At 35.9% G+C, this 57671-nt stretch carries 57 protein-coding genes, 4 tRNA genes, 1 pseudogene, 1 riboswitch and 2 other annotated features (2 of these 65 cut by a window edge); of the genes and pseudogenes, 51 read left to right on the forward strand and 11 right to left on the reverse strand.

The window, feature by feature from the left end; translation table 11 throughout:
- The 4 genes in view from recG to L323_RS26085 are tightly spaced (at most 21 nt apart) and all read left to right on the forward strand, a layout consistent with a single transcriptional unit that may run on beyond the window.
- On the forward strand, nucleotides 1–1314 hold the 3' portion of the coding sequence (recG, locus tag L323_RS26070; protein WP_020814582.1) for an ATP-dependent DNA helicase RecG. It extends 759 nt beyond the left edge of the window; only the last 1314 of its 2073 coding nucleotides appear in the window; its start codon lies beyond the left edge, outside the window; the stop codon is at nucleotides 1312–1314.
- A gap of 21 nt (nucleotides 1315–1335) precedes the next feature.
- The gene (rsmD, locus tag L323_RS26075; RefSeq protein ID WP_020814583.1) at nucleotides 1336–1890 is read left to right on the forward strand and encodes a 16S rRNA (guanine(966)-N(2))-methyltransferase RsmD; all 555 of its coding nucleotides are present in this window, start codon (nucleotides 1336–1338) and stop codon (nucleotides 1888–1890) included.
- Between the two features lie 19 nt (nucleotides 1891–1909).
- Nucleotides 1910–2392 carry a pantetheine-phosphate adenylyltransferase gene (gene coaD / locus L323_RS26080; RefSeq protein WP_020814584.1) on the forward strand — a complete coding sequence of 161 codons (483 nt, stop codon included), beginning with the start codon at nucleotides 1910–1912 and terminating at the stop codon, nucleotides 2390–2392.
- Nucleotides 2393–2410: 18 nt separating this feature from the next.
- Complete coding sequence (locus L323_RS26085) at nucleotides 2411–2848, forward strand: ATPase (RefSeq protein ID WP_004617762.1); 438 nt, start codon at nucleotides 2411–2413, stop codon at nucleotides 2846–2848.
- Here the strand turns inward: L323_RS26085 and ylbJ are convergent.
- The gene (ylbJ, locus tag L323_RS26090; protein WP_031341822.1) at nucleotides 2840–4114 is read right to left on the reverse strand and encodes a sporulation integral membrane protein YlbJ; all 1275 of its coding nucleotides are present in this window, start codon (nucleotides 4112–4114) and stop codon (nucleotides 2840–2842) included. The two genes, L323_RS26085 and ylbJ, sit on opposite strands and share 9 nt — an antisense overlap.
- A gap of 129 nt (nucleotides 4115–4243) precedes the next feature.
- Entirely contained in the window at nucleotides 4244–5308 is a 1065-nt protein-coding gene (locus L323_RS26095) for a branched-chain amino acid aminotransferase (RefSeq protein WP_020814586.1), read from the reverse strand.
- Between the two features lie 257 nt (nucleotides 5309–5565).
- On the opposite strand from L323_RS26095, the gene L323_RS26100 reads away from it, so the two are divergent.
- From L323_RS26100 to L323_RS26115, 5 genes are all read left to right on the forward strand, one after another.
- Nucleotides 5566–6087: an ECF transporter S component gene (locus tag L323_RS26100; RefSeq protein ID WP_020814587.1), complete on the forward strand. Its 522-nt coding sequence runs from the start codon at nucleotides 5566–5568 to the stop codon at nucleotides 6085–6087.
- Between the two features lie 74 nt (nucleotides 6088–6161).
- Nucleotides 6162–7313, forward strand: a complete 1152-nt coding sequence (locus L323_RS26105) for an aminotransferase class V-fold PLP-dependent enzyme (RefSeq protein ID WP_020814588.1) — start codon at nucleotides 6162–6164, stop codon at nucleotides 7311–7313.
- A 120-nt stretch (nucleotides 7314–7433) separates the two neighbouring features.
- Nucleotides 7434–7604 carry a hypothetical protein gene (locus L323_RS41270; protein WP_020814589.1) on the forward strand — a complete coding sequence of 57 codons (171 nt, stop codon included), beginning with the start codon at nucleotides 7434–7436 and terminating at the stop codon, nucleotides 7602–7604.
- Nucleotides 7605–7955: 351 nt separating this feature from the next.
- Nucleotides 7956–8186 carry a hypothetical protein gene (locus tag L323_RS26110; protein WP_020814591.1) on the forward strand — a complete coding sequence of 77 codons (231 nt, stop codon included), beginning with the start codon at nucleotides 7956–7958 and terminating at the stop codon, nucleotides 8184–8186.
- Nucleotides 8187–8294: 108 nt separating this feature from the next.
- Nucleotides 8295–8372, forward strand: a tRNA-Pro gene (locus L323_RS26115).
- A gap of 114 nt (nucleotides 8373–8486) precedes the next feature.
- Here the strand turns inward: L323_RS26115 and L323_RS26120 are convergent.
- Nucleotides 8487–9920: an alanine/glycine:cation symporter family protein gene (locus L323_RS26120; RefSeq protein WP_020814592.1), complete on the reverse strand. Its 1434-nt coding sequence runs from the start codon at nucleotides 9918–9920 to the stop codon at nucleotides 8487–8489.
- An 86-nt stretch (nucleotides 9921–10006) separates the two neighbouring features.
- Nucleotides 10007–10104: riboswitch (glycine riboswitch) on the reverse strand.
- A gap of 249 nt (nucleotides 10105–10353) precedes the next feature.
- On the opposite strand from L323_RS26120, the gene crcB reads away from it, so the two are divergent.
- Nucleotides 10354–10734: a fluoride efflux transporter CrcB gene (gene crcB, locus L323_RS26125; RefSeq protein WP_020814593.1), complete on the forward strand. Its 381-nt coding sequence runs from the start codon at nucleotides 10354–10356 to the stop codon at nucleotides 10732–10734.
- Nucleotides 10735–10741: 7 nt separating this feature from the next.
- Here the strand turns inward: crcB and L323_RS26130 are convergent, their stop codons facing one another.
- Entirely contained in the window at nucleotides 10742–11473 is a 732-nt protein-coding gene (locus tag L323_RS26130; protein ID WP_020814594.1) for an NAD-dependent protein deacylase, read from the reverse strand.
- Between the two features lie 164 nt (nucleotides 11474–11637).
- Between L323_RS26130 and L323_RS26135 the strand changes: the two are divergent.
- Nucleotides 11638–12386: pseudogene (locus L323_RS26135) on the forward strand (AAA family ATPase).
- A gap of 11 nt (nucleotides 12387–12397) precedes the next feature.
- On the opposite strand, the gene L323_RS26140 reads toward L323_RS26135, so the two are convergent.
- Nucleotides 12398–12877, reverse strand: coding sequence for an acyl-CoA thioesterase (locus tag L323_RS26140; RefSeq protein WP_020814595.1), 480 nt, complete (start codon nucleotides 12875–12877; stop codon nucleotides 12398–12400).
- A gap of 234 nt (nucleotides 12878–13111) precedes the next feature.
- Between L323_RS26140 and rbr the strand changes: the two genes are divergently transcribed.
- The 4 genes from rbr to L323_RS26160 all read left to right on the forward strand — a co-directional run bounded on the left by rbr (nucleotide 13112) and on the right by L323_RS26160 (nucleotide 15168).
- Nucleotides 13112–13651: a rubrerythrin gene (gene rbr, locus L323_RS26145; protein ID WP_020814596.1), complete on the forward strand. Its 540-nt coding sequence runs from the start codon at nucleotides 13112–13114 to the stop codon at nucleotides 13649–13651.
- A gap of 84 nt (nucleotides 13652–13735) precedes the next feature.
- On the forward strand, nucleotides 13736–14137 hold the full coding sequence (locus tag L323_RS26150; protein WP_020814597.1) for a hypothetical protein: 402 nt from the start codon (nucleotides 13736–13738) through the stop codon (nucleotides 14135–14137).
- Between the two features lie 124 nt (nucleotides 14138–14261).
- The gene (locus L323_RS26155) at nucleotides 14262–14882 is read left to right on the forward strand and encodes a cyclase family protein (RefSeq protein WP_020814598.1); all 621 of its coding nucleotides are present in this window, start codon (nucleotides 14262–14264) and stop codon (nucleotides 14880–14882) included.
- Between the two features lie 37 nt (nucleotides 14883–14919).
- The gene (locus L323_RS26160) at nucleotides 14920–15168 is read left to right on the forward strand and encodes a GIY-YIG nuclease family protein (RefSeq protein ID WP_020814599.1); all 249 of its coding nucleotides are present in this window, start codon (nucleotides 14920–14922) and stop codon (nucleotides 15166–15168) included.
- A 53-nt stretch (nucleotides 15169–15221) separates the two neighbouring features.
- On the opposite strand, the gene L323_RS26165 is transcribed toward L323_RS26160, so the two are convergent.
- A tRNA-Lys gene (locus L323_RS26165) sits at nucleotides 15222–15297 on the reverse strand.
- A 981-nt stretch (nucleotides 15298–16278) separates the two neighbouring features.
- On the opposite strand from L323_RS26165, the gene L323_RS26170 reads away from it, so the two are divergent.
- Nucleotides 16279–16917, forward strand: coding sequence for a glycoside hydrolase family 11 protein (locus L323_RS26170; RefSeq protein ID WP_020814600.1), 639 nt, complete (start codon nucleotides 16279–16281; stop codon nucleotides 16915–16917).
- A gap of 313 nt (nucleotides 16918–17230) precedes the next feature.
- The gene (locus L323_RS26175) at nucleotides 17231–18100 is read left to right on the forward strand and encodes a formylglycine-generating enzyme family protein (RefSeq protein ID WP_020814602.1); all 870 of its coding nucleotides are present in this window, start codon (nucleotides 17231–17233) and stop codon (nucleotides 18098–18100) included.
- Between the two features lie 97 nt (nucleotides 18101–18197).
- On the opposite strand, the gene L323_RS26180 is transcribed toward L323_RS26175, so the two are convergent.
- Nucleotides 18198–18273 (reverse strand) — tRNA-Lys (locus L323_RS26180).
- Between the two features lie 250 nt (nucleotides 18274–18523).
- Between L323_RS26180 and L323_RS26185 the strand changes: the two genes are divergently transcribed.
- The 5 genes from L323_RS26185 to L323_RS26205 all read left to right on the forward strand — a co-directional run bounded on the left by L323_RS26185 (nucleotide 18524) and on the right by L323_RS26205 (nucleotide 25311).
- Nucleotides 18524–19699, forward strand: coding sequence for a sensor histidine kinase (locus tag L323_RS26185; protein WP_031341824.1), 1176 nt, complete (start codon nucleotides 18524–18526; stop codon nucleotides 19697–19699).
- On the forward strand, nucleotides 19696–20346 hold the full coding sequence (locus tag L323_RS26190; RefSeq protein WP_020814604.1) for a response regulator: 651 nt from the start codon (nucleotides 19696–19698) through the stop codon (nucleotides 20344–20346). Before L323_RS26185 ends, L323_RS26190 begins: the two co-directional genes overlap by 4 nt.
- Nucleotides 20347–20401: 55 nt before the next feature.
- Nucleotides 20402–20620, forward strand: a binding site (T-box leader).
- A gap of 75 nt (nucleotides 20621–20695) precedes the next feature.
- A complete protein-coding gene (locus L323_RS26195) occupies nucleotides 20696–22360 on the forward strand; it encodes an AMP-binding protein (protein WP_020814605.1) in 1665 nt (554 codons plus the stop codon).
- Nucleotides 22361–22457: 97 nt separating this feature from the next.
- Nucleotides 22458–23762, forward strand: coding sequence for a homocysteine S-methyltransferase family protein (locus L323_RS26200; RefSeq protein WP_020814606.1), 1305 nt, complete (start codon nucleotides 22458–22460; stop codon nucleotides 23760–23762).
- The gene (locus L323_RS26205) at nucleotides 23752–25311 is read left to right on the forward strand and encodes a rhomboid family protein (protein ID WP_020814607.1); all 1560 of its coding nucleotides are present in this window, start codon (nucleotides 23752–23754) and stop codon (nucleotides 25309–25311) included. Before L323_RS26200 ends, L323_RS26205 begins: the two co-directional genes overlap by 11 nt.
- Before the next feature lie 66 nt (nucleotides 25312–25377).
- Here the strand turns inward: L323_RS26205 and pdxT are convergent, their stop codons facing one another.
- A complete protein-coding gene (gene pdxT / locus L323_RS26210) occupies nucleotides 25378–25986 on the reverse strand; it encodes a pyridoxal 5'-phosphate synthase glutaminase subunit PdxT (protein ID WP_020814608.1) in 609 nt (202 codons plus the stop codon).
- Nucleotides 25967–26845 carry a pyridoxal 5'-phosphate synthase lyase subunit PdxS gene (pdxS, locus tag L323_RS26215; protein ID WP_020814609.1) on the reverse strand — a complete coding sequence of 293 codons (879 nt, stop codon included), beginning with the start codon at nucleotides 26843–26845 and terminating at the stop codon, nucleotides 25967–25969. The genes pdxT and pdxS overlap by 20 nt, the downstream gene beginning before the upstream one ends.
- Nucleotides 26846–27078: 233 nt before the next feature.
- On the opposite strand from pdxS, the gene L323_RS26220 reads away from it, so the two are divergent.
- Nucleotides 27079–28500, forward strand: a complete 1422-nt coding sequence (locus L323_RS26220; protein WP_020814610.1) for a PLP-dependent aminotransferase family protein — start codon at nucleotides 27079–27081, stop codon at nucleotides 28498–28500.
- On the opposite strand, the gene L323_RS26225 is transcribed toward L323_RS26220, so the two are convergent.
- The gene (locus L323_RS26225; RefSeq protein WP_020814611.1) at nucleotides 28488–28991 is read right to left on the reverse strand and encodes a hypothetical protein; all 504 of its coding nucleotides are present in this window, start codon (nucleotides 28989–28991) and stop codon (nucleotides 28488–28490) included. The genes L323_RS26220 and L323_RS26225 overlap by 13 nt on opposite strands.
- 156 nt (nucleotides 28992–29147) lie before the next feature.
- Nucleotides 29148–29405: a binding site (T-box leader), on the forward strand.
- Between the two features lie 65 nt (nucleotides 29406–29470).
- On the opposite strand from L323_RS26225, the gene ileS reads away from it, so the two are divergent.
- From ileS to L323_RS26335, 23 genes are all read left to right on the forward strand, one after another.
- Nucleotides 29471–32260 carry an isoleucine--tRNA ligase gene (gene ileS, locus L323_RS26230; protein WP_020814612.1) on the forward strand — a complete coding sequence of 930 codons (2790 nt, stop codon included), beginning with the start codon at nucleotides 29471–29473 and terminating at the stop codon, nucleotides 32258–32260.
- Between the two features lie 29 nt (nucleotides 32261–32289).
- Complete coding sequence (gene aroB, locus L323_RS26235; protein WP_020814613.1) at nucleotides 32290–33369, forward strand: 3-dehydroquinate synthase; 1080 nt, start codon at nucleotides 32290–32292, stop codon at nucleotides 33367–33369.
- A gap of 175 nt (nucleotides 33370–33544) precedes the next feature.
- Nucleotides 33545–33847: a DUF5665 domain-containing protein gene (locus L323_RS26240; protein WP_020814614.1), complete on the forward strand. Its 303-nt coding sequence runs from the start codon at nucleotides 33545–33547 to the stop codon at nucleotides 33845–33847.
- Between the two features lie 23 nt (nucleotides 33848–33870).
- Nucleotides 33871–34503 carry a TraR/DksA C4-type zinc finger protein gene (locus L323_RS26245; protein WP_020814615.1) on the forward strand — a complete coding sequence of 211 codons (633 nt, stop codon included), beginning with the start codon at nucleotides 33871–33873 and terminating at the stop codon, nucleotides 34501–34503.
- Between the two features lie 146 nt (nucleotides 34504–34649).
- Entirely contained in the window at nucleotides 34650–35474 is an 825-nt protein-coding gene (locus L323_RS0120525; protein WP_031341829.1) for a Cof-type HAD-IIB family hydrolase, read from the forward strand.
- A 63-nt stretch (nucleotides 35475–35537) separates the two neighbouring features.
- Nucleotides 35538–35613: transfer RNA gene (locus L323_RS26250), tRNA-Thr, on the forward strand.
- A gap of 754 nt (nucleotides 35614–36367) precedes the next feature.
- On the forward strand, nucleotides 36368–36607 hold the full coding sequence (locus L323_RS26255) for a hypothetical protein (RefSeq protein ID WP_020814616.1): 240 nt from the start codon (nucleotides 36368–36370) through the stop codon (nucleotides 36605–36607).
- A complete protein-coding gene (locus tag L323_RS26260; protein WP_020814617.1) occupies nucleotides 36565–37167 on the forward strand; it encodes a helix-turn-helix transcriptional regulator in 603 nt (200 codons plus the stop codon). The genes L323_RS26255 and L323_RS26260 overlap by 43 nt, the downstream gene beginning before the upstream one ends.
- A gap of 147 nt (nucleotides 37168–37314) precedes the next feature.
- Nucleotides 37315–38238, forward strand: coding sequence for a UbiA prenyltransferase family protein (locus L323_RS26265; protein WP_020814618.1), 924 nt, complete (start codon nucleotides 37315–37317; stop codon nucleotides 38236–38238).
- 34 nt (nucleotides 38239–38272) lie between these two features.
- Entirely contained in the window at nucleotides 38273–39583 is a 1311-nt protein-coding gene (locus L323_RS26270) for a lipopolysaccharide biosynthesis protein (RefSeq protein WP_020814619.1), read from the forward strand.
- A 25-nt stretch (nucleotides 39584–39608) separates the two neighbouring features.
- On the forward strand, nucleotides 39609–40610 hold the full coding sequence (locus L323_RS26275; protein ID WP_020814620.1) for a glycosyltransferase: 1002 nt from the start codon (nucleotides 39609–39611) through the stop codon (nucleotides 40608–40610).
- A gap of 4 nt (nucleotides 40611–40614) precedes the next feature.
- Complete coding sequence (locus tag L323_RS26280; protein WP_020814621.1) at nucleotides 40615–41664, forward strand: NAD-dependent epimerase/dehydratase family protein; 1050 nt, start codon at nucleotides 40615–40617, stop codon at nucleotides 41662–41664.
- A gap of 46 nt (nucleotides 41665–41710) precedes the next feature.
- Nucleotides 41711–43117 (forward strand): aspartate aminotransferase family protein, encoded by a 1407-nt coding sequence (locus tag L323_RS26285; RefSeq protein ID WP_020814622.1) that lies wholly within the window; start codon nucleotides 41711–41713, stop codon nucleotides 43115–43117.
- Nucleotides 43118–43150: 33 nt separating this feature from the next.
- Entirely contained in the window at nucleotides 43151–43960 is an 810-nt protein-coding gene (locus L323_RS26290; protein WP_020814623.1) for a glycosyltransferase, read from the forward strand.
- A gap of 48 nt (nucleotides 43961–44008) precedes the next feature.
- Nucleotides 44009–45073, forward strand: coding sequence for an endonuclease/exonuclease/phosphatase family protein (locus tag L323_RS26295; protein WP_242835243.1), 1065 nt, complete (start codon nucleotides 44009–44011; stop codon nucleotides 45071–45073).
- Nucleotides 45074–45079: 6 nt separating this feature from the next.
- Nucleotides 45080–45922 carry a glycosyltransferase family 2 protein gene (locus L323_RS26300; RefSeq protein ID WP_020814625.1) on the forward strand — a complete coding sequence of 281 codons (843 nt, stop codon included), beginning with the start codon at nucleotides 45080–45082 and terminating at the stop codon, nucleotides 45920–45922.
- A 159-nt stretch (nucleotides 45923–46081) separates the two neighbouring features.
- Entirely contained in the window at nucleotides 46082–47023 is a 942-nt protein-coding gene (locus tag L323_RS26305) for a protease inhibitor I42 family protein (protein WP_020814626.1), read from the forward strand.
- 174 nt (nucleotides 47024–47197) lie between these two features.
- On the forward strand, nucleotides 47198–47779 hold the full coding sequence (locus L323_RS26310) for an HD domain-containing protein (RefSeq protein WP_020814627.1): 582 nt from the start codon (nucleotides 47198–47200) through the stop codon (nucleotides 47777–47779).
- A 131-nt stretch (nucleotides 47780–47910) separates the two neighbouring features.
- On the forward strand, nucleotides 47911–49968 hold the full coding sequence (locus L323_RS26315; RefSeq protein ID WP_020814628.1) for an LTA synthase family protein: 2058 nt from the start codon (nucleotides 47911–47913) through the stop codon (nucleotides 49966–49968).
- 252 nt (nucleotides 49969–50220) lie between these two features.
- Nucleotides 50221–50781 (forward strand): tryptophan transporter, encoded by a 561-nt coding sequence (locus L323_RS26320; protein ID WP_020814629.1) that lies wholly within the window; start codon nucleotides 50221–50223, stop codon nucleotides 50779–50781.
- A complete protein-coding gene (locus L323_RS26325; protein WP_020814630.1) occupies nucleotides 50774–51613 on the forward strand; it encodes an energy-coupling factor ABC transporter ATP-binding protein in 840 nt (279 codons plus the stop codon). Before L323_RS26320 ends, L323_RS26325 begins: the two co-directional genes overlap by 8 nt.
- Nucleotides 51610–52425: an energy-coupling factor ABC transporter ATP-binding protein gene (locus L323_RS26330; RefSeq protein ID WP_020814631.1), complete on the forward strand. Its 816-nt coding sequence runs from the start codon at nucleotides 51610–51612 to the stop codon at nucleotides 52423–52425. Before L323_RS26325 ends, L323_RS26330 begins: the two co-directional genes overlap by 4 nt.
- Nucleotides 52422–53186: an energy-coupling factor transporter transmembrane component T family protein gene (locus L323_RS26335; protein ID WP_020814632.1), complete on the forward strand. Its 765-nt coding sequence runs from the start codon at nucleotides 52422–52424 to the stop codon at nucleotides 53184–53186. Before L323_RS26330 ends, L323_RS26335 begins: the two co-directional genes overlap by 4 nt.
- A 4-nt stretch (nucleotides 53187–53190) precedes the next feature.
- On the opposite strand, the gene L323_RS26340 is transcribed toward L323_RS26335, so the two are convergent.
- The gene (locus L323_RS26340) at nucleotides 53191–54051 is read right to left on the reverse strand and encodes a hypothetical protein (RefSeq protein WP_020814633.1); all 861 of its coding nucleotides are present in this window, start codon (nucleotides 54049–54051) and stop codon (nucleotides 53191–53193) included.
- A 121-nt stretch (nucleotides 54052–54172) separates the two neighbouring features.
- On the opposite strand from L323_RS26340, the gene L323_RS26345 reads away from it, so the two are divergent.
- The 5 genes from L323_RS26345 to L323_RS26365 all read left to right on the forward strand — a co-directional run.
- Nucleotides 54173–54688 (forward strand): hypothetical protein, encoded by a 516-nt coding sequence (locus L323_RS26345; RefSeq protein WP_020814634.1) that lies wholly within the window; start codon nucleotides 54173–54175, stop codon nucleotides 54686–54688.
- Between the two features lie 77 nt (nucleotides 54689–54765).
- On the forward strand, nucleotides 54766–55911 hold the full coding sequence (locus L323_RS26350) for an HD domain-containing protein (protein WP_020814635.1): 1146 nt from the start codon (nucleotides 54766–54768) through the stop codon (nucleotides 55909–55911).
- Between the two features lie 8 nt (nucleotides 55912–55919).
- Entirely contained in the window at nucleotides 55920–56510 is a 591-nt protein-coding gene (gene yfbR / locus L323_RS26355) for a 5'-deoxynucleotidase (RefSeq protein WP_020814636.1), read from the forward strand.
- An 87-nt stretch (nucleotides 56511–56597) separates the two neighbouring features.
- The gene (locus tag L323_RS26360; RefSeq protein ID WP_020814637.1) at nucleotides 56598–57437 is read left to right on the forward strand and encodes an aminotransferase class IV; all 840 of its coding nucleotides are present in this window, start codon (nucleotides 56598–56600) and stop codon (nucleotides 57435–57437) included.
- Between the two features lie 28 nt (nucleotides 57438–57465).
- Nucleotides 57466–57671, forward strand: the beginning of a protein-coding gene (locus tag L323_RS26365; RefSeq protein WP_020814638.1) for a hypothetical protein. 664 nt of this gene lie beyond the right edge of the window; 206 of the gene's 870 nt are visible here — the first part of the coding sequence; the start codon lies at nucleotides 57466–57468; its stop codon lies beyond the right edge, outside the window.

Genomic DNA, 57671 nt, shown 5'->3' on the forward strand with positions numbered 1-57671 from the left:
ATAGACGAAATGGAAGGCTTTATTGAATCTCTTCCCTTTGAGCTTACAAACGCACAGAAAAAGGTTTTTATGGAAGTCGAAAAGGACATGGAAAGTTCTCATGTAATGAACAGGCTTGTGCAGGGGGATGTGGGTTCAGGAAAGACAATGATTGCAGTTCTGGCGCTGTTTAAAGCTGTTAAGTGTGGCTATCAGGGAGCTTTAATGGTACCCACTGAAATATTGGCAGAACAGCATTTTAAATCGATAAGGAGCTTGTTTGACGGCTTTGGTATTTCAGTTGAATTGTTATCCAGCAGTCTGACTAAAAAACAGAAGCAGTTGATAGTAGAAGAACTAAAGGAAGGAAAAACTGACGTTGTTATTGGAACTCATGCACTTATAGAGGATTATGTAGAATTTAAACAGCTGGGGCTTGTAATCACTGATGAACAGCACAGATTCGGAGTTCGCCAAAGAACAATATTGACAGAAAAAGGTCAGAATCCTGATGTGCTGGTTATGACTGCAACTCCAATTCCTAGAACCTTGGCATTGATTTTATACGGAGACCTGGATATATCAATCATTGATGAACTCCCGCCAGGAAGAAAACCAATTAAAACATACTCTGTAAATGAAACTATGAGGGAGAGGATTAATAAATTTGTAAGGGAAAAAGTAAAAGAAGGCAGGCAGGTATATATCGTTTGCCCCCTTGTAGAAGAATCCGAGGAGATTGAGGCAAAATCAGCAGTAGTTACTGCTGAAGATATAAGCAAAAGTGTATTCAGTGATTTAAACGTGGGAATTATTCATGGGAAAATGAAATCATCTGAAAAAGAAGATATTATGAAAAGATTCGTTTCGGGTGAAATAAGTATTCTTGTTTCTACAACTATAATAGAGGTCGGTGTAAATGTGCCAAATGCTACTGTGATGATAATAGAAAATGCTGAAAGGTTTGGTCTGGCGCAATTGCACCAATTGAGGGGGAGAGTCGGCAGAGGAGATGAGCAATCCTTCTGTATTTTGTTTAACCAATCAAATTCAAAGGTTGCAAAAGAGAGAATGAAAATTATGACTCACTCAAACGACGGTTTTGTAATCTCAGAAAAAGACTTGGAAATAAGAGGTCCCGGTGAATTTTTTGGCACCAGGCAGCACGGGATTCCCGAATTAAAAATAGCCAATCTGTACAAGGATATGGAAATTTTAAAGCTGGCTCAGGATAGTGCAATGGAGATTATCCGGGCTGACCCGGGCCTTATGAAACATAAGGAACTGAAAAAACACCTTGCCGTGTATTTTGGGGACAAGGTTACATTATCATAATAGAAGTTAGGTGTGATTAGCATGCTGAGAGTAATTTCAGGAAGTGCCAAAGGTTTAAAGTTATTTACTTTGGAAGGGATGAACACAAGGCCCACTACAGACAGGGTGAAAGAAAATCTATTTAATATAATATTGCCGTATATACCCGGGTCAAATGTACTGGATTTGTTCGCCGGAACCGGAAGTCTCGGAATTGAAGCGTTGAGTAGAGGTGCAAACAGTGCTGTATTTTGTGACCGGAGTGAACAAAGTGCAGACATTATAAATAGAAACCTACAGCATACAAAATTAATGGATAAATCGCAGTTTTTTTTGGGAGAAGCACAATTAATACTGAAAAAACTCTCCCAACTAAGTAAAAAGTTTGATATAATTTTTTTAGACCCTCCATATAAAAAGGAAATTGTACCGGGAATTTTACAAGATCTTGAAAACTATGGAGTGCTGGATGAAAAAGTTTTAATATCTGTCGAAACAGATATAGAAGATCAGCTGCCTCAGCAAATAGGAACACTTTGTGTATCCAGGCAGCAGATTTACGGAAAAACTAAATTAACTTTTTACAAAAGAATATAAATTTCAAGGATGATAAAATATGAACACATTTATATATCCCGGAAGTTTTGATCCTGTTACAAACGGTCATTTAGATATAATTGAGAGAGCTTCAAAAATTTGTGACAAACTTATTGTTGCAGTGTTAATTAACCATAGTAAAAATCCTCTCTTTACTATTGAAGAACGGGTTAGCTTATTAAAAAAGGTAGTTAAGGATAGTACGAATATTGAAATTGAATGTTTTTCAGGATTACTGGTTGACTTTGTAAAGGAAAAAAACGCTAATGTAATAATTAAAGGCCTGCGGGCTGTATCGGATTTTGAGTATGAGCTGCAGATGGCATTGTTGAATAAAAATCAGGCGCCTGACATTGAAACACTTTTTATGATGTCAAATATAAACTATTCTTTTCTAAGCTCAAGTATGGTAAAAGAGCTTGCCAGACATGGAGGAAATATAAGTGGCCTGGTACCTGAATGTATAGAAAAAGACATTATTGATAAATTTAAACTCAAATAACCCGGGGAGGTTTATGATATGGAAATTTTAACTATACTGGAAACATTGGAGGAACTCGTTGAGAAAAGTCCAAGTGTACCGTTTTCAGGAAAATGTCTTCTGGATAGGGAAGAAATTCTTGAAATAATTAAAGAGATGAGGCTCAAACTACCAGACGATATAAAGCAGGCAAAATGGGTTAAAGAAGAACGCCAGAGGATTTTGCTGGAAGCGCAGAGGGAAGCAAACAATATAATGAAGGATGCTGAAAATAAAATCGCATCTCTTGTTGACGAGCATGAAATAACCAAAAAAGCTTATGAACAATCCAATGAAATCATTGCAGCTGCACAGAAAAATGCCAGAGAAGTGCGGTTAGGTGCCAGAGAGTACGCCGACGGTGTTCTAAATAAAGTCGAGGATATACTGTCTGAAGCTGCTGAGGTTATCAGGACCAACAGGGAAGAATTAAAATAAGTTTTTCCTTGACACAAAAGTAGTTATACATATATAAATAACGGAAATCAACAGCATTATTACTGATATTAATAAGACAGAGTGAAGAGAGGATTGTAATATGCTTTTCCAGTTGTCGGAAAATACCTTTTCTGAATTAGCAAATACAGAAGATGTTTTATGAATGAAGCTGCTGAATAATTTATAACCTATAAAAGTATATATGCATGAAATAATCCCTTGGAGGGCTTTGCCTATTATATACGGCTTTGGGCTTATATCGGAGCCGTTTATTACGCTTAAAACCTGAGCATGTACCGAAAGTCCTGCCCAACCTATTATCAGGCTGACCGTACATAGTTTAATAATCAAGTCTACATTTGCTAAGTTAATAAAGCTTGCACCGGTAGTTATTTCAAAGAAGCCGCAAAAAATTCCTTCTAAAATTTGCCGCCCCAGACCAAATTTATCGAGCAAAGCAGGGGCTCTACTGCATACCCACCCGCTAAATCCGCTTGAAATCAGAATATTAATTAAAACTGAAAAAAATATGATGAACCCTCCTATAGTTAAAATAGTTGATATAGAGTTCTTTACACATTCACCAAAAAGAGTGTATGGATTTATATCGGAGTTTTTCAGCTTTTTAAGTTCAATTCTAATTTTTTGTGACAACTTTAAATAAGGCTTTTTAGGACTTTTCTCAGAGCTTTTGTAGTATCTGAAAATAAACCCTACTGTAAGGCAAGCAGCAACATGACTGAAATATAGAAGGTAACCTGCTGCCGGCATACTGAACATTCCCACGGCTACAGCTCCCATAATAAACAGGGGGCCTGAATTATTAGTGAAGGTCAGAAGTCTCTCGGCCTCAGTTTTAGATATTAGGTTCTGCCTTTTCAAATCACTTGTAATAGAAGCACCTATTGGGTAGCCACTTACAATTCCCATAGCAAGTGCAAAAGAACCGCATCCAGGTATATTGAAAATCGGCCGCATTATCGGTTCCATTATAATACCTGCAAATCCAATGAATCCTGAGCGGTTTAACAATTGAGAAGCAACGAAAAATGGAAAAAGTGATGGAAAAACGACCTCCAACCATAGATGGATACCTTTTGAAGCTGATGAAACAGCCGTCTTTGGAAAAACTATCAGAGCTATAATAAATAATGCAGCACAAAGGGGTAGAAAGCTCTTTTTGATATATTTAAAAATTTTACTTTTATTACAAAGATAGAAAGTTAGAGCAAAAGCAATAAATGATGAAAATAAAAAATAATTCATTTCTATTTGATACCGCACTTATTAGAATATCCTTTTCTAATATATACCTGTACCATTTATATTATAACTTCAAATTAAAAAGCCGTAGTTTTCATGGGTCGAAAACTACAGCTTTTCTAAGCAATAATATTATTTAACTATCTGTGTCCAGCCAAAAGTGTCTTCAAGTTCACCGCTTTGAATTCCGGTGATTGTATCGTATACCTGTTGCGCTACAGGTCCTATTTTTCCATTGTTTATATTAATAACATTTCCGTCCCAGTTGAATTCACCTATAGGTGAAATAACAGCCGCAGTACCGGTACCGAATGCCTCATCCAGTTTTCCTTCTGCATGTGCATCATATAGTTCCTGAATTGATACTCTGCGTTCAGTAACTTTTATACCTGATTTTCTCAGCATTTCTATAGTTGACATACGAGTAATACCCGGTAGAATTGAGCCTTCAAGGGATGGAGTAATAACTTCTCCATCTATCTTGAAGAATACATTCATTGTTCCTACTTCTTCTATATATTTCTTCTCAATACCGTCCAGCCAAAGAACCTGAGTATATCCGGAATGTTTAGCTTCAACCTGTGCTTTAAGGCTTGATGCATAGTTGGCAACTGTTTTTGCAAAACCGAGTCCGCCCTTAACTGCACGTACATAGTTGCTTTCAACATATATTTTTACAGGATTTATGCCTTCCTTGTAATAAGCCCCAACAGGTGAAAGAATGATTATAAACTTGTAAGTATCAGAAGGCCTTACACCAAGGAATGGATCTGTTGCAATTATAAATGGACGTATGTACAAAGATGTACCCGGAGCATCCGGAATCCAGTCTGAATCAACATTAACTAGTTCTTTAATAGCTTGTACACCAAAGTCCTCATCAATTCTAGGTATTACAAGGCGCTCGTTTGAACTGTTAACTCTTGCCATATTTTTATCAGGTCTGAAAAGAAGAATATGACCGTTTTTAGCTTTATATGCTTTTAAACCTTCAAAAATAGCTTGACCATAATGAAGAACCATTGAAGCCGGGTCCATTTCTAAAGGAGCATATGGCACTATTCTCGGGTCATGCCAGCCTTTTCCTTCAGTATAATCCATAATGAACATATGGTCTGTAAAATATGTTCCAAATCCTAAATTGTTCTGATCCGGTTTTTGTTTAGGATTTGTAGTTTTGGTAATAGAAATATTCATTTTCGTATTACTCCCTTCTATATGATTTATTAAGCAAAATTTGATAATTTATAAGAAAGTATCAATCAATTTATGTGAAAATTCTAGATTTATTATGCTACTTTTCAATTGAAAAGTCTATAGAAAATGGGAATTTAGTTAAGCACATTGCTAAAATGATATTAATAAGCAGAATTTTGTGGTATATTTATACAATAATTCAATATATTATTCATTTCATACAATTAATTATATTATTATACAAAAGGGGGACATATATGAGAAATGACAAGATTGGAATGATTACAAGAACTGCGGTTCTTCTTGCTGTTGTAATTGTGGTGCAGATGGCCGGGAGAAGCCTTCCTTACAATAATTTTATAGTCGGCCCGTTGGTCAATATGTGTGTTTTAGTAGCTGCAATAACTGCCGGAATTGGAGGTGGGGTAGCAATTGCCGTATTATCTCCGTTTACCTCACTGATAAATAACCACGCTCCGCTGGCAGCCGCACTACTTTTGTATGCTCCTGTAATTTCAGTAGCAAACCTTATATTGGTAATTGTATTTTACTTACTATATAATAAAAACAAATATGCAGGCGTTGTTTTGGGTTCTATTTTAAAGTTCGGATTTTTGTACGGTTCAATTAATTTGTTCCTGAATATATTTCAATTCCCAAAGTTTGCTCAAAGACTTTTAGCTATGTTCAGCTGGCCACAGCTTGTAACTGCCTTGATAGGAGGATTTATTGCAATCCCGGTAATCATGAGGATGAGGAAGGCCATAAAGAATATATAGAATAAAAGAAATAGAACTAAAGGGTTAATGCTTTCATACATTATAATAAACCGCCAAAATAGTTGAGGTATATTATGATTTATATGGATAATGCTGCTACTTCCTTTCCGAAACCTGAAGCTGTATATATTGAAATGGACAAATGTCAGAGAACTTACTGTGCCAATCCGGGCAGAGGAAGTCATACAATGTCTGTTGCCAGTGCTACAACTGTGGCTACTACCCGTGAACGGATAGCAAACCTGTTAAAAATAGAGGACAGTCTTAATATAAGTTTTACAAAAAATGCAACAGAGGCTTTAAATATAGCAATTTGCGGAAGTCTTTCACCCGGTGATCATGTAATTACGACCTGTATGGAGCATAATTCAGTGATAAGGCCATTAAAAACACTTGAAAAATATGGGGGAGTAAAACTTTCTATCGTCGGTGCTGACAGTCTTGGACGTATTGATCCGCAGGATATACGGAAAAGTATAAATAAAAGAACAAGATTGATTGTATGTACGCTTTCTTCAAACGTTAACGGTATAATTATGCCTGTTGAGGAGATTGGCAAAATAGCACGGAATAATGGCATAAAGTATCTGATAGATGCATCGCAGGGATTGGGTAGTATAGAACTTGATATAAACCGGGTTCATGCAGATATGGTTGCGTTTCCCGGACATAAAGGACTTCTTGGCCCTCAGGGGACAGGTGGATTATATGTTTCACCTCATATAAGGATGAAGCCGCTAATGAGAGGCGGTACAGGCAGTAGTTCAGAACTGCTGTATCAGCCTGAAATAATGCCAGATAAACTTGAAAGCGGAACTCTTAATACACCGGGTATAGCAGGACTTGGGGCGGGTGTGGAGTTTATTCAAAAAAACGGTATTGATAAAATTCGTAAAAAAAAGGATGAACTAACCGTCAGACTTTTTGATGGAATATGCCGTATTAATAATATAAAGATGTTCAGCCCTGAAAATGCTGAAGAAAACAGTGGGATAGTAGCTTTTAACTTTGAGGGAATGGATTCTACTGAAGTCAGCTATCAGCTTGACAAACAGTATAAAATTGAATGTAGAGCAGGTCTCCACTGTGCTCCATTGGCACATTCACATTTTAAAACAGTAAATTCCGGAATTGTTAGATTGAGTGTAGGATGTTTTAACACAAATACTGAAGTTGATTTTGTAATACAATCAATAAATTTGATTGCAAAAGGTTATCAAAATTAATGAAATTGATTCAAACATTAAAAAAATTAATAATTGAATCAAAATAATTAAAATATTATAGACAAAAGTGTATGTATAGGTGTATAATTTACATATAATAAAGACGGAGGTAAAAAGTATATGGATGATAAAACCAAAAGAATTATAACTATAATTGTAGCGATATTTTTGCTGATAATGGCTATTAGCATAGTAGGGTTCATACTAAAACAATTAATACCATTAGCAATCCTTGTTATTGCTGGATATATAGTTTATAGATTAATTACTAAAAAGGGTCAACGCTATTAACCTTGTGTATTTCAAATGGATACTACTCAGACTTTAGCCTTGTTATTATTAGAGGCTATTTTTTTGTTATAAAATGCCGATATATTATCTGGAGTATTTTGGGTAAGGCGGTTTTAAAATGATACATAAGGTTTTGAGAATTTATCCCGTTACTAGGGTGCACAGAAATAAAAACAGGACATTTAATAATGTTAAAACAAAGCGTAAGAGTAATGTAAATTTCAAAATTACATTAAAGCTGGTTAATAAGAAATAATCGACCATAATTTACATACATTTATTTCCAGTTACATTTATTGCCCATATTGTGGTATACTAGTATTTCATACAAGACTTGAAGGGATGAATAATATGGTAGAATTCTGCAAATGTGGGTCAATGATTATTAATGGAAGTTGTAGTAACAAACATTGTAGTACAAATTTGAGCAAGCTTTTACAAGCTAAAGCCAAAAAGGCAGGGCGTGCTAAAACCACAACAGCTGCTGCTGTGATTAATACAACACCAAAGATTACTAAAGCACCAAAAGCTTCCAAATGTATTACGTATCATATAAGTGAATTACAACCAAAAGAGGAATAGAAAAAGCCGGATTGCTAATATGCATTTCCGGTTTTTTTCTTGTATACAAATAATATTGTTTAGTCTTTACATTCTAAATTTAGTGTGCTATAATTAATTTCGCGTTATCGGGATGTAGCTCAGTTTGGCTAGAGTGCTTGCTTGGGGTGCAAGAGGTCGCGTGTTCAAGTCACGTCATTCCGACCATAAAAAACAGCTTTCAATATTTTGAAAGCTGTTTTTTATATGTCAACTAAGTTTTATAAATCGCTAGCTACTTTTTAGTAGTTTTGAGACACTCCTTGTTTTGCTGAAATAAAATCATAAATTAACTAAGCTTTTTTCCTTTATCTTATCAAAATATTTTTTTGTTTCCGCTGCAACGACACCATTTAATGCTATCAGTGCAATCAGGTTTGGAAAGGCCATCAAGCCGTTGAAAATATCTGATATATTCCAAACGATCTCTATTGTCATAAAGGGGCCTGCAAAAACAGCCAGAATGTATAGCCAACGGAAAACTTTAACTGCCTTCATATTACCGTTTGTCAGATATTCCATACAACGTTCGCTGTAATAGTTCCAGCCGATAATTGTTGTAAAGGCAAAGAACACCAGGCTTATCATCAGAATAAAGGAACCCAGTGTTGGTGCAAAACCAAAACCTGCTTTAAATGCGTTCTGTGTTACAGCAGCACCTTTAAGACCTATGTTCCATGAACCTGTGGTTATAATACAGAGACCTGTCATTGTACATATTACAATTGTATCAACAAAAGTACCAGTCATTGAAACCAGACCCTGACGTACGGGTTCATGTGTTTGAGCGGCAGCAGCTGCAATAGGGGCGCTTCCTAAACCGGATTCGTTTGAGAAAATACCGCGGGCAATACCCATTCTCATGGAATTAAGCATTGAACTTATTCCGACACCTATTGCTCCGCCACCCACAGCTTTGAGCCCGAATGCACCTTGAAAAACCTGAACAAAAGCATTGGGAATAGCCTTTATATTTACAAAAACAACTATTAGTGTAGCTATAACATAAAAAATTGCCATAAAAGGAACTATGATCTCCGAAACGCTTGCAATTCTTTTTAAACCACCGATAATAACCAATCCTGCACACAAAGTAACAATAACAGCAGTTAATACTATTGACCACGAATAACTTCTTCCCAGAATAGATATTGTATGCAAATTTTTTGGATCAAAATAATTATGTACTGCATCAGAAATACCATTAATTTGCACAAAGGTTCCAATACCCATGAGTCCGGCAGCTGCTCCGAAAAATGAGAAAGCCTTTGCAAGCCAGCCCCATTTCTTACCCATACCGTTTCGTATGTAGTAGAATGGCCCGCCTAAAACGTGTCCGTTTTCATCAATGGTACGGTATTTTATAGCCAGAAGTCCTTCTGTATACTTTGTAGCCATACCGAAAAACGCTGCGATCCACATCCAGAATAAAGCGCCGGGTCCGCCTGCAACGATTGCAGTTGCAACACCTACGATATTTCCTGTACCGATTGTGGCAGAAAGTGCTGTACAAAGCGCGCCAAAGCTGGATACTTCACCTTTCCCGCCTTCTTCATTCTTAACCATATACTTTAGAGCACGGGGCAGATGCCTGACTTGCAGCATACCGGTTCTTACTGTGAGTAAAATTCCAACGAGCAGTACTAAGATAATTAATGGTAATCCCCAAACAATACCGTCAAACCAAGAAATGAAACTGCTGATTCTTTCTAACATTATTTTTAACCTATCCCTTCTTGAAATTTTTGAAAAACAAAAAAGCCAAAACGAATGTTTTGGCTCTCCAAGAGAAAGACGTTAAGCTATAAAGCTCTGTCCTTTTGCCTGAGAGACCGGCAATGAAAAAACCACTGCCTTGCACCTTCGGCGCCCATACCTGGGACTCTCCAGAGAGCTGTAAATGCATAAAAAGTCGAATTTATGCATAAACACGCATAAATAATTTATCATATCTTTGGAAATAGTGCAATTATGTAATTGCAAATATTATCTGGAAATTTAAACAATCTATTTAAATAGAATTTGAGTATAAACATCACATGTTATATAATAATAAAACATTCAAATTTTGTTTAAACCTGAGAGAGCATTTATTTTGGGTTCTCATTTGTTTTTAATTTTTGTAATATTTTAAGAAGGGGATTTTTAAATGAACGCATTAGTTGTTGGACTTGGAGGGTTCATTGGAGCGGCGTCAAGATATTATATATCAACTTTAGTAAATAAGATTAATACAAGTGGTTTTCCCATTGCTACTTTAATCATTAATATACTGGGTTCATTTTTGATAGGATTATTAACACAGTTGCTAATGGGTTTGTGTCCTGATAATAAAAAAATGCAGTTGTTTTTAACTACCGGCATTTTAGGTGGGTTTACAACATTTTCAACCTTTAGTCTGGAAACAGTTAACCTTTTTCAGGACGGAAAAGTAGTCTTCGGCGTGGCAAATGTTATTTTAAGCGTAGCATTTTGCCTTACAGGAGTTGTATTAGGCAAAATGCTTGCTAAAACAATTGCGAGTATATAACTATTTGTTAAATAGATTTCACAGCATTCTCAAGGACTTTTCCCACTGAATCATTTATTACAAGGTCAGCTCTGGAATCATAGGGAGTAGGGCTTTTATTAACAAGAATGAGTTTTTTACCTCTAAAGTAATCTATAAGTCCTGCTGCAGGATAAACAACCAGTGAGGTTCCGCCAATAATAAGAACGTCGGCATTCCTTATTGCATTTATGGCCCCGCTTACCACATCTTCATCCAGGGCCTCCTCATACAGAACAACATCAGGCTTGACAATGCTGTTGCATTTCATACAACGGGGGGTACCTTTTGCATTAAATATATAATCCAAATCGTAAAAAGTTCTGCATTCGGTACAATAATTTCTGTGAACCGAGCCATGCAACTCATAAACATTTTTACTGCCAGCCAGTTGGTGGAGACCATCTATATTCTGTGTTACAACAGCTTTAAGTCTGCCGGATTCTTCAAGTTTTGCAAGAGCTAAATGTCCTGCATTTGGTTTAGCCTCTCTGCATATCATTTTAGTTTTATAGTATTTGAAAAACTCATCGGTATGTGATACAAAGAAACTGTGTGAAAGCATTGTTTCAGGTGAGTATTGTGAGCCGTCAGATGTCATGTAAAGACCATTTTCGGAACGGAAATCAGGTATACCCGATTCGGTACTCATTCCTGCTCCTCCAAAAAATACAATGCTGCCGGCATTTTTTAAGATATCAGTCAATAGTTCAATATTCATAAAAACATCTCCGTCTTTGATTATATAATTTATTATTACATATTTTCCTAAATAATCAAAGGTTACCGGATAAAATAAATAGAACTAATGTTCTTGATAAATTAAAGATACATATATATAATGGAAATTAATGAGACACTTTAAGAATTTATGGAGGATGAAGGATGTCAAACCTGTTCAATAATCTATATGTTAGGGAAATTAAGCTAAGAAAAGACGTTTCATTCGATGAAAGCTATATTTTTTCTCTTCCGGTTATCAGGAAACTTGGAACTTTGAGTATAAATAAGAAGGTTACCTTTTTTGTGGGTGAAAACGGTACCGGAAAATCAACTTTACTTGAGGCTATTGCCGTAAATCTGGGATTTAATCCTGAGGGTGGTTCCAGAAATTTTAATTTTTCTTCGGTAGAAACACATTCTACTTTATATAAAAATCTTATAGTTGCAAAAGGGGTGAAGAGCCCTAAGGATGGGTTTTTCCTGAGAGCGGAAAGCTTTTATAATGTTGCAAGTGAAGTTGACAGGCTTGATAAGGCTGCACCAAACTCATTCATACATATGGAGGGAAATCTCTGCATAACCAGTCACATGGAGAAAGCTTCATGTCACTGGTATTGAACAGGTTTGGCGGAAACAGCCTGTATGTACTCGATGAACCCGAGGCTGCACTATCCCCGACCAGACAGATGACACTGATGGTTCGTATAAATGAGCTTGTGAAGCAAAACTGTCAGTTTATTATAGCGACTCATTCACCTATTTTGTTGGCCTATCCGGATGCAGACATTTTCACATTAGATGAGAATGGGATCAAGCTGACTCAATATGAGGAAACAGAGCATTATATTGTAACCAGACAATTCCTCAACAATCCCCAAAAAATGATCAGGTATTTATTTGATTCAGATTAAACATTGCTTTCTCAGAACTCTTCACGGCGTCTTTGCTTTCTTAATTCACAGCGCTTTCTGGCGGCTTCCCACTCTGTTTTCTCTTCTTCAGTTTCCAGTATTATTCCCGGGACAGGAACGGGGAGGTCTTTTTTATCCAATGCAACAAGAACCAGATATGCCCTGTTTATCATACGACGGGTTCCGTTAAGTTCTTCAACAAAGGTATCTACCCTTACTTCCATTGACGTATTTCCTACATAAGTAATCTGTCCCAGTAAAAATATAGTACTATTAACGTAGGCAGGTGCTTTAAACTGTAAATTGTCTATGGATGCTGTAGTAACGTTACAGCCGGAATGTCTTCTGGCAACAACAGCTGCAACAACATCAATCCATTCCATTAGCTTGCCGCCAAAAAGGCGGTTAAAACCATTTATATGTTCAGGCATTAATATTTGAATTTGTTCAGTTCTGGAATCAGATACTTTTTTTCTAATTGATTTATCCATGATAATCAACCTCCTATGCTATATCTATTATTAATAATATTAAACAATGTCTTTTTCTTAACATTATAACTCATATAAGCAAACATAGTATTGGCATAATTCATTAAAATTACCTTTGTGTGATATAATTTATCATGAGTTTTTTTCTGAAAATGTTGGTTTCAAATTCAGAAAACTGTGGTATAACATTATTAAATCTATTATTATTTTTAATTAAACAGGAGGTAACTTCAATTGAGTAATTTAAAGGGAACTAAGACAGAAGCAAACCTTATGGCTGCATTTGCAGGCGAATCACAGGCAAGAAACAAGTATACATACTATGCATCAAAAGCAAAAAAAGAGGGTTACGAGCAAATAGCTGCATTATTTACTGAAACAGCGAATAATGAAAAAGAGCACGCTAAAATATGGTTTAAACTTTTGCATGATGGCATAGGTGATACTGCTTCTAATCTCAAGGATGCTGCAAACGGTGAGCATTATGAATGGACTGATATGTATGCACAATTCGCCAAAGAGGCAAAAGAAGAAGGTTTTGACAAGATAGCATATCTTTTTGAAGCTGTAGCAAAAATTGAAAAAGAACATGAGGAGAGATATTTAGCTCTTTTGAAGAATGTTGAAGGTAATGCCGTATTTATCAAAGGTGAAAAAGTAATATGGCAGTGTGCAAACTGCGGACACATTCATGTAGGAGAAAAAGCTCCTCAAGTATGCCCTGTATGCGACCATCCTCAAGCATACTTTCAAATGCTCGCAAAGAATTATTAATTAGCATTAATTACTACCTTGAACAATTAATATTAAAATAATAATGGTGAAAAATAAGAAATAAATACTTTGAGGTGATTATATTTGAAACGTATTTTATCTTATTTATTAGCCATTATGTTATTGCTGCCGGGCTTTATAAACTACAAGGTCTTAAAAGGCGGAAGTATAGATGTTGCAAATAGGCAAATTAACCTCCAAGCTCAGACTGACGGAGGAATAGAAATAGTTGCAAGAAGACCGTATATTAGACGCGGAGAAATAGGGTTACTTGCAATAAAGGCTACACACGGCTCTAATTGTAGAATTATTGCATCTTATAAAATCAACGGGAGAGATTATTCTTCTGTAAGAAATTTAGTTGCAGGTAAGGATGGAAATCTTTTATGTACTTGGAAGGTGGACGAAAAAACAGATACCGGGACATATAATATAGAGATTACCTGCGGCGCAAGCAGGCTTGTGACCACTTACAGTGTACAATAAGTCAGACAAGGCTTCGTTCGGCTGGTTTTAAACCGGCTGAATGAAGCCTTTTGTTATTACTTTTGCCTAAGTTCAAAAAAACTGTATAATTAATATATACTATAAAAATATTAGGAAGTAAAATATGAAACTAATAGATTTATCTCGTGATATATTTAACAATATGCCTGTTTATCCCGGCGATGAGGTTGTGAGATTAAAACAAACCCATGAATTTTCCAAAGACCAGTATAATAATCATAGTCTGAAAACAGGGATGCACATTGGAACTCATGTTGACGGAGCAATGCACATTACTGATGTTTGCGAATATATATGTAACTATCCTCTGGAAAATTTTTATGGCCCCGCTTGCGTAATACATACATACGGTAAAAGCGTTTTAGAAGCTGACAACAGTCATTTGGAAGTTTTGAAAGATAAGAGAATAGTGCTGGTTCATACCGGAATGGATGCATTTTATGGACGGGAAACCTATTATAGTAATCATCCTGTACTAGGTATGTCATTTTGCAAAATTCTGGTAAACCATGGAATCAAATTAGTAGGAATGGATACTCCTTCACCTGACAGATTTCCTTTTGAAATACACAAATATTTGCTCGGCAATGGTATTCTGCTGCTTGAGAATCTTACTAATCTGGACAAAATTCCGGCAGGTTTGGATTTTGAATTAATGGCATTTCCTTTAAAAATCAGAGCTGATTCCTGTATGGTGAGGGCAGTTGCAAAAATACTTGTATAAATCATTAAATATTTACATATCTGAGGTGTTTTAAAAAATGTATTACGTTTATGTTTTGCAATGTGCTGATAAGACACTGTATACAGGGTATACAGATGATTTACAAAAAAGAATTAAAGTTCATAACCGGGGCAAGGGTGCAAAATATACCAGGGCAAGACTCCCGGTGACACTTGTGTATTACGAAGAGGCTGAAACCAAATCTATGGCGTTATCGAGAGAATACAGAATTAAAAAAATGACCAGAAGGCAAAAAGAAACATTAATTTCGGCCCAAATGAATTAAATAAAACTATTTTTCACAAAAACAAAAACCGTTTGAACATTCAAACGGTTTTTTGGTGCGCCATCAGGGATTCGAACCCGGGACACCCTGATTAAGAGTCAGGTGCTCTACCAACTGAGCTAATGGCGCATATTTAATATTTAAGGGCTTACCTCGCCCGAACACTTTTATATTATAAGAGCAATATTTGATAATGTCAACAACAAAATACTTATTTATCTGAAAAAAATGTAGAATCCTTATTGTTGAGCCTTGGTAACAATATTTTCCACTTATACCACAATATTTTACAATAGATATTTACAAAAGTGTATAAAAATGATAATATATTTTAGTAGAATTATTACGTTAATTTATCACTTGGGAGGCGAAAAGTAAAATTAGTCCCATATAGCTAAATTACACAACGTATTGGAGTATTGTTTTAGTATTTTTTATCTTTTTCATCTAGGATACTATAATTCACAGTTTTTCATCCGCACACAATTATTTCCACAAAATAGCAACATTTTACATGAAATATATTTACAAATGTGTATAAAAGTGATAATATGATTTAGGAAAAAAAGTTCACGTTATTTTATACTTATGAGGTTGAGAGGGAATTGACACTCAATTAATGTTTATTCCAGATTCAACCTAAATGACAAAAATTTTCACTAAATAGCAAAAAAATACAACAAAAATATTTACAAAACTGTATAAATATGATAACATGATTTAGTAGAGTCATTACGTTAATTAGGAGGTGAGTAGATTTTATAGTTTCTTATTTACTCTACAGGTTATTTTATCTAGAAGTTATTACATCGTCATCTAAGTAATTATCTATATTTTCAGCATGTTATTGCACAATTCTACTAAACATATTTAACTAGTTCCCAACTACACAAAAAATACATTCTATATATTGCATCTTATTGTATTGTTACTAAATCCGGGGTTTTATTTATTAAAAACTTCTTTTTAGTGACTTTGTAATGGCTTAATTGTTATACAAATTTTTGTTTTAAGTGAAACGACCTTTCAAAAAGGGTTAAAAGAAAGATGGTATTCAACTAGTATGTAGGTAAGTAGTAAATAAAACTATATTTTTAGGAGGATTATAGTATGGGTAAGTTTAATAAAAAAGTTTTAGGATTAATTTTTGCAATTTCAATGAGTGTTACAAGCATGTTTGCAGGAACAACATATGCAGCAACTGATTACTGGCAGAACTGGACCGATGGTGGCGGAACAGTAAATGTAACTAATGGATCAGGTGGAAACTTCAGCGTTAATTGGTATAATTGCGGAAACTTCGTTGTTGGTAAAGGATGGAATTACGGAACTGCAAACAGAGTTTGTAACTACAATGCAGGTGTATTCTCACCTTCAGGTAATGGATATTTAAGTTTTTATGGATGGACAAGAAACTCACTTATTGAATACTATATCGTTGATACATGGGGAACTTACAGACCTACTGGTACATACAAGGGTTCTGTAACCAGTGACGGTGGTACTTATGACATATATACAACTCAGAGATATAATGCACCTTCCATTGACGGTACTCAGAGTTTTACTCAGTTCTGGAGCGTTAGACAATCAAAAAGACCAACAGGACAAAATGTTCAGATTAACTTCGCTAACCATGTTAATGCATGGAAAAGCAAAGGAATGAATCTTGGAAGCAGCTGGTCATATCAAGCATTGTGCGTAGAAGGATATCAAAGTAGCGGAAGTGCTAACGTAACAGTTTGGTAAAAAGGTCATTTGACCAATAAAGAATTATTATCCTTGGGTAGATAGGGTTCGCCGGTTATACCAACGGCTGCCTTAGGTATAATAAAAAATTACTTACCTACATATTAATTGAATATTATCTTTCAGAAGAGTAAAATGGAACAAGACATACGGTTCCTAAAAATTGGAGACAAGTGTATAAGTGTTCTACTCCAGTTAGATAGTCCGAAAGCGTTGGGGCCGTTTTTAGAAGAACGGCCTTCAATTTTAGCAGGGGCTGAATTTATAGGACTTTACGGTCTATAATTTTTATCAGTTAAAGGAGACAAAATCAATGAAAAAACTTTTAATTTTCCTTTTAATCACAATGATGGTTGGCGTTAGCGCATGTTCTCAAGAAAAACCCAGTGCGCAAGAAAATCTTAATAAGAAAGAAGTGTCAGATAATTTAGTATTAGTCAAAGGAGGAATTTCTAAGAATAAGAAGTCCAACCTCTATGAGAAAAATGTAGAAATTTCTGATTTTTATATTGGCAAATATGAAGTAACTCAGATAGAATGGAATGAGATAATGGAAAGCAATCCGTCACAATACAAAGGTGATAATTTACCGGTAGAAATGGTAAACTGGTATGAATGTATTGAATACTGCAATAAAAGAAGCATAAAAGAGGGGTTGGATCCATATTACAACATAGACAAAGATAAAAAAGACCCAAATAATACAAGCGAAATAGATGATATAAAATGGACAGTAACTATAAACTCAAAAGCTAATGGTTATCGATTACCTACAGAGGTAGAGTGGGAATATGCTGCAAGCGGAGGTCAGGATAGTAAAAATTATACATACAGCGGAAGTAACAATGTTGATGAAGTAGCATGGTACTGGGTAAACTCAGGTAATAAAAAATTAGACGGAGAGTGGTACTGGCCTAAGATTGAAAGTAATAAAAATCAAACAAAAGCTGTTGGTTCAAAGAAATCAAACGAGTTAGGGCTTTATGACATGTCGAGTAATGTCAGGGAATGGTGCTGGAACTGGTACGGCGATGCTTTGGATAGTAAAGGTGGCTCTCTCAGGGTATGGAGAGGTGGCTGCTGGCTCAGTGATGATCGTGCCTGTGAATTTTCATACAGAGGGAAATTTGATCCAAATGGCAAGGGATACGATCAGGGTTTTCGTGTATGCCGTAACAAGTAATAAAAAAAGATATAGGGAGCTGAAAAGGCTCTCTATTTTTATGCTTTAAGAATTTAGACCAAAGAAAAACCGCTTACTTAAGTAAGCGGTTTTTCTTTGGTGCGCCATCAGGGATTCGAACCCGGGACACCCTGATTAAGAGTCAGGTGCTCTACCAACTGAGCTAATGGCGCTTATTTAAATTAAGGACTTGCCGTCCGAACACTTTTACATTATAAGAGCTGTTATTATTATTGTCAACACTTAATTTCGAAAAATAATTTAAAATTTGCTATTATATTTACAATATTTTTTACTAATATTTATATATTATGATATTTTTTATAATATTTATTGTAGGAAAATTAGATATTAGGTAAAATATACTATAGTGTAAAAATATTCACCTGCAATTTGCGGGATTATTTATGATTGGACAAAAACATGAGAAGCTATAAACATAATACTGTACAGATGAATGATATAATTACAAAAACAATAAAATCTCTTGAATCAGGTAAAAATGAGATTATTGAAATTGCTGAGAATTCAAGAAAGGAATGTAAAAGACTTGAAGATGAATTGGTAACATTAAAACACCAGGTCTTTGAAATTGTCAGTGTAATCGAAAATCTGGAACATGACCTTAAACTAAGTAAAAAGAAACTATATGATGTTAATAAGGAATTTAACAGACATAGCCAGAATGAGCTTGCTAAGGCTTACCAGACAGCAGACAATATAAGGGTTGAACTTGCAGTAAGACGTGAACAGGAGACTTTTCTTATAAGAAGAAGAAACGATCTTGAAATAAGAATTAAGGATTGTATAAAAACTCTGGAAAGGGCAGATAGCCTCATTGGACATGTGGGCATTGCGCTGGACTACCTTAGCGGAGATCTGCAAAATGCAGGGGAGCAGTTGGACAATTTGCAGCAGAGGCAGTTTCTCGGTATCAAGATTATAGAGGCTCAGGAGGAAGAACGTAAAAGAGTAGCCAGAGAAATTCACGATGGCCCTGCACAATCAATGTCAAATATCGTTATTAAAGCTGAGATTTGTGAACGTCTGCTGGATAAAGATATTGATGAAGCAAGAAAAGAACTGCAGAACCTTAAAAAAGTTATGAGGGACAGTCTTCAGGAGGTCAGAAAAATTATTTATAACCTGAGGCCAATGGCTCTTGATGATTTAGGTTTATTGCCGACTCTAGAGCGTTATGTAATTTCATTCAGAGAAGAAACAGGGATAGATGTTCAGCTTAGATCCAGAGCAATTAATGAAGAAATTAAACCCGTCATATCTCTTGCTGTTTTCAGAATTGTACAGGAATCTTTGAATAATGTGCTAAAACACGCACAGGCAAAAAGAGTTTCAATTCTTTTGGAGCATGTCAACCAAAAATTAAATATTATTATTGCTGACAATGGTGTTGGATTTAACACCGAAGATGTTAAAATAATAGAGCCTGAAAGTACTGGCGGATTTGGCCTTTTTAGCATGAAAGAGAGGGTAGCCCTGCTTGAAGGAGAGGTGGATATAGTATCACAGGTAGGAGTAGGAACAAAAATTACGATTCATATACCATTACTGGATGAAGGGGAGGACTCTCAGAAATGAATAAAATTAGGGTAATGATTGCGGACGACCATGCTATGGTTCGACAAGGATTAAAAACTATCCTTGAATTGGAGGAAGATATTTGCGTGGTTTCGCAAGCTTCTAATGGGGAGGAAGCTGTAGCCATGTCCAAAAAGATAAGGCCTGATATTATCCTGATGGATATAAATATGCCTGTTATAAATGGTCTTCAGGCCATTAAAATGTTGAAAGATGAGCCTGTAAATTATAAAATAATTGTATTGACTCTGCATCAGGACAGAGAATATCTGTTTAAGACATTACAGCTTGGATGTGAGGGTTACGTTTTAAAAGATGCAGAATCATCAGTATTGATAGAGGCAATAAGAAGTGTTTACCGTGACCAAACTTACATACAGCCTAACATGACTGGCGAGCTTGTAAAGGAATTTAACAGAGTAACATTGTATGAACAGGATAAATCTATTGTAAACAATCTGACCAATCGTGAAGTGGAAGTTTTAAAACTTATAGCAGAGGGAATGATTAATAAAGAAATTGCTAAGACCCTTTATATAAGCGAAAAGACCGTTAAAAATCATATATCGAATATATTCAAAAAACTGGATGTAAATGATAGAACTCAGGCAGCAATCTATGCGTTTAAACATAACATAAAAGTATAAAAAGTATTGACACTTAGTTTGCCGACATAGTATTATATTAATAATTTCCAATAGAAACAATGCAGTGAATGGGAATAGTAAACCGTACATAAGTCCGTAGAGAGCTGTCGGTTGGTGAAAGACAGCGGCTTTGAAGGTTGAAGCTCGCCCTGGAGCATTTTTGGCTGAAATTAGTAGGCTGAAACGGTTTTCACCGTTATATGATTTAAAGAGAATTTCTTGAAAAGGAATTAACTTGAGTGGTACCGCGGAAACATAGCTTTTCGTCTCATGATTACGAGACGGAAGGCTTTTTATTTTTTTAAACATTTTATGAATATGGTTACAATTTAACTTGGAGGTGTTGGTTGTGGAGAAACTGATAGAGATTACTGTTGGTAGTTTGCTGGATGATATGGCAAAGAGATATCCGGATCATGACTGTGCATTATACACAGACCGTCCATTCAGAAAAACTTATTCTGAATTCAACGAGCTTTGCAATAAAGTTGCAAAGAGTTTTCTCAAAATGGGTATTAAAAAGGGCGATCATATTGCAATTTGGGCAACAAACGTACCGGAATGGCTTATTACACTGTTTGCCTCAGCAAAAATAGGAGCTGTTCTTGTAACTGTAAACACTAACTACAAAGTATTCGAGCTTGAATACTTGTTGAAACAATCAGATACAAATACATTAGTTCTTATAGATGGTTTCAAGGATTCCAATTACATACAGATTATTAATGAACTTTGTCCTGAATTAAAGAACTCTGAACCGGGTAGTTTTCATAGTGAAAAACTGCCATATCTAAAAAATGTCATAAGTGTCAGCACTGAGAAACATCCGGGAATGTTCAGTTGGAATGATATTATTGAATTTGGCAGAGATATTTCTGACGAAGAACTTTACAACATCAGCAATAGTCTTGATTGCCACGATGTTATAAATATGCAGTACACTTCAGGAACCACGGGTTTTCCAAAGGGAGTAATGCTTACACATTATAATATTATAAATAATGGTATGTGTATAGGCGATTGCATGCATTTTACCCACGAAGATAAACTGTGTATTCCTGTTCCGTTTTTCCATTGCTTTGGATTGGTTCTTGCAATAATGGCCTGCGTGACTCATGGAACAACAATGGTTCCCGTTGATTATTATTCACCACTAAAGGTTATGAATGCAATTCAAACCGAACGCTGTACAGCAGTGCATGGGGTTCCTACAATGTACATAGCAATGCTTGAACATGCTGATTTTAATAAGTTTGATTTTTCTTCATTAAGAACAGGAATTATGTCCGGTTCACCATGTCCTATAAAAGTTATGGAAGCAGTTGTAGAAAAAATGAACATGAAGGACATAACCATTCCTTATGGTCAGACAGAGGCTTCTCCTGTATGTACCCAGACAAGGATAGGTGACAGCCTTGAACTTAGGGTTTCTACAGTAGGCCGTGCACTTCCGTTTATTGAATGTAAGATTGTTGATCCCGAAACGAATAAGGACCTTCCGGACGGCGTTCCCGGAGAATTTGTTGCCAGAGGCTATAATGTAATGAAAGGCTACTACAAGATGCCCGAAGCTACCGCACAGGCAATAGATGCTGACGGGTGGCTCCATACAGGCGATTTGGCAACAAGGGATGAAAACGGATATTACAAGATTACTGGCAGAATAAAGGATATGATTATCAGAGGTGGAGAAAATATTTATCCAAAGGAAATAGAAGAGTTTTTATATACCCTGCCGGAAATTAAGGATGTACAGGTAATCGGTGTTCCGTCGAAAGTATATGGAGAGGAAATAATGGCCTGTATTATACTTAAAGAGGGTTACATCCTGACTGAAGAACAGGTTAAAGAAGCAGTAAAAGCTAATATGGCAAGACATAAAACTCCTAAATATGTTGGCTTTTTGGACAGTTTCCCAATGACTGCAAGCGGAAAGATTCAGAAGTACAAAATGAGGGAAAATGCCATTGCCCAACTGGGACTTGAGGATGAAGCGGCTATAGAGACTGCATAATGTGTCTGTTGCCAATTGACTTAATGAATATTATAATAATATAGAAGTAATTAATTGCCAGTTTAAATACTGGCAATTTTTATATATGGAGGTATATATGTCTTTTTTAAATGATATAGAAAAAAAAGTTATGGTATTTGACGGGTCTATGGGGATTATGCTTCAAAGCAAGGGACTTGAAGTGGGAACTTGCCCTGAAGAGTGGAATGTTACTCACCCTGATAAGGTTAAGGAAATATATACGGCATACCGTGATGCAGGGGCGAATGTGATTCAGTCAAATACTTTTCAGTCCAATCTTATGAAACTCTCTGAATATGGATTGCAGGACAAGCATTATGATATTAATTTTGCAGGTGTTAGTCTTGCAAAGGAAGTAATGGGGGATAATGGATATGTAGCTGCTTCCATAGGCCCTTTGGGAAAACTCTTGGAGCCATTCGGGGAATTGACTTTTGAGAAGGCCTACAATACATTTAAGGAGCAGGTTGTTGCTGTAGCTTCCGGAGGCGCTGATATTATAAGCTTCGAAACATTTACAGATGTAAGTGAAATGAGAATTGCCCTTTTGGCTGCTAAAGAAAATTGTAACTTGCCTGTTATTTGTTCAATCTCATATGAGCAGAACGGAAGAACGCTGATGGGTTCAGACCCCGCTGTTTGCGCTTACATTCTGCACTCACTGGGGGCTGATATGATTGGTACAAATTGTTCCTTTGGGCCGGAATACATGATAAGGGTTGCTGAAATTTACGGAAAGACCGGTTTAAATTTTAGCATTAAGCCAAATGCAGGTATTCCTCAGACAGTAGACGGTAAATTGGTCTACGATGAAACTCCGGAAAAATTTGCGAAATACGCACATGAATTTATTCAAAATGGAGCGAGGCTTGTTGGAGGATGCTGCGGAACAAGACCTGAATTTATTGCAGAAACTTCAAAGGTAGCTAGTGAAAGTAATGCGGTTAGTTTCCCTTTGAATGTTGATTTTATTACATCGTCTACAAAAGTAATTTCTTTTGAAGATATAAAACGAACAGCTATGGGATGGATAGATATTAATATGGAAGAAACTCTGAAAAAAGACCTTATGGCAGGAGATGTATCTTCAATTACAGATACCGCTATGGATTTGATGGAAGAGGACTACGGATTAATAGCTATCGATGTGGATGTACCCGGGGTAGACGAACTGCTGTTATCTCATGTAGTAAAGGAAGCTCAGACTTACTTGAAACAGCCATTTATTTTAAAATCGGACAATCCCAAGTCTCTGGAGGCTGCTCTGAGAATATACAAAGGCAGGGCGGGGGTAATTACTAAGGCTTCTGACTGTGTGGATGAAATACTTTACAAATACGGGGCTGTAAATGTTGGAGGATTTATTTCGAATGAAGAATAATTTTTTAAATTCCCTTTTGAGATATCTTGTGGAAAAGGACTATTACCACCTGATATCAGCTGACAATCAGATGCCTGATTTATCTAATGGTATTACAAGTATGATTAGAGAGATTCAGGGAACTTCTGTATTTGTTGAAATTATTGATGCAGACAGATACGGAACAGAGCAAATCCGGAACATCATGTTAAATGGTGCGGCAATGCTGAATAATATTCAAGGTAGTAACGCTCATATTTTCAAGGTTTTTGTGTTTGAAAGCACAACTGACATGGATAAAGTTGAAATTATAAAGCAACATCAGTTGGATATTACCTCAGAGAAACGCTTTATGAAATGTATTTCTTTAAACATTTCTACAAAACAGGTTGAGAAATATTTCAGTGTCCCAGCTTTTGATGCCGGATTGGTAAAGTCTTTTAAAAGATTTTTTTCAAAGGGCCTTGATGAAAGAGAAACCGATTACCAGGATATAGAAGGCATTATTGAAAAAAGAAAAAAGGACTTTGAAATACAATTCAAGGCTCAAACACCATGGCTGACGTATATTATTATCGCATTGAATATTGTTATGTATGGCTTGTTGCAGCTTGTGTCCATGAGAACCGAAATAGCTTATGAACAACAGCTGGAACCCTTTGGTGCCAAGGTAAATAATCTCATTATGGAAGGGCAGTACTGGAGATTTTTTGCACCTATGTTTCTGCATGCTGATATTGTTCACTTGGCTGTAAACTGCTATTCCATTTATATTATAGGGTCTCAGGTGGAAAAAATATTCGGCCGTGGAAGGTTTCTGGCTATTTACTTTGTGTCGGGTTTCATTGGCTCGGCAGCAAGTTTTGCTTTCTCACTGAATTCCTCTGTAGGGGCATCAGGTGCAATATTTGGTTTGGTAGGTGCCATGTTGTATTTTTCGTTACGACGTCCTGCTCTTTTAAAAAGCAGTTATGGTGCGAATCTTATTACTATGCTTGTAATAAACCTTGCTTATGGTTTTATGAACAAGCGAATAGATAACCATGCACACATAGGTGGTTTTGTGGGAGGATTCCTGACTACCGGAGCAGTGTATTCTTACCAAGAAAAAAATGGAAAAACCTTACTGAAAAAAGCAGCTTCACTTTTACTTGTTGCTGCAATTGCAGTGGGAATGTTATTTTACGGCTTTAATAATGACATAAATGCTCTTTCACCTAAGCTTGCTGCGCTGGAGCAGTTTGATATTGAGAATAACTGGCCGGAGTCGGAAAAAGAGGCTGAGGAAATTCTTGAGTTGAACCCATCCGACAAAAATATAAAGATTAGGGTATTATGGTCATTAATCAGGGCTGAAGTAAGTCAGGGAAAACTTGATGAGGGGATTCAGAATTCAAAGGCTTTAGTGGAACTAAGTCCGGCTGAAGGACATTATCTGCTTGGAGTCATATACTATAATACAAAAGAATTTGATAAAGCCAAGCAGGAACTTGAGGAAGCCAAAAAATCAGGCTCAACAAATACTGAAAATATTAATGAGATGCTTTCTGGTATTGAAAACAGTAAATAAGAAGTAAAGCAAAAAACGCATATTAACTGATATAAATTTGGTTAATATGCGTTTTAATATATGTTTTTATATCATTTCTGAAAAGTACCTGTGAAAACTAAGGTCATTTGTCAGTTCCGGGTGAAAGGATGTAGCCAGCATATTGTTTTGTCTGCAGGCAACTATATTTTCGTTTACACGAAGGATAACCTCCACCTGTGGAGCCACATCAACCACATAGGGTGCTCTGATAAATACCAAGGGAATTTTTTCAGAAGAAAGAGCCGGAAGGGGAACTTCCGTAGTAAAGCTATCCAGCTGCCTCCCGTACCCGTTTCTTACAACGTTTATGTCCATTACTTCCAGATGACGCCGGTGGTCATTTGTGATTTCTTTTGCAAGAATAATCATGCCCGCACAGGTTCCCCATACAGGCATCCCCGAGTTTATTCTTTTTCTTAATGGTTCAGTAAGATTAAAGTCACAAATAAGCCTTCCGATGGCAGTGCTTTCACCACCGGGAATAATAAGTCCGTCTATTGTATCAATGTCTTCTTTATATTTTACGCTACAGGGCTCTACATTTGGAATTTTGGATAGTTTCTCCAAATGTTCTGAGATGGCACCCTGCAACCCTAATACACCAATTTTTTCATTTTTAATCCTTTCTGTAAGCTTACCACCCTCTGGAGGCATACAGGCTGTTGCCTGACAGTTCTCTTACATCTATGGAATCCATGGCAGCACCCAACTCTTCTGAAACTTCTGCGATGATTTTGGGATCATTATAATAAGTAGTTGCCTTTACAATAGCCTGAGCTCTTTTAGCAGGATCTGAAGATTTGAATATCCCTGAACCAACGAAAACACCGTCGCATCCAAGCTGCATCATTAATGCCGCATCTGCCGGAGTTGCAATTCCGCCTGCTGCAAAGTTAATAACAGGAAGTTTACCGTTTTCATGAACATAGAGCACAAGGTCATATGGAGCAGCGAATTCTTTTGCTATGGTCATAAGTTCCTGCTTGGATGCACTCTGAACCTTTCTGATTTCGTTTGTTACAGTTCTCATATGTCTGACTGCTTCAACAACATTTCCGGTGCCGGCTTCACCTTTTGTTCTTATCATGGATGCACCTTCGCCAATTCTTCTGAGAGCTTCTCCGAGATTTTTTGCTCCGCATACAAACGGAACCTTAAATGTATGCTTATCTATGTGAAATTCTTCATCGGCGGGGGTTAATACTTCGCTTTCATCAATATAGTCGATTGAAAGGGCTTCAAGTACCTGTGCTTCAACAAAATGTCCTATTCTAACCTTGGCCATAACAGGAATTGATACAGCGCTTTGTATCTCTTTTATCATTTTGGGATCGGACATTCTTGCAACTCCTCCGGCTTTTCTTATGTCAGAAGGAACTCTTTCAAGTGCCATAACTGCAACGGCACCGGCTTTTTGTGCAATTTCGGCTTCCTTTGCATTTACTACATCCATTATTACTCCGCCTTTGAGCATCTGTGCAAGATTTTTGTTTAATTCATATCTCTCATTCATAATACATACTCCTTTACTTTTATTTATAAATAGAATATACTAATTGTACCGATACACTTATATGTGTTTGCGGCTAAATTTCGTACATTTTTACACAAAGAAAATCAAATGTCAATATCAATTATTAAAAAAATAAATTGAATTCTTATTTGTATACATAGATAAAATGAAGTTTGTCGAAATATTAAATATAAATTCAGGCTTTTGTCAGTTAATATGAGTGCGGAGGATATATGAAAATTGTATCGATACAATTATCGAATGAGGAGCAGCCTAAGTACTTACAGCTCTTTAATAGCATCAGAGAACAGATTTCACAAGGCGAAATGAACCCTGGAGAGCGTCTTCCTGCAATAAGGAGTCTCGCTTCCCAACTGGGAGTAAATACAAGTACAGTGGTTAATGCATATAAACAGCTCGAGAGCAACAGCTATATAACAGCCAAAAAAGGAAGCGGATATTTTGTTTCAAATACTAAAACAGGGAAGCAAGATACACATTTTTCCAGTAACTTGGGATTGTTCAGGGATACCTCTGTTATTAACTTTGCAAGTGCAACCCCACACCCGTCAATTTTTCCTATTGAGTCTTTTAAAGCTTGTATAAATGAGGTATTGGAAAGAGACAAAGGCTTTGCCTTCGGGTACGACGAGAGTAACGGCTACAGGCCATTGAGACAGTCAATTCTAAATTATTTTAACAGGGAGTATTCCGTTTCCGTTGAAAATGAGAGTTTTCTCCAAATTGTTTCAGGAGCACAGCAGGGTATAGATATTATAGGCAAAGTACTTTTAAACCCCGGAGATTATGTTATAACAGAAACTCCTACTTATGATGGTGCTGTTGCAGCATTTAAATCAAGAGGTGCAAGGATTGTCAGTGTAAACATGGATAAAGATGGAATGGATATGGAAGAACTTGATAAAAAAGTTCGTATATGCAAACCCAAACTGATATATGTAATGTCCAGATATCAGAATCCAACTACTGTATGCTACAGTCAGGAAAAGCTAAAAAAGCTGCTGCTTCTGGCAAAAGAGAATAACCTGTATATTGTTGAAGATGATTCTATGTCGGAATTATATTTTGAAAAGGAAAAACCTTTGCCCCTAAAAACTTTGGATACCGATAATGAATGTGTAATTTATCTAAAAAGTTTTTCTAAAATTCTTATGCCGGGACTAAGAGTAGCGTGCATGGTTATACCTAATAAACTTTTAAGTGATTTTACTAAAATAAAGCATACAAGCGATATTTCCTCATCCGGGTTGATACAAAGGTCTCTTGACTTATATTTCAGAAGTGAAAAGTGGGACGAACATTTGCAGTATATGAAGGAGATTTACAGAGGCAGGTTTGAGTTTATGCTTTCCGGCTTGGAAAGACTGAGAAAATATGGACTGAAATATGAAAAACCGGGTGGAGGGTTGTACTTCTGGGTAAAACTGCCACGTTATCTTTCAGCAGAGTTCTTTTATAAAAAGTGCAAAACAAATGGTCTTGTGTTTATTCCATCGGGTATTTTTTATGATAATATACACAAAAACTGTGATGATTATATAAGACTTAGTTTTGCATCAGCAGGAATTGACCAAATCGGTGAAGGTATGGCCATTTTGGAAAAGTGTCTTCGAAACAATTATCAAGAAGAATAGTCAAGCCGTCTGAATCTTCCGAAAAGCTTGTTTCTGTAATATTTATTATAGGTACTTTGGCTTAATCCATAATCAATCAAGACGGGGACATCATTAACGATTCCCCAGCTTGATGCTCTCTTCAAGTCACCGCTGCCTATATTTTTACTTTCTATATCTTCTGCAAATAATGGCCTTTTAATAAGGTCACTCATAGTTTGTACTTTGTAGTATCTTAAAACTATTCTGATATCAGTGATTTTTTTAGCTTTTACCATTATAAGATATCTGTGATTTTCAGAAACAGCAGCAATTTCGGCAAACAAGTCTGACTTACATGACCGGTAAGTAGAATGTTCGGTTTCGTTCTGCAAAATGCCTCTGACATCTTTTGCTACCTTAACTACATAACCGTTGCCTAAGTCATAAACGTTCCGACATGAACCCGAACCGATACGTTTATACTTATTACTTTTTAGATTATAAATAAGTTCATCAAAGTCAAAATGCATTTAACGCTCCTAATTATTATAATACACTACATTTTATTCCAACGATTTAATTGTGTGATTTTTAATTATAAGAGAGTCGGTTAATGGTAAAAATTAAAATAGTAGCCTTGACGGCGGTTGGGTAATTGATGTATTATAAGTTTAATATATAATATTCTAAATATGATGATTGGAAAGAGTAGAAAGCAGTTGGCTTCACAGAGAGCGGAAGCTTGGTGGGATTTCCGCAGGTTCAAGTTTTTGAAAATCATCCATGAGTTGCAGCCTGAAATTCAATAAAATGTATAGGACATATATTGAAGTAGGGTGTGCCGGTGATGAGCCGTTATAAAACGAAGTGATTATTGTCATGTTATTATTTTTTCATGCTACAAAATAATTTGGGTGGTACCGCGAAATAGCCTCGTCCCTTTGATGGAACGGGGCTTTATTATATTTTAGAATAATTAATTTACTATATTTAACCGGAGGTAATAGAAATGGCAGAAGATTATGGAAAATCGTTAAATCTACCACAAACTGATTTCCCCATGAGGGCAAACCTTCCTCAAAGGGAACCAGAATTCCTAAAAAAATGGGAAGACATGGATATTTATAATAAGCAATTGAAAAAAGCAGAAGGAAAGCCTTCCTTTATACTTCATGATGGCCCGCCTTACGCAAATGGAGGTATTCACCTTGGAACCTCGTTGAATAAGATTTTAAAGGATATCGTTGTTAAGTATAAAAGTATGTCGGGATACTATACTCCATATGTTCCTGGCTGGGATACACACGGACTTCCCATTGAACAGAGAGCCATCAAGGAATTGGGGCTAAAGAGGCATGAAGTTGGTCCTGTTGTTTTCAGAGAGGCATGTGAAGGCTTTGCCATGAAGTATCTGAATATACAGAGAGAAGCTTTCAAAAGACTGGGTGTAAGGGCTGACTGGGAACATCCTTATATAACTCTTAAACCTGAGTTTGAAGCTAAACAGATAGAAGTATTTGGCGAAATGGCTAAGAAGGGACATATATACAAGGGATTGAAGCCTGTATACTGGTGCCCTGAGTGTGAAACTGCTCTGGCTGAAGCTGAAATCGAGTATGCAGACGATACTACCGTTTCAATATATGTTAAGTTCCAGGTAAGGGATGACAAGGGAATTTTTGAAGGTGTTGCACCAAAAGAAAAGATTAACTTTGTAATATGGACAACAACTACATGGACTTTGCCTGCAAACCTTGCAATTTGCTTGAATGAGTCTTTTGAGTACTCTGTTGTAAAGGCAAACGACGAATATTATGTACTGGCTTCGGAACTTGTGGAAAATACCATGAAAGCTGCAGCTTTAACAGAATATGAAACTGTTGCAAAATTTAAAGGCAGCGAGCTTGAAGGAATTCTTTGCAAGCACCCGTTCCTTGACAGGGATTCAATAGTTATTCTTGGAGACCATGTTACCCTTGAAGCAGGTACTGGTTGTGTTCATACTGCTCCGGGACATGGTGCGGAAGACTTTCTTGTATGCCAGAAATATAAGATTCCTGTATTGGTTCCTGTTGACAGCAAGGGCTTTCTGACAAAAGAGGCGGGACCGTTTGCAGGTATGTTCTATAAAAAATCCAATCCTGCAATAATTGAAAAATTGACTGAGGACGGCAGACTTTTAGCTTCTGAAAAAATTACTCACCAATATCCCCATTGCTGGAGATGTAAAGACCCAATCATATTCCGTGCTACCGAACAATGGTTTGCCTCAATAGACAGTTTCAGAGATGATGCTCTTGAAGCTATAAAGACTGTTAAATGGGTGCCTGAATGGGGTCAGGAAAGAATAACCAATATGGTTAGAGATAGGGGAGACTGGTGTATTTCCAGACAGCGTATCTGGGGTGTGCCGATTCCGATATTCTACTGTAAAGCCTGTGGTAAGGAACTGATAACTGATGAATCAATAAAGGCTGTGGCTGATCTTTTCAGAGAAAAAGGATCAAACGCATGGTATGCAATGGACGCTTCTGAGATTCTTCCAAAGGGAACTAAATGTGAATGCGGTCATCATGAATTTTCAAAAGAAACAGATATTATGGATGTTTGGTTTGATTCAGGTTCCAGCCATGTAGCGGTTCTTGAAAATACAGAAGGATTATCCTGGCCTGCAGACCTGTACCTTGAAGGAAGTGACCAACACAGAGGATGGTTCCAATCATCACTTTTAACATCAGTTGCAACAAGAAGCGGTGCACCTTACAAGAAGGTTCTGACTCACGGGTATGTTATTGATGAAGAAAAGAGAAAGATGTCAAAATCACTTGGAAACGGTATCGACCCTGCTGATGTTATCAAGGAGTACGGAGCAGATATACTGAGACTTTGGGTTGCTTCATCAGACTACACAACTGATATAAAGATATCCAAAGACTTATTGAAGCAGCTTTCTGAAGTTTATAGAAAGATAAGAAATACAGCAAGATATATCCTTGGAAATATAAATGGTTTTAATCCGGACACAGACAGTGTTGACTACAGTGAGATGAGTGAACTTGACAGATGGGCTCTTTACAAGATGACCAACTTGATCAAGAAGGTTAATGAAGCATACAGCGGTTATGAATTCCATATGATGTTCCATGCAATTCACAATTTCTGTGTTGTTGACATGAGTAACTTCTATTTGGATATTATAAAGGACAGACTTTACACATCAAAGCCTGATTCAAAGGAAAGAAGAGCAGCGCAGACTGTAATGTATGAGATACTTCAGTCTTTGGTAAGAATGTTGACTCCGGTTCTTGCATTTACTACTGAGGAAATCTGGCAGTATATGCCTCACAGAGCAGAGGATGATACTGAGAGTGTTCAGTTGAACAGCTGGCCACAGGTAAATGAAAAGTATGTAAATACAGAGCTGTCAGAAAAGTGGGAAAAGATATTGGAGCTTAGGTCAGATGTTTCAAAGGCACTGGAAATAGCAAGAGCTAATAAAACCATAGGTCATTCTCTCAATGCAAAAGTAACTTTGTATGCAGACGGAGAAAATCTTGAGTTTATTAAAAGTATTGAAAACGACCTTGTTACCCTGTTCATAGTTTCAGCTGTTGAAATTAAAAATCTAGCTGATGCTCAGGATGCTGCTCAAAAGGGAGAGGAAATGCCCGGAATAAAAGTTTCGGTTGAACAGGCACCTGGAGATAAGTGTGAAAGATGCTGGATGTTCAGCGAATTTGTAGGCAAGGACGAAAAACACCCGACACTTTGTAAGAGATGTGCTGATGTAGTAGGTTAATAAAGCATATCAGATTTGGGAGACATATTATGATTAGACATACTATAAATCTAAAGGAAAGAAGTTATCCTATTTGTATTGCAACAGACTTTCAGGAACTTGGAAAGATTGTACTATCATTCAGACAGGGTAACAAAGCCCTGTTGGTTACCGACGAGAATGTTGATAACTATTATTCTGATGAGTGTATGAAAGTACTTCAAGACAGCGGAATAGAGGTTAACAAGTACGTTCTGAAGCCCGGTGAAAATAATAAGACACTTGAGGCAGTTTATGGTATATATAATAAAATGGTAGAGTGCAAACTGGACAGAAGCAGTATTGCGCTGGCGCTTGGAGGCGGTGTAGTCGGCGATATTGTCGGCTTTGCCGCTGCCACCTATATGAGAGGTATCAACTTTGTACAGATACCCACATCTCTATTGGCTCAGGCAGACAGCAGTGTTGGGGGTAAAACCGGGGTTGATTTCGATGGGCATAAGAACATTGTGGGTGCATTTTATCAGCCTAAAACAGTGTTCATTAATGTAAATACTATTAAGACACTGCCTAAGAGAGAGATTTCTGCAGGTCTTGCCGAAGTAATCAAACACGGTTTGATTATGGATGAAGAATACTGTGAATATATTAACTACAACGCTGATAAGATTTTTAAATTTGATGAAAATGTACTGCAATACCTGGCTAAAAAGAATTGTTCCATAAAAGGCTATGTTGTTGAACAGGACGAAAAAGAGGACGATTTAAGGGCTATTCTTAATTTGGGTCACACAATCGGTCATGCCATTGAAACAGTTGAAAATTTCAGGCTTTTGCATGGAGAATGTGTGTCTATCGGAATAGTTGGAGCATACAAAATGGCTCAATATATGGAGATTTTGGGTGAGCAAACAGTTAATCAGGTTAAAGCCATTCTTGTAAAACTTGGACTTCCAGTTTCTTTGCCGGGACTGGATGCTGAAAGGGTATATAACCAGATATTTTACGATAAAAAAGTAAAAGATAATAAATTAAAATTTGTTTTGCCACGTAGAATTGGAGAGGTTTTCCAATGTACCATTGAAGACAGCGGGATGATTAAAAAAGTTCTTTCAGATTTGGCAAATTAATATTTTAAATTTTAAAATTAAGCATATTAACCGTTTTAGTATTTGAAATACGGTTAATATGCTTTTTTGTATGTTTTAGAAAAATTTCTTACGAATAAATAAAGCTAAACAGAACAACCATAATTATAATGAAAAGTTTTAAATTGTTTTCATGTGGAGGGAGTACTTATAAAATATGGCCAACAACAATCATTTAATTAGTGAACTTTCCAAAAAAGTTGATAATATGTCTCTTAAAATGGAGAAGATGAAATTCGTGGATTACGTTTATTATCTTGAACATCCGCGAAAAATGCTATGGTCCAATTTTGTAAGTGGTCTGGCAAGGGGCTTTGGGATAGCTATAGGTTTTACTATTCTTGGAGCAATCGCCATATACTTTTTGAATATTATAGTAAAAATAAATCTTCCATACATCGGACAATTTATCAGTGATATAGTGAAGATTGTGCAAAGCAGCAGTAGAAACGTTAGATGACAGATGAACATAGGAGGAATCATATGGACAAGAATCAGCTGTTGCATTACAAAGATAAGCTTATAACGGAAGCAAAAAGGACAGACACAGCATTGGAACAAATGAGGGATTTGAACGAGGGGGAAATGAGCAATTATACTCCTTCGGAGTTGTCAAATTATGATAATCATCCTGCGGAACTGGGAAGCGAGCTATATACAGTGGAGATGAATCTGGCACTTAAAGTCCATGAACAGACAAAACTTAATGATATTAAGCTTGCTTTGAAAAAAATAGATAATGGAACCTATGGTGTTTGTGAAAACTGTAAAAAAGATATAAATCCGGAGAGGCTGGAAATTATGCCAACTGCAAGGTTTTGTATGGAATGTCAGGAGGATAAAGAGGCAGAAGAGATTAATACGCCTGATCAGCAGTATGACGAAATTTTTGATAGCCCCTTTGGCAGGAAGTACTTGAATAAGCAAGAAGACGACGAGTTTGAGGGTCTGGATCAATTTAATGACCTTCTAAAGTACGGAAGTGCGGATACTCCTCAGGATATGTCGGGATATGCAGATTACGAAGAATTTTATACAAATGAAGTTGATAATCAGGGATATGTAGAAGAAACAGATAAAATTTCAAACCAGCAGTACAAAAACCAACTCCCTTAATAACCAGCTTCCCACGTGAATCTTTCATGTGGGAAGCTGTATTTTAAGCATATCTAAAATACAAGTTGATTTTTTACAGAGAAAACCATATTATATTTTATAGTTTAATTACTAGGAAAGGCGTACAAATTATTTTGCGAGGTCATATGTTTAATTATAATAAATACCTTATAATAAGTGATTTAGATGGTACTTTAATAAATTCGCAGCATTTCATATCACAGGAGAATTTAGATGCAATAAGCTATTTTACAAAAAAAGGTGGGAGCTTTGCTGTTGCCACAGGGCGAACAAAGGATAATATACGTCCATACATAGAAAATTTAATCCTTAATGGCCCCTGTATCCTATATAACGGAGGGGGTATTTATAATTTCCAAGAGGAGCGATTTCTGGGTACGGAATTTCTGGATAGGAGTGCAGTTGAGGAATTTATTATTTATTGCATGAACAATTATAAAAAAATGGCAGTTGAAATATTCACACCTGAAATGATGTACATAATAACACCTGACCATATACTTGACCCCTATGTTGAGAGTGAAAAACAAGTGTTTAGCAGAATAACACTTGATGAAGTTATGGAAATGGACTGGATTAAAGTACTTCTGTATGATAGCCCGGAAATCCTTCAAAAAGCACAGGCTATGCTGGAAGAATTTAATTTGCTTGATAAGGTAGATAGTGTTTTTTCACAGGTATTTTATCTTGAGCTAATTAAGAAAGGCATTTCAAAGGGAGCGGCTTTGGAGAGATTAAAAAATTCACACCAGTACAGTGATAAAACAATTATCGCGGTAGGTGATTATGATAATGATATTGAAATGATCAGTTTAGCCGATATAGGAATTGTGGTAGGTAATGCCAGAGAGTGTGTTAAAGCTGTGGCTGACATAGTGACTGTGAGTAATGATGAAAATGCTCTGTATGAAATCATTTATAATATAATACCATCTTTATCTAATAAGTAAATTCTAGAAAAATAATTGAATTGGCAGGAATTTAGTGCTAATATATAGAGTGCAAGAATGTATGCTGGTATAGCACAGTCGGTAGTGCAGCTGATTCGTAATCAGCAGGTCAGCGGTTCGATTCCGCTTACCAGCTCCAAAACTCAAAAACACCCTTCAACAGTTTATGTTGAAGGGTGTTTTTGAGTTTTGGAGAATTTTGGCATAAAAAATGCGTCTTTTTATGTAGCTCATATTATGATGTGTATTCAATAAATATTATTGTATTTTTATTTATTATATTAGGCTATGTATTCACATTACCATGATAAAGATAAATTAAAAGTCACAGGAACAACCACAATAAGACAAATACATCAGTGTACCTATTGGTGTACCTCCAATTAAATGTACATATCCGGCTATTTTTATAAATTTAATAACATAATAAAATAGGGCATAGCAACTAATTTTTAAAGTAGTTTCGCTAGTGTCCTTTCTTATTTTGTCTAAGTATAATGAAAAATCAACACATTGATATATTTGTAAATATTGTATAGAATTAGAATAATTAATAAAAATTAGTTAAGTTTAATTTTTGAATTGAGATTTATTGGCTGGAAATATATGTACAAGTAAATTTATGTCTCATTGCAGAAGGTAGTTCAACTATTCCGAAAATTCCGATAGAATCCGTATTAACTCAAACCTCCGAAACTAGTATTTTGCAAGAAGATAATGTAATAAGCTCTTGGCAATAAGCCTCATCCTAACCGAATAAAATTCTAAAATTTCCATAAGAAAATTCACTTAAAATAATTTTACATAATTTGGAAATATAGGTTTCAATGTTAAACTTCTGATGTTATTTTTAGACTTAACATAAATTTAACTTATTCTTGGGAGGCTATGTAATGGAAAACTATCAACAAAAAGATGAAATATTATTATCATGGAGGAGGTGTATAGAAAACAATCTTTTACCACAACAAAAAGTACCCCAAAGCAATTTTGAAGAAAAAGAAATAAAGAAGTTGTCGGACAAAAATAAAATCTTAATATCAGTTTTTGAAGAAGCATTAGATAATGTAGAAAGTAAAAATATCGATAAATGTCTTTTTTTATATTATCAGATGTTAACAAAGTCGCTCTAAAACTTTTCGGAAGAAGAAAACTCCTATCCTATGCACAGGAATCACTAATACAAACAGGAACTAGTTTTGATGAATTAATAAGTGGGACAAACTCTATAGATTTGGCAATTAGACTTAACATTAGTTCTTATATGCTACCCGAAAACAACTACTGTGATTTTCTTAGAAATTGGTATATGTTTTCTGTACCAATAATGACAAAAAATGAAAATCGGGGGTGTATAAGCATACTTTCCAGAGAAAATTGTATTAATCAAGAAATAGCTCTAATAGTCGGGCTCCTGTCTTATAAAATTTCCAATGAATACAAAAAACGAAAAAAAATAAATAGCACTAATTTATGTGATGTTACGCTGACTGATAGTCAAATAAGGATTTTGAAAGTACTTGCCCGGGGCTGCACTGACAAATGCGCTGCCATGGAACTAGGTATAAGTCTTGGAACCGTCAGGTATCATAAAACCAATATTTTCAGGAAACTAAATGTTGAAAGCTGTGTACAAGCTATAATGAAGGTTCTTAAATATGGAATTATATCTTTGGATGATATGGAATTATAGACGAAATACCACTGTATTATAATCCAGTCAATAAATTAAGCTACAAATTACTGGATTATAATACAGTGGTAGCAATTGCACATTATGATATAATCTGTAAGAAAAGTGAAAATTTACAGATATTTAACAAAGAAAGATGGAAATAACATGAAGCAAGAAAGCACTTTGAACGTAATTGAAGAAAAAAACAGTTTTACAGATACTGTTATATGCTTTATCAAATTAATACGTGTAAGGCAATGGTCAAAAAATATTTTTGTATTTTCAGGGGTATTGTTTCCGTCAGGTTTAATTGGATTATTTCAGGTAGTTAATCTAATTATTGCATTCCTATTATTTTGTGGGATTTCAAGTGCAGTGTATATTATTAATGACGTAATTGACTTAAAAAAAGATATGCTGCATCCGGTAAAAAGGTTCAGACCTCTGGCTTCAGGCAAAATAAAAGTAAAGTTTGCACTGTCAATTTTTTATGTTATTTGTCCGGGTACTATAGTATTATCCTTTTTCCTCAACAAATACTTTGGAATAGTTATATGCGTATATTTTTTGATGAATCTATCCTATTCTCTGAAACTAAAAGAATTTGTATTTATTGATTTATTAATTATTTCTTTTGGCTTTGTTCTTAGAACATTTTCAGGAATAATATTAGTTAATGGAAAAAACTCATTCTGGTTTTTATTAAGTATAGCTTTTCTTTCATTATATCTTGGAATGAATAAGCGTAAAAAAGAGCTGCTTACACTGGAAGAGGATTGTCAAAAACATCGCAAAAATCTTGGTGAATATTCCATTGGATTAATTAATGAAATAATTCCCATGCTGACAGCCTGTACTGTAATATCTTATTCTTTTCATACCCTGTACGAAGTAAAGGTGAAATACACAATTCTTACAATACCCATTGTAGTATATGGAATTTTCAGGTATCAGTACCTTACAGATAAAGCCGGCTACGGCGAAAGTCCCGAATTGGTATTGCTAAAGGACAGGCCTATAGTTTTGGCTTTATTTGTGTGGGGAGCTATATATATTTCTGCAAAACTTCTGACAAACGGGTTATTCTAGCGAAATAGCATAATTTAAGGAAAAGGACGAAACAATGACATTTATACAAGGATTAATAGAAAATGTTAAGCAAAAATCGAGTAAATTAATTCGAAATGGAGAAATAAGGGCATTTATCGAGAATTTAGGCATTGTATTTATTTTCAGATTTACATCTGCCATTTTAAGTGTCATTGGGTTGGTCTTGGCAGCAAGGTATCTTGGAGCAGTTTCAGTAGGGCATATTACAGTGATTCAGAATACTGCCTATCTTCTTTATATACCAATGTGTTTCGGCATAAACCTGTCGATTATAAAGTTCTTACCTGACTGCAAGAATGAGGAAGAAAGCGAGAGGCTTCTGGGCTCAATTGGTATTTGGAGTTTAGCTTTAACAGTTATATCAATAATCTCATACTGGCTGTTTCACTCATTAATTAACAAGGCTTTGGGCTTTTCCACAATACAATTATTGTTGACTGTAATTATGGCGGTTACTATAAACTATTCAATGATTACCGAGGCAATATTAAGGTCAAGAAAACGGTTTTTAGCCTTAGGTATTATTAAAATGGTAAGTTCTTTAATATTTTTTACATTTACATTGATTTCAAGCCTTGTTTTTAAAAATTATTTATACTTTGTATATGGCATGATCATAAATCAGGTTGTTGTAATAATATGGTCATTAAAAACTATAAAAATCAAGAAGTTCAGATTTTCCATAGAAACCTCAAAGCTGGCGTACAAGTATGGAGCGATCAATATGGTCAGCGGTGTTTTATCCTATATCATGTTTAACAGCGACCTTTATATCGTTAATCATTTCTGTTCAGCTTATGATGTAGGTATATATTCACTTTATCAGGTAAATGTAAAAAACTTTTTTAACCTTATGTTTCATGAGATATTTGCGGTAGTATTTCTTCCGACTATTGTTCAGATGGATACCATGAAAATTTATAAAAGGATTAAGTCTCTTATACCTCTTATGCTTCCCATTGCAATAATTGCCAACATGGCTCTTAGTATATGTATGATATTACTTTACGGAAGAAATTACACCATAAATTGGATATATGTTTTGCTAATTTCGGTAAGTCTGGGTTTTCATTTTTTATATTACGTGTTTAATTCAGTATTCACTGTTGAGGGTAAAAAGGGTGCATTACTTTGCATGAGTGTATTAGTTCTACCCATGCCGGTACTAATATTTATAAGTATTGTGCTAACAAGGTCATGGGGCATAACCGGAGAGTTAATATCCTTACTCGTTACTCAGCTGACATTAGTTGGCGTGTTCTTATTTATCATAAAATTCAAATATCTTAAAAATAAACAAACTCACATTAAAATATTGAAATGATTTTAAATAGTGAAAGGAGAAAAAGATGAATAATAAACCTTTAGTTTCAGTCATTGTACCTAACTATAATTATGAGAAGACTCTGCCTAAGTGTTTTGAAGCACTGATGAATCAGACATATAAGGATTTTGAAATTATATTTGTAGATGACGGCAGCGCAGATAATTCCATAGAAATAGCAAAAAAGTATCCGTGTAAAATATTCAAAACACCTAAAAACGGAGGCGTGGCGGCGGCACGAAACCTTGGGGTTGAATATGCCTCCGGAGATATTTTGTTTTTCCTTGATAGTGACGTTGCTTTGTATAAGGATGCAATTGAAAACACCTTGAAAGAATTTGAGAAGGATCCTTCCCTTGGCTCTGTGTGTGGAATTTATTCAAAAGATCCACTGTTTAAGGGAGGTTTGGCGAAAGACTACAGGACCCTGCAAGGCCACTATTGGAGAATAACTTCTGTCGGTTATGTAACGGCAGGCTTCTTCTCGTTGGGAGCTGTAAAAAAATCTGTATTCCAAGAACTTAAAGGATTTAACGTAAATCTCAGTAATACTGAAGAGATTGAATTTGGTAACCGACTCAATCAAAATTACCGTCTATTACTTACCGATAAGGTGGTAGGCTGCCATGACGACGAAGAAAGACTGAAAACTCTTGCAAGAAAGATACATATCAGAGCTGTCCAAAGGATACCGTTTTATTTACACAGGAAAAAACTTACAAAAGGTTTTGAAACTCCTTTGAGAGGCCTTGGAATGTTGGCTGTGGGATTAAGTACGTTGGCGATTCCGGCGACAATACTCAGCCTGTATTTTGCAGCTTTATTTTTGGTTTGTGTTCTGGCTTTTGTATTCTCAGATTTTGGACAATACAAATTTGTGTTTAAGGAAAAAGGCTTCTTTTTTACACTGGTATTTATAGCATTTCACTGGATAATCACAGCTGTTGCCTTTTGGGGATTTGTCAGAGGTGTTTTAAGCATGATATTCAGTAGTAAATTCCGTGAAAAATATTCCTATGAGGGGTGAACAAATGAAAAGGAAAGTTCTTATAACAGGAAATAACGGAGTTTTGGGCAGAAATCTGGTTAAGTATTTACATAAAAACGGAAGTGAAAATTACGAACTTGTTCTTTTTGATATAAATCAGAATAACTCCGAATTTTCAAACTTTCAGACATATAAGGGTGATATAAGAAAAAAAGAAGATATAGAAAAGGTTATAGGGGATATTGATATCGTAGTCCATTGTGCCGGAGCATCTCCTTCTTATGAAGAATCTGAGATATACGACATAATTATAAACGGTACAGCTAATTTATTGGAATGTGCATTTACTGTAGGAAAGGTCGAAAGATTTGTTTACATATCATCCACCTCCGTATATGGAGTGCCTGAAAAGGCTCCAATATATGAAACAGACGAAGTAAAGCCCTATGACCCCTACAACAAGAGCAAGATAGAGACAGAAAGACTTTGTGACCATTGGAGGACTAAAGGTCACTGTGTCAGCGTACTTCGTCCGAGATCTTTTTTAGGGCCTGAAAGGCTGGGAACATTTGGCATACTTTATGAATGGGCAAGTGAAGGAAGGAACTTCCCGATGCTGGGGCCGGGGAAAAACAAATACCAGTTATTGGATGTAGAGGACTTATGTCAGGCAATTTATTTGGCCATATCGGTAGATGCCGACAATGCAAATGACCTTTTCAACATCGGAGCAAAAGAATTTTCGACTATAAAGGATGATTACCAAGCGGTACTTGATGCGGCCGGTTTTAATAAAAGGATAATATGCTTTCCTGCAAAACCGATGTTTTTTATTCTGAATATCCTTGAGAAATTAAAGCTTTCTCCTTTTTACAAAAGGCTTTATCTCAAGCTCAACAGAAACTACTATGTTTCTATTGAAAAGGCAGAAAAGAAACTTGGTTATAAACCCAAGCATTCAAATAAGGATTCTTTAGTAAGGAATTACCGATGGTATCTTGAAAATAGGAATAAAATTGGAAATAAACCGGGAGCAAGCAATAATGTTGTTTGGAACCAGGGAATTTTAAAATATGCCAAACTATTTTTTTAAGTCATAAAATTTAATTTTAAAAATATAAACAAGGGGGAGTTAGAAAATGTACGAGGATAAGAATTTTTTAACAATTGAAGATGCACACAATATGACAGAGAAAGAAAACCTGAGATTATTTAAAAAGCACATTTCAAGCCAGCTGGGAAAAACACTTTCAATGCTCGGTTTTGCCGATTCCATTCCTGTAGAAGCAAGCGGAATGTATGTTACCTTGAGAGATGGTCGTAAGGTTCTTGATATGACGGGACATTTGGGAATGCTTGTTGCGGGACATAATCATCCGAGAATAATAGAAGTGAGAAGAAAATGGGCGGAAGAAAAGAGATTGGAGTCGTGGAAATTTTTCCCTTCACCGTATCAGGGAGTACTTTGTAATAATCTTTCACTTATTTTTCCGGAAGACCTTGAAGTTATGTTCTTCTGCAATAGTGGAGCCGAGGCCAATGAGGGAGCATTGAAGCTTGCAGAAAAATATAGCGGAATGTCAAGAAAAACCGTTGTTTATACGGACATATCATTTCACGGCAAAACCCACGCAACACTTACATTATCAGGATCTGAAAAGCATCAGAATCATCATTTCAATAAAACCGAAAACTGCATAATGATAAAATATGGTGATATCGAAGATTTTAAACGAGTTATTGAAGAAAATAAAACCGGAAAAAATTCAACTAAAATAGGTACATTTATAGTAGAAGCAATACGTTCCGAAGGTGTTGTTATACCTGATAAAAGCTATTATGAAGAGGTTCGTAAACTATGTGACAAGTATGACATCGTACTTATAATGGATGAGGTGTTTACCGGCTTCGGAAGAACAGGAAAAATGTTTGGCTTTGAGCATTATGGCATTTGCCCTGACATTTGTTCCTTCTCAAAGGCATTTGGTGGTGGAAAGGCCACATTTGCAGGATTTATTACAAGACCAAAGATATTTAATAAGGCATATTCAAAAATGAATGAGGCAACACTACACTCCACTACATATAACGGTTTCGGTGAAGAGGTAATTTCTGCTATTGAAGTGCTGAATATTATCAGAGATGAAAAGCTGCTGGAAAATTCAGAAGAAATGGGTAAATACCTGTTGTCGAGACTTCAGGAAGTCAAAAAGGAATTTCCTGATATAGTAGCCGATGTACGTGGAGTTGGTCTATTGGCATGTATCATTTTCCATTCAAGGGCAGAGAAGATAGTTAAATTTTTCTCTAGTACAGGTACGGATTTGGTAGAAAAGTTTGTTACAGGTTCTGTAATAACCTCAATGCTCAAGGACTACAGTATTTTGCTGAACACCCCTCCTCATGATTCAAGTCAGATACTTATTACACCAAGCCTAATTATTAACAGAGAACAAATAGATTACTTTATTGAATCCCTCAAGAAAGTTTTAAGTGATAACCTGTGGAAAGTAGGGTTTGATTACCTTAAAAAGCTAAAAAGCTAGTCTTAAAAAGAAAACAACAGAGGGAGTAAACGTATGAAAAAAGCTAGTATTGTAATTCCTACAATGAATAAGCTTTCAAGGCTCCGCTTGATTCTAAAGGCTCTGGAATCTCAGGTTGATGATACTGTAGAGGTTATAATAGTATTTGACGGTTGCTCTGACGAAGTGCTTTGTGATTTTAAAAAGTTAAAGCTGGGTTTTGAGCCGATACAAATAATTCACCCTGAAAACGTTGGGAGGTCAAAAGCACGTAACTCCGGTATTTTAAAGGCATCTGGTGAAATTGTCATTTTTCTTGATGATGACAGGATACCATGCAGTGATTTTGTATCAAAACATGTAATGAGCCATAAAAATGGGCGCTTTGCAATAGTTGGACAAAGAAACAATGTGGAATATCCGGAAGAAGTCCTTGAACAGTTTTATCTGAATGGCTTAACAGAATCGGACTTCAGAAGGATTGACAGGGATTCAATACCTGAGCCATATGAACCTGCAAAAAAAATTGCGCGCCTTATATTCGGCCAGCTTATAGAGCGAATAACTTTCAGTACCGGAAATTCTTCGGCACGCAGAGAAGACCTGATAGCTGTCAATATGTTTGATGAAAATTTTACAGGATGGGGTCTTGAGGATACAGATCTGGGGTACAGGTTAGGCAAATCGGGAGTTAAAATCAAAAGAAATTTCTCGATAGTAAATTTCCATCTTGTTCATCCTGTAAATAAATCTCAACAAAGTAGCGAAAATCAAAAAAACTTTGAGTATTTCCTCGGAAAAATTGAAGGAGATAAAGCTTCAATACGGATGGCAAAATTTCTGAACAAGCTTATATACCGTTAGCTCCTTCTGAATCCAAGTCTAAATAAATTTGGAGGTTTTATATCTGTGATGAAAAAATATGTACAAAATGCAATTAAGGCACTGGCAGTATTATGGTTTGTTTATATGATTATACATATTGCATTTGTAGGAAAATTCTTTCTTCTGAATTTCCCCTCAAGTACGCCTACATTCTTTTTCGTAATTGTTCCCGTTATACTGTTGGTATACTTTTTAGTTCAAAAAAAGAAAAAAGTCATATTCATAGGTATAATGTCAATCTCCTTGATAATGGGAACAACTCAGTTTGATATAAATATTGCAACAAAAAGTAACAACAATATAAATAAGGATAATTACATGCCGGTGAAGGTGTTTTGCTGGAATACAAATCTCTGGGATCAGTTGAAAGACGGAAATGCGTTTTATGATTATCTGAAAAATCAAAAAGCAGATGTATACCTCCTTCAAGAATACCTTCACTGTGTAACTGACAGGAATGATAAAAGTCAGAAGCCATTTAAAATCTGCAATATCATTCCGGGATTTCCACCGAATTATCTTACAATAGACGAAACAGAAAGGATTAAGAAAGAATTTCCGGGATACTTTTTCTCAACAGACGGCCAGTTTGTTATTATCTCCCGATATCCTATTATTCGTTCTCATGCGGACTATTCTGAGCAGTATGCGGTCTCAGATGTGGACATAAACGGTAAAACAATGCGCTTTTTTAATGTGCATATGCTACTTCACATAGAACCAGGAAATCCTTTTGTACCGTATTTTTATAATGCAATCTCAAGAAGATACAAGGCCAGGGAAATTGGGTTTAAAAACTTAAACGAGGACATCAAAAAAACGAATACAGATTACTTTATAGAAGGAGATTTCAATTCTTCAAAATCTATGGGGGTAATGAACGGACTGCTGAAAGATCATATTGATGCAGTAAAATATTCAAGAGACATTTTACCGCTGACGTTTGAGATGGATGGATTAAAACTTTGGAGGTTTGACTACGCTCTTGTACCTAAAAATGACAATATACTTATCAGTTCATACAAATGCCTTCCCCATAAGGGTTTATCAGATCATAATCCATTATCTATAAATATGTATTTAAAAAGGTGATATATTATGAAAAAAAGCCATGATTACCCAAAGGTTAGTATTATCATCCCTGTATACAATATGGAAAAATATCTTGGCAAATGTCTGGAAAGTGTTATAAACCAGACATATACCAATATAGAAATTATTGCAGTAGATGACGGTTCCGAGGATAATTCCATTGAAATCCTAAATGAATACAGCAAAAAAGACCAACGTATTAAAGTATATCAGAATGAAGTAAACAGGGGTGTTAGCCATACACTGAATCATGCACTTAAATACAGTACAGGTCAAATAGTTGCACGAATGGATTCAGACAATATCATGGTCGAAGACAGGATTGAAAAACAGGTTGCTTATCTGATGGAAAATCCTGAGTGTATAGTTGTTGGAGGGCAGGAAACGTATATTGACGAAGATGATAAAATAATAGGGGGAACCAGATTCCCCCTTAGTGACAAGGAAATAAAAAGAAAGTTTTTCTCCTTTCAGCCTATCGCGGATCCAACCAGTATGTATAACCGCTCAAAAATCCCTTCTGAAGTTTTCTACTTTGATGAAAGCCTTACAGTAGCTGAAGGTTTGGATTTGTATTTCAGGCTATTTAAATACGGTAAGTTCGCCAATATAGAAGATTCAATCATACTCTACCGTCAAAGACAAGGTTCACTTATCTCAACAGATATTAAAAGGACCTTTAAATTTATATCAATTGTGCGCAAAAGAGCAAAAAAACAATATGGAATACGACCACCTTTTATGGCTGGAATTATTAACTTTTGTCAAAAAATAATTACTTCAATACTGCCTATTTGGGTAGCGGTGAAAATAAATGATATTATTAAGAAGCTTACTGTAAAGGTATAAAAGAAAATTGACTTTTAGTGTCCTATTAAATATAATGTATATAGAAACCATATTTCCCAAAATAAGTAATTAATCTATATCACTTTTATGTGAAATCTTTTGATACATAGGATAAAACAAGAAGGTTTGAAAAATAGATTATGCAAGGAGGAAATATTAATGGAAAAGAATTACACGTGGAAGTCCAAAAGAGTTATGAAATGCATTTCAGTTTTTATGTCTGTAGTTATCTTTTCATTCCTTATTGCTCCGGTAAAAGTAAGTGCGGAAACATCAATTACTGACGATGGAGTGGTGAGGAGTTATACACTTTTCGGAGATCTCAATAGTGATAATAACGTCGATTCTCTTGATTATGCAAAAATGAAAATGATATTATTGGGAACGACTTCTCAGCATACTGTAAATATTAAAGCGGCAGATTTGAATGGCGATGGTGATGTTAATTCATTAGATTTAGCAATAATGGGAAAGTTCATGACTGGAGAGATAAGAACGTTCCCTGTTGAAACAAAATATCCAAGTACCGGTGATAACAGCACTATGTATCCTTTCCTTAATGATAATTTTCAAATAGCATTAGAGGAAAATGGGTCAACAGGTTATCAGTGGGATTATGTAATATCGGATGTTGCTGCAGCTACATTGGTTTCAGAAGACAGCTATTGCTTTACTCCAAACGCTGTTGGTACACCAGTTCAAAAGGTATGGACTTTTAAAGCATTAATGCCGGGTAAGTATACAATTGAGTTTACATACACGCAGCCCTGGGAAACAGATGCGGAACCATTGAAAACCGTTAAATGCGATTTATATGTAAGTACTGTAAATGGTACCGTAATAAACGTAAATCAAGGTGATACATTTAAAATAGCGATGATTGGCGGAGGAATTGCAGGGTATTCTTGGAAATATACCATTCCCGAAGAAATGCCATTTACGTTACTCTCAAAAGAAATATTGGATGAGCATCCGAATTCGGCTGATTCCATGTACTTAATTGTATGGACATTCACCGCAGTAAAACCGGGAAGTCATAACCTTGTATTTATCGGGACACCATTTTCTCAGAAGGTTGAATGCCAAATAAATGTAGTTTAATGAAGCACAACCATTAAAAATTTCGTCTAAGAAGCTGTACAGTTTTCCTGAAGTTCAGGTGCTGTACAGTCTTTTTTTAAAGTTACTCTTGTTTTAATTCTTATAAAAATATTATAATAAAATAGCTTGTTAACTGTGTTTATATTAGAAATTATCCAAGTGAAGGGGTTACATATGAATTTAAAAGATAGCTATATTGAATTATATAATACATATATCAAACGTGACGGAGCCGACAAACTTCTGGAATATATGCTGTCCAAATCAAGTGATTTCTTTACGGCCCCGGCAAGTACAAGGTTTCATGGTTCATACGAAGGTGGTTTGGTTGAACATAGTATAAATGTATATGAATGTTTGGTTGATTACCTTTCAAGGACAAGAGTAAAGGATATTTATGGTTTAAGCTACGATTCGGAAACCATTGCAATATCTGCACTCTTACATGATTTATGTAAAATAAACTGCTATAGGCCGGGAACCCGGAATGTAAAGGATGAACGTGGTGTTTGGCAGACAGTTCCAACTTATGAGTATGATGACAGGCTGCCTTATGGACATGGTGAAAAATCAGTATACATAATAACTGGATTTATGAAGCTTACAAGGGAGGAAGCCTTTGCAATACGTTATCACATGGGCTTTTCGGGCTGTGAAGATAAGAGATGTATAGGGGATGCATTTGAGCAATTTCCGCTGGCATTTGCATTGTGTACGGCAGACATGGAAGCTACATATTTTATAGAAGGAAAATAAAGGGCATTAAAAGGCATAACAGTCCATAAGTACCAATAAAAAAGTATCGCTGACATATCATATTGTCAGCGGATTTACTGATAATAAATGTATAAATGTTATTACAAATTTATTAGAGAGCAGGAATGTATGTGGATAAAAAAATAGCCCGCTTACAACATTGTGGCTCAACATTGTTTTTTCCTATATCTATTATTTATCTTGAGTTAGTATTTAAATTTGTTGTATTTAAAGAACTGTTCAACATTGGTTTTATATATATGGTTTTATTTTCAATTCCTGCTGGGATATTGTTATATTTAGTATGCAGCTTGTTCAACAGCAGAGTTAACAGAATTATATCCGTAGTCCTTACTTTATTTCTAACATTCATATATATAGTCCAGATTGTTTACTATCAAATATTCAGTACCTTTTTGGCTTTATTCTCACTAAACGGTACTGACCAGGTACTCCAATTCTGGAAGGAGGTACTAATTGCCGTAAAAAACAAGGCCGGTGCTATTCTTTTCCTACTCATACCGATTTTATTCCTGATTATTTTCAGCAGGAGTCTTTTTCTTGCGAGAAAGACCACAGGAAAGTTGAAAGCAATTTTGGCAGTGGTTATGGTATGTTTTCAGGTGGCAGCTACAATTCTGGTCTCTCTGTCAAATACCGGGGAGCTTAGTACAAGTTTTCTTTATTCAAGAGCTATCATACCCGATTTGGCAGTAAACAGATTCGGTATGCTTACTACTTCACGTCTGGATGTAAAACATTTGGTTTTTGGGTTTACAAGCTCCGATGATGATGAAAAAGAGCAAATGACTGCTGTTGATGATAACAAAGGAATGGGGACTCTACATCAGCCATCAAAGCAAAGTCAGGAAAGTACTGCAAAAACTCAACTTGATAAAAGCAAGGATTCTTCGTCAGATGAAGTCAATTCTGTTCAGGAAGCAAGTAACGAGTATAATATAATGAACCTTGATTTTGACAAACTTATAGCCGGAGAAAGCGACTCTACCATTGCTTCAATGCACAGGTATTTTAATACTGTCAAACCGACTAAAAAGAATAAATACACCGGAATGTTTAAGGGTAAAAACCTGATAATGATAACTGCTGAGGGATTTTCACCGTATGCGGTAGACAAGGATTTAACACCGACACTGTATAAAATGTCTCAGGAAGGTTTCAGGTTTACCGATTTTTATACGCCTATATGGGGAGTAAGTACATCTGACGGAGAATATGTAGCTTGCAACTCACTGATACCAAAGCCCGGAATATGGAGCTTTTATGTATCGGGAAGAAACTATATGCCATTTTGCATGGGAAACCAGCTGAAAAAGCTTGGATATGGTACACGTGCATACCATGACCACTCATATACCTATTATCACAGGGATGTATCCCACTCCAATATGGGATATTCTTTTAAAGCCGTTGGTAATGGACTTGAAATGACAAAATCCTGGCCGGAATCAGATCTTGAAATGATTCAGAAGACAGCAGATGACTATATTGGGAAAACACCTTTTCACACATATTATATGACTGTCAGCGGACACCTGATGTATACCTTTAACGGAAATGCAATGGCGGAAAAAAATAGAGAGCTTGTCAAAAACTTGCCATATTCACGGGCAGTAAAAGCGTATCTTGCCTGCAATATAGAATTGGACAGAGCTATGGGAGAGTTAATAGCCAGACTTGAAAAATCTGGACTTGCAGAAGATACACTTATTGCTATAAGCCCAGATCACTATCCTTACGGACTCACAAACAGTGAAATAAGTGAACTTGCAGGGCATCCTGTGGAGACAAATTTCGAACTTTACAAGGGAATATTTATTTTATGGTCAAAGGGAATAAAATCTGAAGAAATAAGTAAACCCTGTGCCAGTCTGGACATATTGCCTACAATATCAAACCTGATGGGTGTGGAATATGACTCCAGATTACTCATGGGAAGAGATATATTGTCGGATGCATCACCACTTGTTGTGTTCTCAAACTGGAGCTGGCTTACGGATAAAGCACGCTACAATTCAAAAAACGGTAAATTTATTCTAGCGGAGGGAGAAACAAAAGAATCTGTGAGCAAACAATACAGAGATGAGATATCACAACGTGTAAACAACATGTTTAGTTACTCCGCAAAAATATTAGATACAAATTATTACAATAAAGTATTTAAATAAATATAAATAAAATTATTGTAAATAAATTACAAATTGTAATATTTATTGTCTTATATTGACAAGCCTTGCCGACGAATGTTATATTCTTTACAAGTAGAGATGAGAAGAGACGAGTTTAGATTAGATGAGATCAGAAACAGAAAAGGAAGAGTACGCCTGTTGTCTTAATAGGCTGTATTTTGCTTAGCTGCTTAAAAAAATATATGCAAATTCACAACCTCTACTCAAAAAAATATTGATGGAGGTTTTTTTATGGAAAAAAGAGTAGTTCTAAAAGAGAAAAAAGCAGGACTTACTATTTCTGACGTAATTCTTGTTGGTGTGCTACTGGCAACGGGGGCTGTACTTAAGTTCTTTGTAGGCTCTATGTTCAATGCTGGTATGAAGCCAAATTTTATTATTGCAATGTATTGTCTGGCAATTCTTATAATAAAGCCAAAGTTATCTGAAGCTATAATCATAGGTATTATAGCAGGGGCCATCTGTCAGGTTTTCCCGGGTACACCGTACATAAATTTATTAAGTGAGCCCTTGGGTGCTTTTGTAATGGCTGTTCTTATTAGCCTGCCTCTGAAGTTTAAAGCCTATTCATTATTAAAACCCGTATTAGGAACTTTTCTGAGTACTCTGGCAAGCGGCCTTTCTTATCTTGGAGTATTGTATATTGCATTTTATGCAGGTGCGGATGTAGAGGCAATACCCTTCATTATGTTTACAATTATGATACTTTTAACTGCTTTAGTAAATGCAGTAATAGTTCAGATCCTTTATATACCTGTAAAACTGGCATTGGGACGTGGAAAAGATGATTGAGTTCAAGGATTTCTCATTTAAATATAAAACAGGTGAAAAGCCTGCATTGACAATTAAGAATCTCTCTATCCCAAAAGGTGATTTCGTGGGTATCATAGGAAATAGCGGAGCGGGCAAGTCAACCTTTACCTATGCAGTTAACGGAGTTATTCCACATCACTATGAAGGTGATTTTTATGGTGAGGTCAGGGTTAATGGGTGTGATACTGTTGAATCATCACCGACACAGCTGGCATTGAGCGTAGGAAGCGTATTTCAGGATATTGACGGACAAATGGTATCCTCAGTTGTAGAAGATGAGATACTATTTGGTCTGGAGAATTTCGGAGTCCCGAAAGAAGAAATCGATCAGAGAATAAAGGATATACTTAAAATGGTGGGTATAGAAGATTTACGTTATAGAAACATTAATACATTAAGCGGTGGTCAAAAGCAAAAGGTTGCCATATCGGCTGTAGTTGCAATGATGCCTGACATACTGGTACTTGACGAGCCAACTGCAGAACTGGACCCGCAAAGTAGCCTGCAGATATATAACATGTTGAAAATGCTGAACAAAACCCTAAACATAACAATCATAGTTGTAGAACAAAAAATAATGTTGCTCAGCGAGTTTTCCAAGAGAATCATAATTTTGGACAGTGGAGAAATCTATCTGGAGGGGGCACCAAAAGAGGTGCTGAGTGACACGTCCAGATTGACTGATATTGGTGTTAACTGCCCAAGGGTAGCAGCTCTGGCAAACAATCTTAATCAGCTCAAAATATATAATGGACCGGTTCCCGTCAATGTTATGGAAGCCGAAACCATGGTTAGGAGTGTACTCGGGTGATAAAGTTCGACAACGTGTGCTTTGCATATGACAAAAATAATATTCTTAACAATATAAGCCTTTCTGTAAAAAAAGGAGAATTTGTTGCTATTGTGGGCAGAAATGGTGCAGGAAAGACTACTCTTATGAAGCTGCTCAACGGCTTACTGAAACCCACTTCGGGTGTAGTCACCATTGCGAACCTAAATACCTCCGTAACAAGGACAAGTGAGCTGGCAAGGCATGTAGGATTTCTGTTTCAAAACCCCGACAGGCAGATTTGCCGTAACACAGTTAAGGCGGAGATAGAATTCGGTCTAAAATGTATTCTGACAGACAATGCCGATATAGAAAAAAGGTGCAGGAACACAATAGAGAAATTTGGTTTGCTCCCTGACAAGGATCCCTTTTCCATGAGCAGGGGAGAGAGACAGAAAGTTGCACTTGCATCAGTATTGGCTTTGTCGCCTGAAATACTGGTATTGGACGAACCCACTACCGGATTGGACTACAAGGAATGTATGCATATAATGGAAACTATAAATGAGCTGAACGATAACGGAACTACCGTTATCATGGTATGTCATGATATGGAACTGGTAGCTGATTTTGCAGGGAGGATAATTGTGGTGGGTGAAGGTCGTATACTTGATGACGACGTTTGCCGAAGTGTAATGTCCCGTCCGGAAGTATTAAAGGAGGCATCCCTAGCCCCGCCTCAAATAGTGGAGTTAGCTATAAAACTTGGAAAAGGTTTTGAGGATGTATTTACATTGGATGAAATGACAGGAATTATATCACAAAGAGCCAAGAGAGAGGGGTGTATAATGTGAAGGGCATTTTAGAATACAGTCAGGGTGAGACCGTTATACACAGGTTAAACCCTTTATCAAAAATGGTAATTGCTTTTTTACTTTGCTTGAGCAGCTTTGCCAACAATAACATTTATTGTACAATTGGAATTATTGTTGTAAATCTTCTTATGGCCTATCTTGCCGGAATTATTGACAGGGCATTTTCTTTGCTGATTACGCTATTTAAAATAGGAATTGTACTTTTTTTACTGCAGGTCTTTTTCATCAGAACTGGGAATACCCTTTTAAATCTTCCGTTCAATTTATATATTACCGATACAGGCTTGAAATTCAGTATAATGCTGGTTTTAAGACTTGTAGGAGCTACCATGCCTTTGGTTATAATTCTGACAGTTACCAGAATGAGCGATCTTACCAATGTTATGGTACAAAAACTTCATATACCGTATAAATACACCTTTGCATTTATAACCGCCCTGAGATTTATACCCATTTTTGAAAATGAAATGACGGGTATAATCGAAGCCCAGACTGCAAGGGGAGTTGAATTTGATACAAAAAACCCTGTAAAGAAGCTGAAATTGCTGCTTCCACTTTGCGTTCCCCTTCTTATTTCCTCTGTAAAACGGATTGAGGGCAGTGCAATATCTGCTGAATTGAGAGGATTTAATTTAAGAAGAAAGGACAGCGGGTATAAGACATATCGCTTCATTGGTTTGGATTATATTGCCATGCTGTTTTCAATAATGATATTATTGACATGTATTATCATTTTATAAATAATCACCAAGGTTTATCCGGGGGAAATCCAAATGTTTGGACAACTTCAAAAAGATCACTTTTTGCTAAATCGGAAGGTGTCACCAATAAGCCTTTGTTTCCGTCTATATCATAACCATAGTGGTAATATGCCTGCCATATCATTTGTGAGCAGTTCTCTACCTTTGGCTTGGCATCATCGTATCGTTTAGGAGAGCAAATGCCGTATTTTATCCCTGCAAGATTTTTAGCCGCAAAAGATGCGATTTCATCAAGCTTTTTCTGATCAACATTTTTAAGTCTTAAAATCTTAAAGGTTGGAAAGTACTGCCATTTAGATATATCCTGTGTTATGCTGTGACTTCCCGGTGTAAGAGATTCCAGAGTTATTCCCTTCTTGGCGTCAATAACAATACCGCAGTGGCCATGCCTCCAGTAAAGAGTGTAACAAGATTTAGTCAAAAGTATATCCCCATTTTTAACCGGTGCCATTTGGATAAACCTGCTTAAAGAGCCGTTAACAAGGATTGATTCCTGAACAGTAAAAGGGTTCAGCTGTTCTCTGAAGATATTGTTCCTTTTAAAATAGTTATTTTGAATTGAAAGTATTTTTTTATTACCATCGGAGGATAAACGAAACTCATCAATAGCTGTTTTCGAAAGGCCTGTTTGTTTAAATAAAAAAGAATAATCTTCTCTGCTAAGTTTATTTTTCTTTAAAATACATGAAATATTCGCCTGAGGGCCTTTAGGAGTATAGCTGGCATCATAAACGTTTTTCCAGATAAAAATGCAGTATAAACTAATAAGGACACTTATAATAAGTAATAATGACCTGCCTCTCTTTTTAATGGTACTCAACTCCCGTTTTTGAATAATAGGCATATTATTTCCAGTTAAAAAAATAAAATTCGTATCTAAATGAGTCAGACAAAAATAACAAAATTATGTATAATCAATGTAATTAAAAATAAGCTCAATAGAAATAAAAAAAGAGAGGGATATTATGAAAAAAAGTTATTCTTTGGTAGGCACATTACTCATAGGTGCGGGTGCCTTGTTACTGGTTTTAAAAATGCTGTTTGGTATAAATTTTTTGGATTTGAACACAGGAGACTTTTGGGTGTTTATAGTACTTTTAATTGGATTAACTTTTGAGTTCAGTTATTTCTTAACAGGAAGAAAGCCCGGATTACTCATCCCCGGAGGAATAATTACAACTATCGGACTACTGTTTATGTTCGAGGTTGCAACAAATTGGTATTTTGCCGAGTATACATGGCCTGTATATATATTATCTGTAGCTGTTGGATTATTTCAGATGTATTTGTTTTCAAATAGAGAAAAGGGGTTGTTGATAGCAAGTGTGATAATTGCAGGAATTTCAGCATTCTTCTTTGCATGTATGTTCTTTAACACAATATTGACATTTATAAAACCAAGTCTTTTCATTCCGGTGGCACTCATAGCAGCAGGTATTGCCATATTTGCCAGTGGAAAGAAAACAAAGGGACAATGGTAAACTAGGTTATAAATTGTAATGCATACTTTCCTGCAAGAATATGGTATATTAGAGTTAAAGGCCGGAGGTGTGTTTTTATGGTGTGGAGGCAGTTAAGAGAGCAGCAAGAGAATTTGTTGAGTCCCTATGCCGCCAGAAGTGTTAATTCTTTTGGCAGGATAATCAATGAAGAAAAATGTCCTATCAGGACAGATTATGAGCGGGATGGAAACAGAATTCTATACTCTATGGAGTTTCGAAGACTAAGGCACAAAACCCAGGTATTTTTTAACGCAAAGAACGACCACATATGTACACGGATGGAGCACGTATTAAACGTAGGATCAATTGCTGTCACTATAGCCAGAACTCTAAATCTGAATCAGGACCTTACTTATGCAATAGCTTTAGGACATGACCTGGGGCATGCACCATTCGGTCATAGCGGAGAACGTGTATTAAATAAATGCATGAAGAAAGTAAATAAAGAAAGCGGTTTTAAACATGAGCTTCACAGCCTTCGAGTTGTAGAAAAGCTTGCAACACGTATCTCAAAAGAAAAAATACATGAAAAATGCGGTCTGAATCTTACTTTTGAGGTAAAGGACGGAATAGTTTCACATTGTGGCGAAAACTATAATGAATATTCTTTAATAAGAGATTTAGGGAAAACCCCACAATCACTGCGTAATGTCAAAGACAGAGGCCATTTTCCATTCACTCTTGAAGCCTGCATTGTAAGGCTGGTGGATAAAATAGCATATGTCGGCAGGGATATTGAGGATGCCGTACGTGTTAACCTGATGAATATGCATGACATACCCATGGACATAAGGAATGAGTTGGGAAACACAAATGGGGAAATAATAAACACTCTGGTTTGCGATATGGTTGAGAACAGCTATGGCAGGGATTGTATTCAGCTTAGTCCGGAAAAAGGCCAGGCACTTGAAAAACTTATAAACGAGAATGTAAGGTTGATTTACAAGGCCGATAAGATAACCCGGTACGAAAAAATTGCTGAAAATACCCTTGAAGGCTTGTTTGACAGCCTGCTCAACAGCCTATCAGATTTTGAAAGACTTCAGACAAATGAAAATAAGGTTTACAGAATGTTTTATAACTTTATAGCGGACAAGGCATATGATAAGTCTGAAAGTGATGCTCAGAAAGTTATTGACTTTATAGCAGGCATGACAGACCAGTTTGCACAAAGCTGCTTTGAAGAAATATACTGGATGTAGGTGGAAATATGGATGATAAAAGCTTTCATTTTTTTGCATTTCTATCAAGGATGAAGTATATAAATAGATGGGGACTTATGCGCAACACGTATACTGAAAATATACAGGAACACAGTCTACAGGTTGCTATAATTGCCCACGGGCTGGCAGTAATCAAAAACACATATTTTAACGGAGAAGTAAACCCTGAGAGAGTAGCAATTCTTGCAATGTTTCATGACTGCAATGAAATAATAACAGGGGATATGCCTACTCCCATAAAATATTATAACCCTCAGATAAGTAAAATTTACAAGGATATCGAAGATATATCAAAGGAGAAAATCATATCTATGTTGCCTGAGGAAATGGCAGATGAATATTATTCTTTATTCTTTAAAAATCCGGATGATATGAATTGTTGGAAACTTGTCAAGGCAGCTGACAGAATTTCTGCCTATATAAAATGTATAGAAGAAGTCAAGGCCGGAAATAACGAATTCAAAAAGGCCCGGGAAACCATTCTACAAACAATAACGGAGATTGATTTGCCTGAGGTCAGGTATTTCATGGAAAGATTTATACCAAGCTTCAATTTGTCCCTTGATGAGATTGATTAATTTATTGAGACTGTTATATAATTAAGATTGTATTGGAAAAATATAAAAGTATTACATTCTTAATTCAATATCAAAAGGGGCAAAAAAATGACATTTGAAGATAACATAGGTACAAAATGTATTATAAACGGAGAAACCTTGTCGGCTGAAGCACTGAATAAATATTCAGAAGAAAAGTATACAGCTTGCTATGAAGTTATACGTATAATAAAGGGAGTTCCGCTATTTTATGATGATCACTTTACACGTCTTAAAAGTTCTGTACGAAAGACACTAAATGAATTGAAAATAACAAAAAATGAATTGAGGACTCAAATTACTGAGCTATGTGGGCTAAATGATTTGGCAGACTGCAATGTGAAAGTATTGGTGCTTCTCTATCAAAAAGAGCAGATTATGCTACTGCATATAAACAAGTTCTACTATCCTTCACAAGAGGAATATGATAGTGGTGTAAAGTGTTGTACCGTCAAGCTCAAGAGAAGCAATCCAAGTATCAAAATGATTAATACTTCATACAAGGCAGAAATCAAGCGGGTTGCAGAAGAAAATAATGCTTTTGAAGTGCTTTTGGTAGATGACAACGATAAAATAACAGAGGGCGGAAAATCCAATGTTTTTTTTGTAAAAGGTGACAAAATATATACATCTCCCGAAGAATATATATTGAAAGGTATTACTAGACAATATATAATTGATGTTTGTGTAAAACTTGGATATGAAGTTATAGAGACATTGATTGGTGTTGAACAGTTAAGTAATTTTGATGCAGCTTTTTTAACTGGTACGTCCATTAATGCAATGCCGATAAAAATAATAGACGGGTGCATATTGAATTCGTCGGACAATATTGCAACTCAAAATGTTATGAAAGGTTATAACAGTCTTATATCGGCATATATTGAAGGCAATAGCAATAAGAAATAGAAGAATATATTAATTTGGGAGGTTAGGTATGAGATACCTTGAAAACGCATTTAAATTTACGTTTAAGAACTTTTTAATAACGATTCCATTGCTAATAGCTATGGCAATACCGAGTATGATCATGGGTGTGGGATCCTTAGGATTTTTATTTAATATTAAGAATTTTGAACAGATATTTGAACAAATAATTAACAATAACGGGGCATTTATTCCATCGTACAATATGTTCCTCAG

It is taken from the genome of Ruminiclostridium papyrosolvens C7, assembly GCF_000421965.1.
Taxonomy (GTDB): Bacteria; Bacillota; Clostridia; order Acetivibrionales; family DSM-1351; genus Ruminiclostridium; species Ruminiclostridium papyrosolvens_A.

Excerpts from the sequence above, each read along its gene's own strand:
- L323_RS26255 (WP_020814616.1), top strand. The coding sequence starts at position 36,368 with ATGGAAAACTATCAACAAAAAGATGAAATATTATTATCATGGAGGAGG.
- L323_RS0120525 (WP_031341829.1), top strand. The coding sequence starts at position 34,650 with ATGTTTAATTATAATAAATACCTTATAATAAGTGATTTAGATGGTACT.
- L323_RS26260 (WP_020814617.1), top strand. The coding sequence starts at position 36,565 with ATGTCTTTTTTTATATTATCAGATGTTAACAAAGTCGCTCTAAAACTT.
- L323_RS26100 (WP_020814587.1), top strand. The coding sequence starts at position 5,566 with ATGAGAAATGACAAGATTGGAATGATTACAAGAACTGCGGTTCTTCTT.
- L323_RS26085 (WP_004617762.1), top strand. The coding sequence starts at position 2,411 with ATGGAAATTTTAACTATACTGGAAACATTGGAGGAACTCGTTGAGAAA.
- L323_RS26310 (WP_020814627.1), top strand. The coding sequence starts at position 47,198 with ATGAATTTAAAAGATAGCTATATTGAATTATATAATACATATATCAAA.
- L323_RS26190 (WP_020814604.1), top strand. The coding sequence starts at position 19,696 with ATGAATAAAATTAGGGTAATGATTGCGGACGACCATGCTATGGTTCGA.
- yfbR (WP_020814636.1), top strand. The coding sequence starts at position 55,920 with ATGGATGATAAAAGCTTTCATTTTTTTGCATTTCTATCAAGGATGAAG.
- rsmD (WP_020814583.1), top strand. The coding sequence starts at position 1,336 with ATGCTGAGAGTAATTTCAGGAAGTGCCAAAGGTTTAAAGTTATTTACT.
- L323_RS26105 (WP_020814588.1), top strand. The coding sequence starts at position 6,162 with ATGATTTATATGGATAATGCTGCTACTTCCTTTCCGAAACCTGAAGCT.
- L323_RS26290 (WP_020814623.1), top strand. The coding sequence starts at position 43,151 with ATGAAAAAAGCTAGTATTGTAATTCCTACAATGAATAAGCTTTCAAGG.
- L323_RS26285 (WP_020814622.1), top strand. The coding sequence starts at position 41,711 with ATGTACGAGGATAAGAATTTTTTAACAATTGAAGATGCACACAATATG.
- ileS (WP_020814612.1), top strand. The coding sequence starts at position 29,471 with ATGGCAGAAGATTATGGAAAATCGTTAAATCTACCACAAACTGATTTC.
- pdxS (WP_020814609.1), bottom strand. The coding sequence starts at position 26,845 with ATGAATGAGAGATATGAATTAAACAAAAATCTTGCACAGATGCTCAAA.
- L323_RS26340 (WP_020814633.1), bottom strand. The coding sequence starts at position 54,051 with ATGCCTATTATTCAAAAACGGGAGTTGAGTACCATTAAAAAGAGAGGC.
- L323_RS26170 (WP_020814600.1), top strand. The coding sequence starts at position 16,279 with ATGGGTAAGTTTAATAAAAAAGTTTTAGGATTAATTTTTGCAATTTCA.
- L323_RS26225 (WP_020814611.1), bottom strand. The coding sequence starts at position 28,991 with ATGCATTTTGACTTTGATGAACTTATTTATAATCTAAAAAGTAATAAG.
- L323_RS26220 (WP_020814610.1), top strand. The coding sequence starts at position 27,079 with ATGAAAATTGTATCGATACAATTATCGAATGAGGAGCAGCCTAAGTAC.
- L323_RS26345 (WP_020814634.1), top strand. The coding sequence starts at position 54,173 with ATGAAAAAAAGTTATTCTTTGGTAGGCACATTACTCATAGGTGCGGGT.
- L323_RS26295 (WP_242835243.1), top strand. The coding sequence starts at position 44,009 with ATGAAAAAATATGTACAAAATGCAATTAAGGCACTGGCAGTATTATGG.
- L323_RS26265 (WP_020814618.1), top strand. The coding sequence starts at position 37,315 with ATGAAGCAAGAAAGCACTTTGAACGTAATTGAAGAAAAAAACAGTTTT.
- L323_RS41270 (WP_020814589.1), top strand. The coding sequence starts at position 7,434 with ATGGATGATAAAACCAAAAGAATTATAACTATAATTGTAGCGATATTT.
- L323_RS26160 (WP_020814599.1), top strand. The coding sequence starts at position 14,920 with ATGTATTACGTTTATGTTTTGCAATGTGCTGATAAGACACTGTATACA.
- L323_RS26200 (WP_020814606.1), top strand. The coding sequence starts at position 22,458 with ATGTCTTTTTTAAATGATATAGAAAAAAAAGTTATGGTATTTGACGGG.
- L323_RS26095 (WP_020814586.1), bottom strand. The coding sequence starts at position 5,308 with ATGAATATTTCTATTACCAAAACTACAAATCCTAAACAAAAACCGGAT.
- L323_RS26305 (WP_020814626.1), top strand. The coding sequence starts at position 46,082 with ATGGAAAAGAATTACACGTGGAAGTCCAAAAGAGTTATGAAATGCATT.
- ylbJ (WP_031341822.1), bottom strand. The coding sequence starts at position 4,114 with ATGAATTATTTTTTATTTTCATCATTTATTGCTTTTGCTCTAACTTTC.
- coaD (WP_020814584.1), top strand. The coding sequence starts at position 1,910 with ATGAACACATTTATATATCCCGGAAGTTTTGATCCTGTTACAAACGGT.
- L323_RS26130 (WP_020814594.1), bottom strand. The coding sequence starts at position 11,473 with ATGAATATTGAACTATTGACTGATATCTTAAAAAATGCCGGCAGCATT.
- L323_RS26155 (WP_020814598.1), top strand. The coding sequence starts at position 14,262 with ATGAAACTAATAGATTTATCTCGTGATATATTTAACAATATGCCTGTT.
- L323_RS26205 (WP_020814607.1), top strand. The coding sequence starts at position 23,752 with ATGAAGAATAATTTTTTAAATTCCCTTTTGAGATATCTTGTGGAAAAG.
- L323_RS26185 (WP_031341824.1), top strand. The coding sequence starts at position 18,524 with ATGAGAAGCTATAAACATAATACTGTACAGATGAATGATATAATTACA.
- L323_RS26275 (WP_020814620.1), top strand. The coding sequence starts at position 39,609 with ATGAATAATAAACCTTTAGTTTCAGTCATTGTACCTAACTATAATTAT.
- aroB (WP_020814613.1), top strand. The coding sequence starts at position 32,290 with ATGATTAGACATACTATAAATCTAAAGGAAAGAAGTTATCCTATTTGT.
- L323_RS26110 (WP_020814591.1), top strand. The coding sequence starts at position 7,956 with ATGGTAGAATTCTGCAAATGTGGGTCAATGATTATTAATGGAAGTTGT.
- L323_RS26325 (WP_020814630.1), top strand. The coding sequence starts at position 50,774 with ATGATTGAGTTCAAGGATTTCTCATTTAAATATAAAACAGGTGAAAAG.
- L323_RS26300 (WP_020814625.1), top strand. The coding sequence starts at position 45,080 with ATGAAAAAAAGCCATGATTACCCAAAGGTTAGTATTATCATCCCTGTA.
- L323_RS26175 (WP_020814602.1), top strand. The coding sequence starts at position 17,231 with ATGAAAAAACTTTTAATTTTCCTTTTAATCACAATGATGGTTGGCGTT.
- L323_RS26245 (WP_020814615.1), top strand. The coding sequence starts at position 33,871 with ATGGACAAGAATCAGCTGTTGCATTACAAAGATAAGCTTATAACGGAA.
- pdxT (WP_020814608.1), bottom strand. The coding sequence starts at position 25,986 with ATGCCTCCAGAGGGTGGTAAGCTTACAGAAAGGATTAAAAATGAAAAA.
- L323_RS26140 (WP_020814595.1), bottom strand. The coding sequence starts at position 12,877 with ATGGATAAATCAATTAGAAAAAAAGTATCTGATTCCAGAACTGAACAA.
- L323_RS26280 (WP_020814621.1), top strand. The coding sequence starts at position 40,615 with ATGAAAAGGAAAGTTCTTATAACAGGAAATAACGGAGTTTTGGGCAGA.
- L323_RS26120 (WP_020814592.1), bottom strand. The coding sequence starts at position 9,920 with ATGTTAGAAAGAATCAGCAGTTTCATTTCTTGGTTTGACGGTATTGTT.
- L323_RS26360 (WP_020814637.1), top strand. The coding sequence starts at position 56,598 with ATGACATTTGAAGATAACATAGGTACAAAATGTATTATAAACGGAGAA.
- L323_RS26320 (WP_020814629.1), top strand. The coding sequence starts at position 50,221 with ATGGAAAAAAGAGTAGTTCTAAAAGAGAAAAAAGCAGGACTTACTATT.
- crcB (WP_020814593.1), top strand. The coding sequence starts at position 10,354 with ATGAACGCATTAGTTGTTGGACTTGGAGGGTTCATTGGAGCGGCGTCA.
- L323_RS26240 (WP_020814614.1), top strand. The coding sequence starts at position 33,545 with ATGGCCAACAACAATCATTTAATTAGTGAACTTTCCAAAAAAGTTGAT.
- L323_RS26350 (WP_020814635.1), top strand. The coding sequence starts at position 54,766 with ATGGTGTGGAGGCAGTTAAGAGAGCAGCAAGAGAATTTGTTGAGTCCC.
- L323_RS26270 (WP_020814619.1), top strand. The coding sequence starts at position 38,273 with ATGACATTTATACAAGGATTAATAGAAAATGTTAAGCAAAAATCGAGT.